This window comes from Bradyrhizobium sp. BRP19, from assembly GCF_020194195.1.
GTDB lineage: Bacteria > Pseudomonadota > Alphaproteobacteria > Rhizobiales > Xanthobacteraceae > Bradyrhizobium > Bradyrhizobium yuanmingense.
Genome location: NZ_JADYVZ010000017.1, coordinates 57,672 through 115,342 on the forward strand (window position 1 = coordinate 57,672; position 57,671 = coordinate 115,342).

Here is a 57,671-nt window from a genome sequence, read left to right on the forward strand (position 1 = left end):
ATTGCGCAGGACTCTGCCCCCAAATTTGAATAGCCTCCGCGCAACAGACCGACTATTGTCGATCCATGTCGCGCGCCTTGTGTGTCTAACTGCTACTATCATCCTGTCGCTGCTGTCGGTCGTCGCGAACGCTGCGCCAATTCAAAAGCGGCCCAAGCCGGTCTGGCAAAGTTACGGCTTCCTGCGCGGCTATCGCCAGCCGCCCAGCAACAGCATTCCGCTCTACGGGCATAAGGACGCGATGCGCCGGCTCTCGCGCGCCGACCGGCGCCACTGGTATATTGACCCGGTTCATCAGCACTACGGTTGGGATGGCGAATGGCACTATTTCGGCCCGCCCCGGCTTCCGCCGGCGGCCGCTACAATGGCGGCGGTTTCGGGCCGTGCTGGACGCGGACGCCGATCGGGCCGATCTCGAATTGCGGGTGATCGGGCGGCGCGGCTAGGAGACTCTTCGGCCATCGCGCCAGCATTACGTCAAGGCGTTTCCTGACATCCTCGCCGATCTTCGTCATCGCGCCGCAGCCGCACGGGCCGAGCGTGCTCGCAGATTCGATGATCAACTCCGCTTGCGACACATGAGCAGCAAGTAACCGCGATTACGATGGCGGTCTTGATCCGATCCGGCACGAGATCGGCCGCTGATGATCGCGGCCCCTTCTCCTGCGCCGCACGCTTTGCTGGAGAATCGGCTGCTGCAGTTATGCTGGACGCCTCACGGCGACCTTCATATGGCATAAACACATGCTTCAGCTCGCTTTCCGATTGAGACAAGGAACTACGAGAACCGATGCAGTTGCTTCGAAGCAGTGCACCAGCTTACCAGAGGTTCAGACCATCAGCAGCCGTTCAGATGTTCCACGCTTCGAGCCCCAGCTGGCAGTGTTGATTCAAACATATGAAACGGCTCGGCCTGCTGGCTGCAAAGTCCTCGGTCGTGCCGGCTCGCCAAATAAATGATTGTCAGAGACCCACCACCCGCCCGACGCCGACGTGATGCGTGTGGTCTGCAATGGCAGCCGGAAACCGGAGTGCCCGCTCGGCTACTGACATCCCCTCGCCTTCATGACGCCAGTTGTGCAGCTTTGGGTGGCATGGAGCGCGCTGGTCAGGTCTCCCAGCAATGAATGAGGCGCTCGATACGAGCAGCCACTAGAAGCGCGTATTTTTGAGCAATACATCACCTTCCACTGTGCGCGGATAATGGGCCGCCACTTCGAATGATGGTAGCAGGTCCAGAATGGCTTGCAGGGACAACTGCCCTTCGTAGAGCTCACGGTCGCTATATTCCGTGTAGATGAAGCGCGTGTTGCTCAAGGTCCGCATGCCGCCGGCAATAACATCGGCTTCGGCTCCCTGGACATCCATCCAGATGAAATCGACCGTGTTCAGCTCCGCCTCGCCGCACCAGTCGTCCAGCCGCCGCGTTTCAACGGAGACAGGGCGATCGAATCGGACCCAATCATACTCAGTGAGATGATTCTTTGGGCGGCGTATTGAGCCGGAGAGGTCCCATTCCTTCGCATCACCATCTGCATTGCTTGGATGGAAGTCGATCATCCCGTTTCGATCACTGATCGCGATTTCAAGCAGCTTCACCTTATTGAGGGACGAGCCCAGCTTTTTCTTGAAGCGCGCGATCGCTCTGGGGTCCGGCTCAAAGCAGTAGAGCTGAGCTTGCGGGCAGAGGTTGAGAAACTGTTGCGTATCGGTCCCGTCATTGCAGCCGATATCCAGGATGACTGGATTCGGCTTCTGAAGAAGTGAGACGATGTACTGGTGGACTTCTACAGAGGACACAGGTGCTTTTCCCATTGGGCGCGGAGATCGCGTGAATTTCGAACTTCGAAGCTGCAATCACACGCCAGATGCGCCGGCACAACGCATATCAACGTATATTATTCATATGCCCCTCAGTCCCCTTGATCCATGACGGCTATTTGGATGCCATCGACATAAAAAGGGAAACCTCTCGGACCGACAGGTGCAGCGACTGCCCTGCAACCTCTCGCTGTCTGGAGACCGCCGTGCGCCTTCCTCATGGCGGGCCTCTGCTGGGTTCGTACTGCAGCGTGCAATGACCTTATCGAGCTCGGTCCAGATCAATTCTTGAAGGTCCCGCGCTCAAGATAGTTGGCATAACGTTATTATGCGCGAGGATCTCATATTGTTCGAACCCGCCCTTCGATGAATCTTGTGCGCCGCACGTTTCCCCGGCTCCTAGATGCTGCTGTAAGACGAACCAATTATGTGCAGCCAGGCCGCCGCCGTCGAAATACGCCGGCGCTTCGATCGGTGTAAGGGCCGCCAAGTTGAGGAACCCTGGGACCAACCGGGTGTTCCGACGCAACGCAATGTCATTTTCGCAACAGCTTGGCGGACTGTGTACCTGAGGGCGTTTGCTTCCGGACAAAGACACGCGCAGACCAGGCAACGATTCAGCAGAACTGCAGGCATGATCGTTCAGCTCATTTTTGGCCTGACTCTTGCTGTAATTGGGCTCGTCACAATGTGACTATCTCCAACTTGTTCAGACGCTCAGGAGACTTGTATGAATTTCCGTCCGCTTCACGACCGCGTCGTGGTCAAGCGCATCGACGCCGATGAGAAGACCGCTGGCGGCATTATCATTCCCGACACAGCCAAGGAAAAGCCTTCGCAGGGCGAAGTCATTGCAATCGGCCCGGGCGGCCGCGATGAGACCGGCAAGCTGATTCCGATCGACATCGAGGTCGGCGACCGCGTGCTGTTCGGCAAGTGGTCCGGCACCGAGGTCAAAATCGACGGCCAGGACCTGCTGATCATGAAGGAGAGCGACGTGATGGGCGTTCTCACCGATGTGTTTTCCACGAAGAAAGCCGCCTAACCCAGCGCTCGCACAGCCCACCCCCTGACGAGCGCCCGGCGGGCGCGCTGAAGGAAGAGAAAATAAGAACTGAGGAATTCTTTATGTCAGCCAAAGAAGTCAAATTCGGAGTAGACGCGCGGGACCGCATGCTGCGCGGCGTCGACATCCTCGCCAATGCCGTGCAGGTCACGCTTGGTCCGAAGGGCCGCAACGTAGTGCTCGACAAGTCGTTCGGCGCGCCTCGCATCACCAAGGACGGCGTTGCCGTCGCCAAGGACATCGAACTCGACGACAAGTTCGAGAACATGGGCGCCCAAATGGTGCGCGAGGTGGCTTCGAAGGCGGCGGATGCTGCCGGCGACGGCACCACCACCGCGACCGTCCTGGCCGCCGCGATTGTCCGCGAGGGCGCCAAGTCGGTTGCCGCCGGCATGAACCCGATGGACCTCAAGCGCGGTATCGACCTCGCGGTCGAGGCCGTCGTTGCGGACCTGCAGAAGAACTCCAAGAAGGTCACCTCGAACGAGGAGATCGCCCAGGTCGGCACCATTTCGGCCAACGGCGACCAGGAGATCGGCAAGTTCCTCGCCGACGCCATGAAGAAGATCGGCAACGAAGGCGTGATCACGGTCGAAGAGGCCAAGTCGCTCGAGACCGAGCTCGACGTCGTCGAGGGCATGCAGTTCGACCGCGGCTACATCTCGCCCTACTTCGTCACCAACGCCGACAAGATGCGGGTTGAAATGGAGGACCCTTACATCCTGATATACGAGAAGAAGCTCTCCTCGCTGAACGAGCTGCTGCCGCTGCTCGAGGCCGTGGTGCAGAGTGGCAAGCCGCTGGTCATCGTCGCCGAGGACGTCGAAGGCGAGGCCTTGGCCACGCTTGTGGTGAACCGTCTCCGTGGTGGTCTGAAGGTCGCGGCCGTCAAGGCTCCGGGCTTCGGCGATCGCCGCAAGGCCATGCTGCAGGACATCGCGATCCTGACCGGCGGCCAGGCGATCTCGGAAGACCTCGGCATCAAGCTCGAGAACGTTACGCTCAACATGCTCGGTCGCGCCAAGAAGGTGACGATCGACAAGGAGAACACCACGATCGTCAACGGCGCCGGCAAGAAGGCCGACATCGAGGCGCGCGTGGCCCAGATCAAGGCGCAGATCGAGGAGACCACCTCGGAATACGACCGTGAGAAGCTCCAGGAGCGTCTGGCCAAGCTCGCGGGCGGCGTCGCGGTGATCCGCGTCGGCGGCGCGACCGAGGTCGAGGTGAAGGAGCGCAAGGATCGCGTTGATGACGCGATGCACGCGACCCGCGCGGCAGTCGAGGAAGGCATCCTGCCGGGCGGCGGCGTCGCCCTGCTCCGGGCTTCCGAGCAGCTCAAGGGTCTGCGCACCAAGAACGACGACCAGAAGACCGGCGTCGAGATCGTCCGCAAGGCGCTGTCCTGGCCGGCCCGCCAGATCGCGATCAACGCCGGTGAAGACGGTTCGATCGTGGTCGGCAAAGTCCTCGACAACGAGCAGTACTCTTATGGCTTCGATGCGCAGACAGGCGAGTATAGCAACCTTGTCTCCAAAGGCATCATTGACCCGACCAAGGTCGTGCGCATCGCAGTCCAGAACGCCTCCTCGGTGGCGGCGCTGCTGATTACGACGGAAGCGATGGTTGCCGAGCTGCCGAAAAAGGCCGGGGCTGGTCCAGCAATGCCTCCAGGCGCCGGCATGGGCGGTATGGACTTCTGATCCACTCTCTCAAAGTATCGATGACATGAAAAACCCTGGCACGAATGCCAGGGTTTTGCTCGGGCGAGCTTGCAACGTAGCCCTTGCAAGCCGCGCCAAAGGCCCAACCCATCCGTATGAACGGCGGTAGGGCCCAGACTTAATTTGCTTGTGACTTTTCCTTCGGGGACATGGCCTCGGTCGACGTTAAACGGGTCCAGCACTGCGATGGAAGTGGGCCTGTCGCTATTTCAGTCTCACGAAACTACCTCTGCTGAGTGTTTGAACCCTTCGTCTGGGGCTTATCCGGCGCCGCCTACCCGCTTTCGACCTTCTTGCCTACTTTCCTGTCCTGACGCGTGGTCCCAAGCGCCCAAATACCCTTTCCTGCAGTTTCGCACTTACATCTCATGGCGAGAGCGCTTGTTTGAAACCCCTCAGCGAGAATGCTCATTGTCAAGAGCCACAAGATGTCCCGTGGAAGTGCCATGATTTAGCGTGCGCTTCATTTTTGTCCTCGCGGATGGGCTCCGCTTCGCCTACCGGGCCCTGAACTCCGCCGCAGGGTCCTACCATGATATCTGTTTTAGAGAGAGTGTGTGTCAGCAGGTTGCTCAATTGAGGCTGTTGAGCATACGGCCAGGCAAATCACGGGGAATGACTTTTGAGGATGCAGCGGGACCGAAACTTTGGACTACCCAGAAGTAGAGTTTTACGACTCTGAACACTTTGGCGGGCTGGTTGCGCCACGTGAGTTCGCAGCAAAATCGGCGATCTATTGCCGATTGCCCTCCGGGAGCATTCTTTGTTGTAGAATTTGCGCCAAATCCCCACGTTTCCTGGGCGTCTGCATGGCTGAGGAACTGATCGGCGCTGAGATCGGCCCGGAAGCGGTAGACGCAATAAACCCCCGTCCCCGACAACGTGCTTATACTGCGCTTGCATCCACACTATACCAATGTGTAGCCAAGCTAGCCACGCGGATGAATTGGCCCGAAGCGGGGCCGGGATCATTATGGGCCTTATGGCTATGTATACTCAGGTTAACGCCCAATTCGGTGAGGCGCAGGAACGCACAGCTGAGGGCCGTGCAGCTGCACTTTTCTCCAGTTTGATCGCTGACCTCAGTCAGCTGAATTTCGCAGACGCTGATGACCGCCGAGCATTCCCTCCAACCCTACACAGCATCTTGGCAAGGCATGGACTGTTCGGGCTCACCACACCAGCAGAGCACGGCGGATTAGCTCTTCCCTTGCAAGAGGCCATCGACCTCATCTCCGCCACTGCATCCTTCGACGTCTCCGCTGCCTCCACCCTCGTCATCCATAACTTCCTAGCCTTGCCCTGCATCGAAGCGGCACCGCACATCCCCGAACAAAAGCATATCATTCGGGGTGCAACACGCGGCGATCTCTGCGCTTTCGCTTTGACCGAGCCTGGAGCTGGCTCTGCCCCGAGGCATATAGAAGCTTCGGCTCTCATGCGCGAAGATAAAGTTCGGATCTCTGGCCGCAAGATCTGGATCGGCCTCGCTGACTGGGCTCGCTGGATCGTTTGCTTTGCTCGCGCGTCTGGTCCCGATGCGAAAGGTCGGCTCGTTGGTGTACTCGTTGACAGGCAGGCTCCAGGGCTAAAGGTCACGCACGAGCATCGCACACTCGGGCTACGTGGCATTATTCAGAATACTCTGGAGTTTCAGGATGTCGAGGTGCCGCGTGCTTACGTGCTCTCTCGCGATCAAGACGGCTGGGGCGCGGCGTCATCTAGTATGAACCGCGGCCGCATCGGTGTGGCTGCTATGGGTCTTGGAGCGCTTGAGCGCGCTATCCAGCTCGCAGCCTCTTATGCAAGCCATCGTCGACTCGGTAAACTGCGTATGATCGAGAACAGCTACATCGAGCAGTTATTTGGGCAGATGGTGCTGCGGCGTGAAGTCGTGAAGGCGATGCTGGCAGCATCCTGCCGGCTTGTTTCAGCGCAGGGCGCGCCCAACGTCCACCTTGCGTCGGCAACGAAGGTTTTGTCCTCGGAGTGGTGCGGTCTTGTCGCTGATCAATGCGTCCAGCTGTTAGGTGGCCGTGGTTACGATGAGGGAACGCCTTTAGCTAAAATCTATCGAGACGCTCGCATCCTCCGCATCTTCGAAGGTCCGACTGAGGCGCTCTTATCACACCTCGGCCGCTGCCTCCTCTCTAAAGCCACCCGTGACGAAATAGCCGATCTGTTTCGGTCAGTTGGTACGGCTTCAGTCCATGCCGCTGCAATTGAGGAACTCTCTGGGCTCGATGAGACAGACGGTGCCGTGCTGATCTATGCGGGTTGGCTCACCACATTGGGCTTGGCAAAAGCTGTCATGTCTGCTGGTTGCTTTTCTATCTCAGATTGCGCCGCAGCAGCGGCTGACCTGGTCAGTTCCGAGCTAGCAACTCTCCGTACTCGCGCGCCGGCACGGCAATCTGTCGAAGTCCGCAATCGGGCCAGTCGGACTCTGACCACCTTCCTTCAAGACGCGGCTTGTTCTATTCGCTCACCTGTTCTCACTGACGATTACCTTAAGCTAGTGCAGTATGTCTGAGAACTAGCGGATGCCGGACCTCTTTCCACCTGGTGGTCCCGCGCGCGACTATGCAACTCCGGAAAGCCGAAGACTCAACGGCGAGATCAACGGGCGGACCGAGGTGGTCGGCATCTTCCCCAACGAGGACGCCATCGTCCGCCTCATCGATGCAATTCCTGCCCGAGCAGAACCACGAATGGGCCGTCCAGCGCGCCCGTTACATGACACTGGAAGCCATCGCAACGTTGAGCGATGATCCCACCGTCAAGCCTACCGGCGATCGCCAACTGACCTCCCGGCTCCAGCCGCGGGACGCCGTGACCCGCCGCCCGTTGCACTATGACATGGGACACGATCGCATCGTATCATCTACGTGACACCCGACCACAATGTCGAGAAAGAGGGGTCCGTGAAAGGCAAGCGTAGATCGGATCCCGTTTTGACTGGCCGTTCACGGCTATTTTGGCCCGCGTGAAGCGCTTATGCGCCTTCCATTTTCCGGACAATGCGGAGACAGCGGCCTCGAGCGCTATCCGGTCGATGAAGCGGCGATCGAATCTCTCTGGGCCGCACGGACGCATATGTCCGTGCTCGGGACGAGAGGGGTCACCTATGACATCGAGGTATTCCGACATAGTCCGGCACACCGCAGACATCAGGACAACGACCGGCGGCATCGAGTAAGAGTGGAAGGCCGTTCGTTCGCCTGTTGTCGGATCACTTTTCGCACTTGATCGGATGGGCCCAGCTGTCGTCGAAGTCGCAGAGATAATGGATCGTCTTTCGTGAATGATGTCGCAGAGCCGCGCCTTGCAAACATCGATGGGCTTCTGATGACACTTTCTGCGGCACATGGCACATGCGAGTTTCACGACCTCTTTGAAGAGATCGGCTTGTGTCTATGCTTGACCATACCCTTAAGTCGGACGTCCGCTGGACAGACGCGGGGTTCCAGACAGGAGCATCGACCCACACCGGCCGCTTTCGTTTTATTGATCGCGTCGGGTTCGTCAGCTTTCGGAAAGCTAGTCCGTGTACAATGCCGTTGAAGTTAGCGGCGCGTGGTAGGGACAGCGCTTGCTCCGTGTATGCGTGGGGCTTTTGGGCGCCGAGTCACGTTTCTGCTAACTTCAACCAGTGCGGGCGTGGCAGGGACAGCGTCTGATCCATCCAGCCCGACCAGCGCCGAGTCGCGCCCGCGCTGCTTCCGGTGTGAGACTGGGATCATATCTAAACCACGGGGCGACGTCTTCCAGATCAAGCTAATAGCCAGCTTGCGCGCATTCCGCGGAGAGGGCTCCGGGTCGCATGTCACCTGGCATTGTTCGGGAAGTGTCAAATGACCTTCTAGCCCAGCTCGATGCAAAGTTTGACCGTCAGGCTTGGAACGAACCTGCGTCGGTTCCGGGGCTGAGGTCTTCTCCAGAGCCGAACGTCAGCGGAAGTGCAGCGACGAGGACAAGGCGCGGATTGTTGCGGAGCTCGTGGCGAGCGTCGACTCGGTCGTGCGCTGGTGCGACGGCATGCATTGTCGTCCACAGCAGCTGTTTGGCTGGCGAGGTCAGTAGAGAAGTGGCCGGCGACGATTCCGAAGCCGACGAAATACAGCTTGTGCCGCCTGTGTTGGATGCGTGATGCTCGCCCTTGGCCCTGAGCGCAAGGACGAAAAGCGCCGAACCCCACGCGAGGAGCTAACCAGCTTTCATGCAAGCTCTAACGGGCCAACGGTCCTGCTTCCGTGCAAGCGAAGCCCATTCAGTCTTTGACGCGCGAGGGCACGAGCTCATGAACCCGAGTGACCGGCCAGCCTCTCTCTGAATATTCTCCCCCTCGCTGCACTACTTCCAGAGAGCTTCCGTCGAGCGTGCCCCTCCAACGTCCGAAGGGCGCCGGTGAGCTCCGCTACCACGTCGGGCGCACGTTCAGGGTGCCACAATCCGTCTTCCGTGCCCTGGTGTTGCACTGTCGGACGCGACGCGGCTGTCCGGCATTAATCGCGAAAGCATCCGCGCGTGGGATCGGCAAGGTCCGTTTTGGAACCTCCGCAACACTCACGTCATCCTCTGTGTGACGACCATCGATATATCAAGTTCGTTCGGCGGGTTGCGGTAGCGGTCGGCAAGACTTTTGAACAACTCACCCATCTGATTTGACCGAACTGTAAACTCTCCATAGTTAGGATCAAAGAGGGTCGTCATTCCATTCGATGTAGACGTTGCGATCATGTGGGCGTCACCTTCGGCGAATCGCAAGCTGACCAAATAGATCGATGGATCGTGGGTGACCTCGCTCACGATCTGGCCAATGCGCGAAGATGTACCAAACCTATATCGCTTTTGTTCGGCGGACGGCTCTAGGCCAGCTTCGCGTAACATCGTGCTTCTTGCCTGAGAATTGTGAGAACTTTCCGCCGCCTTGAGGCGTTCATACCGCTGCTGCAGCACTGCGGCTGAGCTGTGAGTTTCAGTACCCGGGCGCAGCGCCCTCATCCGGGATGAAGGACTGCTTGGGAGATTGCGGATCCACTCCGCTGCCAATCCAACGCAGATGCCGTTGACATTGGCCTCGGACAATTCAGCAGTCCTGTAACCGAACAGAGGAGGGATAGGCCTCGCTGGAGAGGATGGACTTGAGCTGGAGGACAGAGAGGTTATGCTGGAATCTGAGGTGCTTGGACTGTAAATGTTTGCATCGGAGGTATGTGGCCTGCTGCAGCAGAGCCCCATTTTGTCGGGCAATTCCCCAGGTGACGAGCTCTCCCGTCGAGCGAGATCCATCAGTGTTTGCGCAAATTCGCTGCTGTCTGCCGGCTGACTCGGTTCGTTAGTTTGATTAGGGCGTGTGGATTGACCACTAACTCGATTATACATGGCGGCTCGCCTGCCTCTTCAGCGTACGTTTCCTCAGAGCGAGGGCGGGCTGCTTACGCCCTGCCTGCGAATGCTATTGCGGCAAGCTGACGACGAGCTGACAACCAAATAGGCTTGGAGAAGCTACCGCCCGAGTTGGCTATTTGGCGACTCGACCGTCTCTGCTCATCAGCCCCGCTTCAGATGAGGAGTAGTGCCGACGAGCTACCGGCTCTTGCAGAGCGACCGGTAGGCCTAGCTTGAGCAATTCCGCTGCCGTCAGGGTGACCGGACCCCGGCTCGTGGCGTAGGCGGCGCCTGGACAGCGCCTTCGTCAAACTGAATTCGGCCTTCGCTTTGGCTTCGGTCTCAGCATTTCGCGTTATGCCATTCGGTCGGCACATGCTTTTCGCTTCGTCGGATCGTCCAGTGATTGACTCGTGACAAGTCGTCTGCCCGGTGAGACGTCCTTGTTGCTGCCGAACCGGCGTTCAGCACGGTACTGCAAACACTGGTTTGAATGCCACCAAGACCCGAACTCCAATTCGTTCCTTCGATAATAATTGGTCCCAAGCGCATACGAGACATCTCTTGAACCGGATCAGTGCACCATCAGCAGCTCCTTTGAAAACAGCGATTTCAGGCTCAGCACCCCTGCACAGTGCAACAGGCGATCGGCGACTATATCCGCTTGCGACGCCGCGTTCCGGCGGCGCCGAACCGGTGCTTCTGCACCCGCTCGGCCTCATCTTCCGCTCAGATATCCTTTTAACTCAGCTCATCATGCTGTCGCGCTCATCTGGGCGAACAACATTGCGGCTTCTGATGGCCCTAGCCCAACGATGCCCACAAAGCTCGGCGGCGGCATTGGGATGCCGCGATGAGTGGGTCTCCACAGGTGCAGGCAATATCGGCTGTTATTCACATACTGCGAATGTGGCGGATGCAGTTGCATGACACACTCCTCTTCATCCCAGAACAGGTCTTTGACAAAGCACATCTCGTCCCAATTCGGACAGCGCCGCGGCGTCGAGACAGCGACATGCTCCCAGCCAGGACGGACGAATCCACTTATCTTTAGTTCACACCCGCAAGGCCCCTGCACGAGGAACACGCCGCAAGGGCCTGATCCCGGAACGGTAGCGAACCGGCCGTGTTGCACGCGGCCGGCCTCCAGCTTCTCTATCATCTGCGCCCGCACGCCCGCTCCTTTGCCTCTCGGATGGCCTTGAACTCGACGCAGATGACGTTGTCTCGCAACTCGTCAACCGGCTCGATCCTCGGCCCAGCGCTCCTATACCCCTTTTCAGCGCACCATCTGAGAAAGCCGCAGATGTTCATCATCACTCGTTCTCCTGTTATAGTCTTCTAACACTCGCATTGTGGGCGAAGGTCGCTCTCAAGGGCCATTGATTGCCTGAGCATGCGCGATAGCACGATCTGCGCGATGGCGAATCAGTCCGCCGATTGCACCTTCCCGCTCGTAAGGCAGCTGTGCCATCAAGCCCCTCTCATGCGAATCATCTTACTTATCGATGCCAGCCAGTATTGGTCGCACGTCGCCGAACAGATCGCGCATCAGCAACAGCAATGTCCGCCATCGCTCTTGCCCGCTTCAAGCAAGCGTTAGCGCCCATTCATGTTTCATGGTGACCTTCTTCACAAGAACTTGTCGGCTCTTGGCCGTCACCTCCTCTTCAATGAATTGGTCGTCATCATGGCATGCTCCCTATGGTGGCGTTTGACATCCACATTCCATGATGACTCGCAAAACCACTGCTGGCACCAGTTGATGCTTCGCGGCGATCTTACTGCTTGGTGAGATCGCAGTACTTGGCCATTCGCAGCTTTCGGTCGAGTCTGAACGGTGCCAATGCGCCATCTACGTAAGCACGATTGAATTGTACGGGACCAAATCAAACGGGCCTGCACCAGAGCCGCTGACGCCGAGCAAGAACTGTTTTCGAGCTGATAGCATCCAGCGGATCGCCTGCCATCTCGGTGTCTCCTCGTAAGGTGATGGTCAGAAACAATGATTAATCGATCTCTATGAGTGCGACCGTCGGCCTTCTTCCCGCGCTACTACGATACAGCTCTTACGCATTTCTCACGGTATGACGCTCGCGAAGCGCTCACGCTTTTGCTGCTAATGCGGGTGTTGTCTTTCAGACATGGACGTCGCGAATCCGACCTTGGACAGCGGTTCCGTGTCGCCAACGCCCGACAGAGGCGTTTTTGCTTACATCAAAGCGGTGCCGACACTTCTCCGTCGTGGCATGTAGATTGCTGTGGCAACGGAACGCCGACCTTAAATGCACCGACGATACGACGAGCATACCATCGGCCGGATGCTCGCCGCGCTCAGACAACGATTCTGACTTCTCCTTATGAAAGAGGACCGCGAACTTATGAGTAGTACGAGGCAGGCAAAATCCGGCATTTTTCCGTGGACCAGCGCGACGTCTGATGAAATGACGCATTGGCGCGCACCAAAGCAACAACCGATCAAGCATTACGGCGCCGATTGTCGCTTTCGGCAGGTGCAAAGGAGGTGGAACCTTTGGCTCCTGGCTGCACTCCTCATAAATGCGCTGCTTTGGGCCGGTATCTACTGGATCATCGCAGCGCTCTTCTGAAATAATCTCGCGGATGCCAAGGCGCGCGGAGCTTACCGACGCCTCTCGCATGCCGCGGCCGCACCGTATGCGCACCATCAATCGGACGTGGAGACCTCTTCACAGACTTGGTTCCAGTGACACACTTCGCGCGACTACCTGGAAATCCGCCCCTCCGACGAGCGCAAAGTAAATATTGACCGATGCCGCAGAAATCTCGAATTGGCGAAACTGATATGCCATTGCAGCCGCGACGAAGTGCCAAACACTGACCTGTAACAGCTCAACATGTCCCCGCGCGGATGTCATCCGGGCTTCCGCTTTAACTGCGACGCATTGACTCAAATTGAGGTCTGGATCCCGCATTTTTCGTCATATGAGAATTAGCTTTCGAGAAGCTGACTAAACAAGTAGACTTGAAGGAGCGTTGGGCAGGCGGCCTGCTCCGCCTTCACCTACGTGTCGCGATCAGGAGCGCGCCACAGGACCGTCAGGATGCCTTGGCCCACGGTGCCCCTCAACGTCCCTTCCAGGCACTAACTTGCAGCTGAGCGACATTTTGCGCGGGCCATTAGGTCGGGTAGCGATCAACGGGCTGGGGGCCTTTTGATGATCCGCAGCGACGCTTTACAGCTCTTCCTCAGGCCACGTATCGTCCTCGTTTTTGTGCATCCGCCACACGTGGGCACGCCGAGCCAGCTTGTCGTATTCCACGGCAATTTTAAGCAGCCTGTCTTTGGCTTTTCCGTCAGCGAGCGCTTCCGCTTTCTTTCGCGTTGCTTCCGCACGGCCTCGCCAGTGGTCGGGCTGGTAGAGTTTACTTTTCGGATTCATGCCGAGAGCATGCAATTGGCAGATCAAAGAAATGCGACACCGGCGCTCCGTATAATCACGTAACAGCGACGCTCGTGGCCGCGGTTGCCGAAGCGGGCAGTCGCCATGCACAGCTGCTATTCTGAAACACAAAAGTGCGCCTTGCAGCCGAGGCTCGTACGAAGAATGCACAGCCCCGACATCCTCAGACGATGGGATGCACAAGGGGCTTGAATCGGACCTAGCGTTAGATTGTACGATCCTGGACAAGTGGGAACCACGTCCGACAATCCAGCGGTCCGGACACGTCATGAGAATTGCGAATGTTTCAAACACCTAAACTCACCTGGCGCGACTCGATCAGAACGATAAGATCTTCCAGGCGCATCCTTGTCCGCGCTTCGTCGGAGCTGTTCCTGTCGCGGCTGGACGAAATCGCACGTTTCGAGATCTGCACGGCAGGCGCTTCCATCACCGTAGCCTCACCGGAACGGACGCAAGACGGAGGCTCCGCCCCAGATACCCCACCCAACGAACACAGGCGCGACTACACCAAACACAGTCTCGGCCCGCGCCATCATGGGTCGCTCTGAACGATCGAATGCATCATCAACCGTGGCTTGAGCGCACCTGGCTTTTGCCTGATCTCTCTGCCTCGCGATAGCTGGCCCGGGCCCTTCAACCCGTGGCCGGCTACGGCGTCATTAGTCGCCTGGCGGATAGGCTCAGCCAGAGTACCTAAGCACATATCACGCCCAAGCAATGCCTCGCGACATCCAAGCATGCACAACCGCACAATCACCGAAAGCTCCGAAATGATCACTTGTTTGGCCAGCTCACCCGCCAGTGCTTCCCCTCTTCGCGGAGCTCCACCACTAGGGCAGGTGTCGTTTCGTCGTGCCGGACAGATGACCAGCACCGTACAGTCAGACCGCAAAAGAGAAAGGACGAGCTTGCCGGCACCGCACTTAAGCAGTTCCGGCTTGTTTCGCGGTTGACAGGTCATGTTGGCGCTTCGCGCAGGAAGAACAATACCGCAGCCCGACCGACCTAAAGGGATATCATGACTCAAAATCAACGAACTCAGCTGCCTTCGCGCCTCACACTCTACTACTGCGCCGTCGCTCTTGCCGTCGCAATGACAGCTCTAATACCCAGGCTGGTCAACGCGCGCGATCAAGCGCCGACCGCAGAGGAGAAAGAGGCTTGCATGGAGGACGTGTTCCGCCTTTGTAGCAGCCACATACCAGATCGCACCGCTATCACTGCCTGCCTCAGATCCAAGCAAGCGAGCCTCAGTCAGCAATGTCGCTACGTGATCTCCGTGCGCGACACTGGCAAAAAAAGCAGCGACTCGAAGTGAAGATGTGCTGCCTGTTCGTTTGCCTCATCCACAGAAGTGGTCCAAGCCTGACCTGCAGGACGGTCACCCGAGGTCAGATGACGAGCATGGCTCGCCTACAATTGACCGACGCTCTGGTTCAATCGCGCTTGTCCGGATAGGCGAATGCATAAATTACCCTTCGATACCGTTCTGATCGCCAATAGGGGTGAGATAGCCGCACGTATCATCAAAACCTTGAACAAGCTTGGGCTTCGGTCTGCAATTGCCTACCATGAGGTTGACGCGGGAACCCCGGCCGTCTCAATGGCCGGCCTGGCTATTCCGATCAGCGGCCGCACGCCGATCGCAAGCTATCTGGACATCGAGCAGATCATCGCGGCCGCGCGCAAGGCGAACGCCGGCGCGATACATCCGGGTTATGGAATGCTTTCCGAGAATGCGGAATTCGCCAGTAGAGTGACAAAGGCCGGTATTGTATTCATCGGACCCGCTCCAGAAGCGATCGAGCTAATGGGCGATAAGATCCGCGCCCGTAAGTTCGTTCAAGGCAACGGCTTTCCAGTCGCACCCTGCGCCATCGAGGAAGATGATCCGGCCACATTCGTTTCGAGAGCGCGGGCTATTGGAGTTCCTTTGCTCGTGAAGCCATCATCTGGCGGTGGCGGCAAGGGAATGCGGATTGTACGCGACCTCGCTACGTTGGAGGCAGCCATTGAGCAGGCGAGCAGTGAAGCGCGTCGCTACTTTGGAGATGGCCGACTTTATGTTGAACGATATCTCGAAAGACCGAGACACATTGAAGTACAGGTGCTCGGTGACGCCTTCGGTAACCTGGTCCATCTCTTCGAGCGCGAATGCTCGGTGCAGCGCCGTTTCCAGAAGATCATCGAGGAAACGCCCTCGCCAGCGCTATCACCAGAATTGCGGACCCGGATTTGCGAAACCGCCGTCGGCATCGCCCGTGCAGCGAACTATCAGAATGCAGGAACGGTCGAGTTCATTTTCAGCGGCGGAGAGTTCTACTTTCTAGAAATGAATACACGCCTTCAGGTCGAACATCCGGTGACCGAGATGATCACCGGCGTCGATCTGATCGCCGAACAAGTCTATGCGGCAGCGGGCCGAAAACTTGCACTTTCGCAGTCCGACATTCTTTCAAATGGGCATGCAATCGAGCTCAGGCTTTGCGCCGAGGCTCCCGAACGCGGATACGTCCCGACCACCGGCAAAGTACTTCTTCTCGAGTATCCGGATGGCGCACGAATCGACAGCGGCATCATGCAAGGCCAGCACATCACGGCGGCATTCGATCCCATGCTCGCCAAGATCATTGTGCATTCACCGAGCCGCATAGAGGCTGCTCTGAAAGCCTACCGCGCCGTTCGCGAACTGGTTCTACTTGGGTGCGAGACCAACGCGAGCTTGCTCGCCCGGATTCTTTGCGACGAGGCATTTCTTGGCGGTCAGTTCCATACGGGATACCTAGAAGAAAATCCACATCTCGCAGCCGACAACTTTGCTGCCGAAATGTCTGCGTTCCTGGCATCTGCGGCTCTCCTGACAAGACCGGTCCGCGAGTCGGCCGATGCCGTGCCCGAGTTTCACGCAGCGCTCGGTAGTTGGAGAAATTGACGTGTATCACTCATTCGAGGTCGACGGCGTATATCATGAATTGTGGCTTTCACCCAACCAGCAAGACTACAGGCTCCATCTTCGAGACCAGGTGATTACCCCTGTCGCGTTCAGCCATTGCAATGACAGTAGCGGCATCTTGACCATTGCGGGCCAGAGCGAACCGGTCAGGTTCGCCATCGAGGGGGAGCTAATTCACCTCCACATCCGCGGCAGGACGCGCATTTTGCGCTACAACGACCCGTTGCGAGCGTGCGCATCCGGCAATAACGAGACTCACGCTTTGGAGGCCCGGGCGCCGATGCCCGGCTTTGTTGTTGCGATCACAGTTTCGTCCGGTCAATCGGTCTCGGCGGGAATGGCACTGATGACGATTGAAAGCATGAAGCTGGAAACGATCATACGCTCACCACAGGATGGCATCGTCCATCGAATTCACGTCAAGGAAGGTGAGAGCTTCGAGCACGACGCTGTGCTGGTCACGCTCTCTAAAGAAGGGCGCTGAAATGCAGCGGATCGGTTCCGTGGCGAACGTGAACTCGCAGGAATTTCGTCGCAACGACCTGCACAACAGACAACTTGCCGCCGAATTGAAAGAGCGCCAACGCGTTGCCCGCTTCCACAGGCCTGAGCGGGACTTCGAGCGGCTGCGTCGGCAGAATAAACTTTTTGTTCGTGAGCGGCTCGCGGCCTTGCTCGATCCGGAAACTCCGTTCCTAGAGCTTTCGACGCTGGCCGCTAACAAGGCATACGACGGCGAGGTGCCCGGCGCCGCCCAGGTTGTCGGCATCGGCATTGTGGCGGGGCGAGAGGTTATTGTTCATGCCGACGATGCCAGCGTGAAGAGCGGCGCATGGTATCCACTCTCGGTCAAGAAGATCGTGCGGACACTGGATATAGCCATCGAAAACCGTCTGCCGGTGGTTCACCTGTGCGACTGCGCCGGCGGATTTCTGCCTTTGCAGGCGGAATTCTTTGCTGATCGCTACCATGCCGGTCGAATTCTCCGCAATCAATCCGTTCTCTCGAAGATGGGGGTGCCGCAGGTCGCCATCGTCATGGGCCACTGCACCGCGGCAGGGGCCTACGTCCCTGCGCTTAGTGAATACAACATTATCGTCGAAGGCACTGGAGCGATTTTTCTCGGCGGCCCTCCGGTCGTGAAGGCTGCCACCGGCGAACAAGTGTCCGCCGACGAACTTGGCGGCGCTCTCATGCATACCAGCGTGTCGGGCACCTGTGATTACTTTGCAAGCTCCGAAATCCATGCGATTGCGATTGCCCGCGACGTCGTTGCTCGCTTCCACCAACCGGCGAAGACCTCGATCGATCGAGTGGCCCCCGAGCCGCCCGCCTATAGTGCGTCCGAACTCTACGGTATCATTCCAAAGGACGCGCGAGCGCAGTTCGACATGCGAGAGATCATCGCTCGTCTGGTCGATGGCAGCCGATTTCAAGAATACCAGCCGCGGTATGCGACATCACTCGTGTGCGGCTTTGCGCGGCTTTATGGATATCAAATCGGGATCATTGCCAATAATGGCGTGCTGTTCGGCGACAGCGCGCTAAAGGGGGCTCATTTCATTCAACTGTGCGACAAGAACAGGACGCCCCTGCTCTTCCTGCAGAACGTAACTGGCTTTATGGTTGGCCGCGAATATGAACGGCGTGGGATCACCAAGGACGGCGCCAAGCTGATCATGGCGGTGTCCGGAGCGTCCGTGCCGAAGTTTACGATCGTTTGCAATAGCTCGCACGGCGCAGGAACTTACGCTATGTCGGGACGCGCGTTTGATCCTCGATTCGTGTTCAGCTGGCCGAATTCTCAGATATCTGCGATGGGCGCCGAGCAGGCCGCCGGAGTTCTCACACACGTCAAGGCGAGACAATTGGCTCGCGCCGGAGGGCGCCTCTCGGAGCAGGAATTGGCAGCCATTCGAGCACCAATTCTTGAAGAATATCGCGAGCGGTCAAGTGCCTATTATGCGACCTCGGAAATCTGGGACGACGGCATTCTTGATCCTGTCGATACCAGAACTGCCCTCGCAATCGCATTGAGCGCTTCGCTCAATGCGCCGATCGATGCGCCGCAATGCGGCGTATTCCGACTGTAAGGCAGGACCGAACACGGCTGGCTCACCGCTTCATGCGCGCGGATCAACGGGACGCGTCGATCGCTCTATGAAGGCTGTCCTGCGCACCTTCATTTACAATCAGGTGGCGTTATTTTGTAGAGCCCAGCTGAGATCGGGCTCCATCTCCCCAGCACCAATACTCGCGAAGCAGGTCGAGGAAGCCGCTTCAATGCTCCACGACGGCGGCGCCCGACGCTAAAAGGCTTTGGCGGTGATCCGGTCGGAACACCGCGGTAAAGAGGCCGCTGCGGGCGTGGCAAGCGGGCGCGAGAGAGTGCCATCGGTCCTGGCATCAAGAAACTACAGTGTTCTACTGGCCGACGACCTCCTCTCGACGGCACGAAATGGAGAGCTTGACCCTCACGTAGCGTCAGGTTGTAGCCTCGCCGAGGGCGCCCACACTCAACCGACTGCCGCCTCAAACGTCGCGGAAGAGATCGAGGTTTGAACAAGGAACGTGTAAAGTTCGATGGAAGAGCTTAGATCAATCATTGGCAAAGTTGCCAGCGGCGCCACTCTGACGCGCGAGGAAACTGCGTCAGCCTTCGACAGCGTGATGTCGGGTTACGCGACTCCCTCGCAAATCGGTGGCTTGTTGATGGGGATGCGGGTCCGGGGCGAGACGGTCGAAGAAGTCACCGGGGCCGCCTCCGCGATGCGGAATAGAATGCTGCGCGTGGAGGCGGCATGCGACCCCGTCGGTATCGCTGGCACGAACGACACCCCTATATATTCGGTCAACGTGTCGACGTGTGCTTCCTTCATCGTCGCCGGGGTCGGCATTCCTGTCGCCAGGCATGCCAACCGCGCTGCGTCTTCGGGTTCAAGCGTCGCAGACGTGTTGGCGCGCCTCGGCGTGAAGGTCGATCTCAAGCCTGAAGCTATTGCACGTTGTGTACAGGAAGCCAACATCGGCTTCATGTTTGCCTCGGCCCATTATCCGGCGATGCAGCGCGTCGGCCAGATCCGGACAGCACTTGGAATCCACACGATCTTCAATCTAATCGAGCCTCTGTCCAATCCGGCCAGGGTCAAGCGGCAGATCGTTGGGGTATTATCTCCCGAATGGGTCCAGCCTCTGGCGTACGTCTTGAAGAACCTCGGTGCCGAGTCGGTATGGGTTGTTCATGGCTCGGACGGGCTCGACGAAATAACCCTTACCGGTCCAACCTTTGTTGCTGCGCTTGAGGCGGGTATAGTCCGCACCTTCGAAGTGACGCCGGAAGAAGCCGGGCTCCCCCGCTGCCGCGACGCGCTGGAGAGCGGCGATGCAGAGGCTAATGCCGTTGCGCTGCAAAATGTGCTTGATGGCGTACCAGGTCGATTTCGCGACGCTGCGCTTTTGAACGCGGCGGCGGCATTGGTCGTGGCCGGGCGGGCCTCGACCCTGCGGGAAGGCGTAGCACTTGGACAAGTATCACTTGATGGCGGCGCCGCAGCCGCTCGACTGAAGCGCCTGATCGCGGTTTCGAACGCGTGACAGCCGAGCTGGCCGATGTTCCAGTATTCCGACCAAGACTGTTGCTCACGAGCGCGAAAGTATTGCAGGCGCGAATGCGCGTCACTTCTGCGGGATTTCAAGGAGCGTGCGCCGCCTGCGCTCGCCCTCATCAAAGCAAGTCGCGCTGAGCACGCGGCCCGAGCGCCAACTTTTTTTCGACGAGAGTCTGTTGCAGCCAGAGTTGCCGAGGTGAGGACCCACGAGGAAGCGCGCCGCGCGCCAAAGGAGAAAATCGATGATGTCCTGGCTGAAGGTTGAAGCACAAGGATCTATTGCAGTGTTAGAACACATCATTCGGAAGTTCCGAGAATTGATCGATACAGATGGCTCGATCCCGCCGCAGTTGCGGGGAGCGCTGCACGCGACGCTGGATAAGCATCTTCTCGAGGCAAAAAAACGTATTCTCCTAAAGGCGCTTTAGGTACGCCGATGCCGTCTACATGCGGAGAAACTCTGGTAGGCGCGCCGGTACCGAAATCGGCATCATCCCCTCCGCGCGGCGGCCCAGCGAGGTTCCAGCCCAGCTGGTCGGATCGCGACCACAACTCTGTGTGCGCTGGCGCGTCGGCGGCCGCTCAGCGCGGTTCTGCTTGAGAAGGGTCCTATTGAAACTCCTGGCGGCGGCAATTCTCAGTTCTGCCGCTGCAATCGCCGATCCCGGTAACAAGGTGAGATACTGCACGTCCGTCTGGTCATGACTTCAGCTAATCCAGAGGACATCGAAGTCATAGCCGAGCTCGACCTGAGCTTGCTCGTCACGTAATTCCGACACCGGATACCTTATTAGGGGCCGCCCAATACGGATAAAAGTCGGAATCGGGTACAAGTCCGGAGGCAGATCATGAGCCACCAGTTTGAAATGCCGTCTATCCGACCGACAGAGTTCCGTCAGACCATGCGCAATCTGGCCAGCGGGTGTCGCCATCGTGACGAGCGGAACGGCAGCCGGACGACGTGGACTGGCGGTGAGTTCTTTGACGTCCATCTGCATGGAGCCGCCGTGCCTGGTCGTTGGCATCAATGCCCGCTGCGAGGCACATGATCAGATCCTCGCCAGCGGCAGCTTTGGAGTCAGTCTTCTCCGCAGTGACCAGGAAGACCTTGCCCTGCATTTTGGCGGTCGGGAGGGGCCCAAGGGTGTTCAACGCTTCGATACAGCGCCCACCGCTATTGCCGAACGCATTTTGCGCGCTCGAATGCGTTTTGTATGACCACAAGGTGCTTGGCACACATACCATCTTTATCGGATGAATTTATCGCGACCCGACAAGGCCGTGGCAATCCATTGATCAACTTCCGGGGCGCGGAACCCTACTGCTTGACTGAGCGCGGGTTGCGCAGATGCCGTCGGGAGAGCAGAACGATGGATGGCATCGATCCCTGGCCGCTTCCAGCGACAGTCGTCGAACAATCGACCGGGCTGCAACTCTTTCACAGATTAGAGCTCGTATTGAGAGGTCCGTCCCCTCAGCTCCGGCGATTTCGGCGCTTCGCCGCTCGTACGATGCTGCCGCTGGCCGGCGACCTTCCGCGTTGAGAGGCGTGGGGGTCACCTGGTCAGGACAATGCGATTTGCGCGGATCTCGCAGGAAGGTCCTGATCAGAATAATTACAGCTCACCAGAACGACCAACTCCAGAAGGGCCTTCTTCTTAGGGCCGCATAATCCCGTCGAAAACTACCAGCTTTGGTAGCTCAAGTTAAGATCGACAGGCGCGTACATCGTTGCCGCAGCAAGATCGGATCCAGAGGCACGCCTGGGTCACAATGGCTGGCGACCCTTTAGATGTTCGGCCTCGATTCTGATGTGAGTACATGGTTGATGTCATGATCTTGCAGAACGATAACAATCGAATTCAAAGGCGTCAGACAACTATGTCCAGCAACGCGTTCGAAATCGCCCCGATTCTCGAGGGCATTCGCCGCTGGGTCATGATCGAATCTCCGACGGAGCGGCCGGATCAGATCAACAAACTGGCTGATGTCGTCGCAGCAGGCTATCGCGACCTGCCCGCCAGCGTCGAGCGCGTTGCGGGGCATGACGGCTGCGGCGATCATTTGGTTATCCGCTCTTCTTGGGGGCAGGGCGTACCGGGCCTTCTAATCTTGAGCCATCTCGACACCGTCCATCCGATGGGATCCATCGAACGGCTACCCTTCAAGATCGACGGCGACAGTGCGTTCGGCCCTGGCATCTACGACATGAAGGGCGGCGCCTACCTCGCCTATCACGCATTCCGGCAGATCTGCGCCGATGACGCACGCCCGCCGCTCGGCATCACCCAGCTCTACGTCTCGGACGAAGAGATTGGCAGCCCAACCTCGCGCGCGCTGATCGAGGCCGAGGGCCGCAAGGCCAAATACGTGCTCGTGACCGAGCCGGCGCGCGACGGCGGCAAGGTCATCACCGGGCGCAAGGGCGTTGCGCGCTTCGAGGTATTCATAAAGGGTGCGGCCGCGCATGCCGGCACGCGCCCCGAGGACGGCCGCAGCGCGATTCGGGAACTCGGCCATGTGATCCAGACGCTGGAGGCGATGAACGATCTCACGCGCGGTATCACCGTCAATGTCGGCGTCGTCCGCGGCGGCACCAGGCCAAACGTGATCGCGGAACTGGCCTACGCGCAAGTCGACATGCGCGTCCCGACCATGGCCCATGCCGACGAGCTGGTGCCGAAGATTCTGGGCATCAGCTCGCGCACCGAGGGCGTCAAGGTGAAGGTATCAGGCGAATTGAACCGTCCGCCATATGAGAAGACCAGCGCCGGCGCCGCGCTTTACGCACACGCCAAACAGCTTGCTGCCGAGCTTGGATTCGAGCTGCTCGACGCGTTCAGCGGCGGCGGCTCCGATAGCAATTTCACCGCGCCGCATACCGCGACCCTTGACGGCCTTGGCGTCGATGGCAAGGGCGCGCATACGCATTATGAGCAACTCTACATCTCGTCGATTGAACCTCGCGCGCGGCTGCTGTACCGCCTCTATCAGACACTGCGATAATCGCGAAGTCAGTGACCACGAGGTACGTTGGATGACGCCCGCCGGCACATTCGCGGGATCGTTTCTCCAACGCCGCAAGGGCTATAGGCTGGTGCCCCTATCAGGCCGACCTCATCGAAAACTATCGGTCGGCCGCATTTGGCATCGCACGGTCGGCGCCAGATAGACGTGACTGAGCTATTCAATGACGGCGCAGCGGACTTCACGCGCGCAATCGGCTGCAAGGGCAGCGAGCGCCTGGTCGAAGGGCAAGCGTTTCCGGCAATGGGCTCATCGGCAGGCGACCCTGATCTCGACGGGAGACGAACTTTCTTGGCTCACATCGCAGCGCTGAATGCTTGCGACAGCACACCGGCCGGCGGCCCTTTTCCGGCAGCCTGAGAGCTTGGCCATGTTGTCACAGGCTCCCAAAAAGGGCTTGAATCTCACGTAACGTTAAGTTGTACGGTCTTGAGGTTAGCACCTATCTCGGTCTGTCGCCGGGATTGTGAAGGATTGAGAATGTCTCAGCTGGTCAGATCCAAGCCCCCATGGTCGGTCGTGATCCTCATCCCCGATGCTGGGTCGGTCGGAAGGGCTATGCAGCGAGTGCCGGTTGCGGAGCTACTGCTCGCACGTAGCTTTGAATGGTTCGGCATTCCGGAACCGAGACTATGTGACTGTGCTGGGCCGGGCCACGAGACAGGCGTTGAGGTCAGGATTGATGGACGTAGACCTCCATCCGAAGCCCCTGCGGAGGGTCGCTGCTTCCTGAATCTGAACCAAACCCCTCCTCTGGCGCGACACCGCGCCAAAATCAGTTGGCCGAACCGGCTTTCCGCTCTGTTCAAACTGCTTTCCCATGGCTGGCAAGGCAGACGGCGGGCCTGCGCAGGTTTTCAAAGAGCCTGAGCTGCAAGTGCCGCTCCGCGCAACCACCCGGCATCGCAGATATTTGCATTCTGGAGCAGCAAGTTGAAAGCGCCCGACGACGTCAAGAAGGTCCTGTTAATCGACCATATTGAAGGCCAATGCCGTTGCATCATCGGCTTCAAAGATGGAGATGCCAGAGCGGCCTATATGTGCGGCGAGCCTGTATATCAAAGACGCGGCAAGAAACTATCTTCGTGGTGTGCCTATCACTACCGACAGATGCACACGACCGCCGCCGAGCAGAGAGTGAGTGATCAATCGCCCGAGATCCCTCAAGCAATATCCATTGTTCGCAACCCATGACATCCATCAAGAAGGCCTAGGCCGTGTGATCATAGCCTGTACAAAGGCAAACCGAAGCATGTGATCGGAGCCTCGCCAAGCAATTCCGGGTTGCGGCTGAAGCGCATCGGGACAAACGTAATTTGCGAGCCTGAGGCGCATGGATAACAAGTTGGATCTCTGCACACTGATCGAGCGAAACGCTGCGTATACTCCCGGCAAAACCGCGATCCATTTCGAAGGGCAGAGTCTCAGCTACGCCAGCCTCAATCGACGGATCGAGCGGATCGCTCGCGCCTTCAAGAGCCAGCTCGGCGTCCAAAGGGGAGACCGGATCGCGATCCTCAGCCTCAACAGGCCTGATTATCTGGCGCTGCTCTATGCGTGCGCGAGGCTCGGCGCAATCCTCGTACCATTGAATTGGCGTCTTGCGGCCGCCGAGCACGCTTTCATTTTGTCGGACTCCGGGGCAAAAGTGCTCGTTCTTGAGCAGTGCTTCGGCGCAGCTTTGCCTGTCCTGACGAAGCAAGTGCGCCATGCCTCTCTTGTCGGGTTGGACTTTACGCCTCTCGGCGGCTGCAAGTTGGACGATCTCCTGGAGGGAGACTGTGGCGACGGACGCAATCCTCGCGCGGAGCCGTCTTGCCCGCTTCTGATCGTCTATACTTCGGGCACCACAGGGCGACCGAAAGGCGCCGTGCTGCGTCAGGAAGCATTGCTGTGGAACGGCATCATGAGTCAGCACATGCATGACCTCACCTCGGCCGATCACACGCTGGCTGTTTTGCCGTTCTTCCACGTTGGTGGCTTGAACATCCAGACGACGCCGACTTTGCATCACGGCGCGACGGTGAGTATCCACACCCGCTTTGGGGCGGAGACCATGCTTGATGCGTTCGAGCGTGACCGGCCGAGCCTGGCAGCCCTCGTGCCAGCCATGATGCAAGCCCTGGCCAGCAATGGTCGATGGGAAAGCACCGACCTATCCTCGCTCAGAGCAATCTGTACCGGATCGACGATGGTGCCTCAGCACCTTGTCGAGCGCTTTGTAGCGCGCGGCGTTCCAGTCCTGCAGGTTTACGGTTCAACGGAGACCTGCCCGATCGCTGTGTATACGAAGCTCGGCGGAAATCTCGTGCCTGAGGGCTCAAGCGGCTTGGCAGGTCTCTGCTGCGAAGCGGCGATCCTCGATGATTCGGGCCGCAAGTTGCCGCCCGGTAACCCAGGCGAAATCGCAGTCCGTGGACCCAACGTTTTCTGCGGATATTGGGGCAATCAACAGGCAACGCGTGAGGCTCTGAGCAATGGTTGGTATCGCACTGGGGACATTGGCCGCTGCGACGCAGATGGATATATTTGGGTCCACGACCGCAAGAAAAACCTGATCATTTCGGGCGGAGAGAATATCTATCCGGCAGAAGTAGAGCGTGTGCTTGCGGACCATCCGGATGTCGCGGAATGCGCCGTGGTCGGTCGACCCGATGCGCGCTGGGAAGAAGTACCGGTCGCTTATGTGATCAAGCGACCGGGCGCCCGGGTCGAGGCGGAAGCGCTGACGGCACATGTCCAGTCACAGCTCGCCCGTTTTAAGGTGCCGCGCGAAATCATTTTCACACAAGAACTACCGAAAACCGCGTTGGGCAAGATCCAGCATTTTTTGCTGAAGGATCGCCACGTGATCAGCCCGAAAGGAGCTATCAATTGAGATCGGCAGATTGGAGGCGCGCCCTACTCTCCCGCTACATCGCAGGTGATATCGAGACGGCGCGAAATCAACCTTCGCTCAGTGCCTCACCACGGCGCAGCAAGTTCAACATTGTGGCCTGACGATCCCTGTCTGATCGCGTCCAGATGCCCGGAGGTCGCGGATGCCGCGGATCTTGATCATGAATGCCGGTACGGCTCAAATGTCGGGCGCCGATCTGACACCAGCTCAACTTTCGCTGGCCGCCAACTCGGCATACCGTTCAGCGTGGTTTGCCCAGCACGGCGACCTAATAGTCTCCCCGGTAGTCATCCCGGCGGATCTGCTATCCTTCATTGGCGCGACGCTCGATTTCGACGCATCGAGTCTTTTTCTGCTTGTACCTGAAGGCGGCCGCCAATCGCCGGTCCTTGATGACTGCACATTGCTGTCCAAGACTGTCGTTGAGCGGATCAACCGACATATTCGTCAGAAATCAAACTGGCGATTGCGTCCCTGCTACTCTACTGAAGGCGTCGCACGCCTGGCGGCCATGCTGGGCATACCGCAGACCGGCGACGACTTCGCTCTGCAGCGAGGGCCTGATCTGTTGAACCGCAAGAGCCACTTCCGTCAATTGGCGACAAGCGTCGCACTTCCGCTGCCCAATGGATCTGTCACGACGGACTCAAACGAACTATTCAGAGCGGTCACTTCCCTCAGATCCGAGACTGGCAGAGTCATTGTAAAGCTGGACAATGGAGCCGGTGGGGTCGGAAATGTCATCCTGACCGGCAAAGAAAGCGATCCACTACCTGGGGCAAGAGATACCCGGCGAATTTCATGGCCGTCGTTTGATCCTGACGCGCTTTGGTCTGAGATGACAACAGCGTCGTGTAAGACGCTGGTCGTGGAGTCGTACCACCTGGCCCGGTCTTTGTTCTATCTCGAGTATGAAATCGAGGATGATGGTTCAATCGTTTTCATCAACAGTGGAAACATACGTCTGCGTAAAAGCACAGATCGATCCGAAAGAGCTCTGATCTGGACAGGACTTGAGCTTCCAAGTGACCTGATGAACGAGCAATGGTTGACCGCCCAGGCACACGCCTACCGATTTGTGGCACTTGCGCGAGACCTGGGATATCGCGGAATGATCAACATTGATGCCATTTTCGCGAATCACGGTCGGTTGCTGTTTAATGAAGCGAACGGCCGCTGGGGTGGCGGCTCGGTGTTACACAGTATTGCGGTCCGACTGCTGGGCTTCGACTATTCCGGTTGCAACGTTATTTTATCCGTGAGAAATGTTCGATCACGATCCCTCCAAACAGCGCATGATCGTTTCGGCAAGGAAGGATTTCTATTCGACCGCACACGCAAGGAGGGCGTGATCCCGCTTGCTGCCGACGAAGAGGCTGGCACGGTGGAGTGCCTTGTGATCGCGCGCGACAGGCCCGCGGCCCGCGATCTGCAGCACCGCCTACTGAGAATTGCTTGATTGAGATCCCATCGACCATATCTTGGACCGTTCAATTGATCCGAACTTGCTCCTGCTTTCGATCGCACCTTGAAACCCGCACCTGAGGACGTGACGTGAATGTCTGCTCCGTCTCGCTCTGGCTCTGTCAGCCCTAATCGCGGCTACCCTTAAGTCGCTCGTGAAGTGCGTGCCGATCGGCGGTAAGCCTCCGAGAAGAGACGCCTTGCAGCGGACTGGCCTGATAGTTGAGAACTGTACGTATGGACAGCCATATGATCAGTGCGCTGAATCGACTTGAGGTGGTGGAAACAGGCCGGCGGCGGCGCTGGTCTGAGAGGATAAGGCTCGGATTGCTTCGGAAAGCATGTCCGAGCCACGCCTGGTTGCGGCGACAGCGCGGAGATATGGCTTGTCGCGTTCTCTGCTGGTGACTTGGCGAAGGGCCGTCGCGGCAGACCGGAGCAAATCCGAGGCTAGCTTTGTCAGGGCAGTTGTGGCCGAGGGTGGGGCATGGTCCCGGTGGCGGCCTCATCGGAGAGCGCGACAGCACATTGGACGGAGCATCGGATTGAGATAGAGCTGGCTGGCGGGCGGCGCGTCATTGTCGATGCGGGGCTCGACGTTGAGGCGCTTTGTCGGACTATCGAGGCTCCGGATCCAGGATGATTCCAATCCCTACGGGAGTTCGGGTGTGGCTGGCGACGGGCCACACCGACATGCGCAAAGGCTTCGTCTCAATTTCGTTGCAGGTCCAAGAGGTGCTGCGCCGTGATCCCCTGAGCGGTCGTTTGTTCTGCTTCCGCGGGTGCCGGGGCGATCTATTGAAGGTGATCTGGCATAATGGCCAGGGAGCATGCCTGTTTACAAAGAAGTTGGAGAGAGGTCGTCCTATATGGCCGTCGCTGGCGGACGGCGTGGTGTCGATCTCGCAGGCACAGATGAGCTATCTTTTGTCCGGCATCGATTGGCGCAATCCCCAGGAGTCCTTGCGTCCAACCAGCGTGGGCTGAGAGTTTGTCATTTGAATCTGGCGGCGAACATGATTCCATTTTGTCATGGACTCCGCCGGCGGCGGACTGCCGCCCGATCTCGCTGCCGCGCATGCAAAGATCCTGGCCGAGCGTGCGGCCAGGCTTGCGGCGGAGGCGAAACTTGCTGAAGCGGCTAATGCCCAAGCAAAGCAATCGAGCAGCAAGCGCTGATCTCCCACCTCAAGCTCGAGATTGAGAAGCTGCGGCGGACATTTTATGGAACGCGCTCGGAGCGGTCGGCGCGACTGCTCGATCAATTGGAGCTGGAACTTGAGTAGCTCAGGCGGCCGCAACTGGCGAGTTAGACCACCGCACCCGTATGGCTTTCGAGCAGTCCGCACCCGTTTGTTCGGGCGGCATTCGCACACAATCAACATCCACAACAGCACGACCGCTAGGGGGGCCGTCAGGCCAATCCAGTAGGACCGCACGGAAGTTCAACGAGAAGGGGCGGCATGGTAGCAAACGCTTTTCTCCATCGGCCTCATTCATCAATGATACTCAGCCACCCCAGGCTCCAAGCGCCCACAGGCAAGCGACCGTGATTGCGGTGAAAACGAACACAGCGCCAATTGCTAGCGCAATTTCCATCGTCGGCTTCCTTCTATTGCGCGGACCACCCACCAGACGGTGTATGTGAAGGAACTCCTCCGCCAATCGACTATCTGGACACCATTGTCCGTCACTCTCACGGAGAAGTGGGTTGAGGTGCAATAATCAAGGCCGCTGTAGAGTCGTGGGCACTTGGGCCCCGGTAGCCAATGCGGCTCCGCACCGAAGTGATATATACTCGGTAGCGCACCGGCCATGGGACATTCACTTTCGAAGTCGTAACCGTTTGTTACGCTCCCGGTTACGCGGGTTCTGATTCTGTTGTACCTGCGGCCTTCATGTTCGTACACGCTGAGGACTTCACGACCGAACGCATGAGCGAACGCGATAGCCGCTGAAGCCGCTCGAATACGTTGCTCCATGTTGCCTCGCGAGCAATAGCGGGGCGGACCCGAAATGGCACTGAAACATGTCAGGCCCGCCCCAGCATCACAGCCCCTGTAAGACCGGTGACGCTCACTGCACCCAAGCAAGCAACGTGCCTTTTTTCAAAAGGCTGCTGTACCTCGCCTGGCTGTGTGTACTTGTCGAGTTTGTCCTATTTTGTTCTGTCCCATAGTCCATTAGGACGCAAAATGTTTGCAACCCGACATTCGCGTGTCAACGTTGAACTCAAGCGCAGGTAAGCTCGCAATCGCACAAGGGCGATCTCATCGCTCCGGAAGTAGCGCTGACGCTTGCAATCTACACCCTGCCGATCCCAAGCAGCGATGGGAATTACTCAAGAGTCCAGGTTTTATTCTGAGTATCGCCGACAATAAGCTGTGCATCGACAACAAAATCGCGTCACGAAAGATGGCAATCCTACTTGGCTCTACCAATTCAACGGGTCAGTTGCTCAGCAGTGGAATTTTGTACCCTAATGGAGCTTAGGGTTCCAGAGTGACTGCCTCAAGGGGCGCGACGATTCGCGGCGCGCACAAACCGAATTCCGCTGATTACTCGCAAAGTGCGTCTGGTACGATCATCCTGCAGGCGCAAATCCGAGTCGTAAGGCAAGCACGAAAATGAGTTCATCGGACGGGCTTAGCCGTGGCCAGTTCTTCGCGCGAGTAGCGTTTTCACTCGCTGTAGCGTCCGCCGTCGTCGCCGTGACTTTCTAGTAATCCGCTACATGGCGGGCTTTCATCGATGATCACAGCAGGCGCAGTGATCAAACATCGCGCTCTGCCGGACAAACCGATAATACGCGCAGCAAAACCACGAAAGAAGGCGATGGAATGCCGAATTTAGGCGCCCATGCGGGATTTGTTGCATTGGTCGGTTTTCATTGAGCATTGAGCGCTACGATTTCAGCGCTGAACGAGTGGCCTCACGAGGCAATCTAGGCGGCCTGGAAGGAACACAACGGGAGTCTTTTGGCTGCTTGCTGCATAGGAGCAGAACATCGGTAACCATTTGTACCGTATGGGCAGGTTCGGCGGATGAGGTGCTCGATGTGCAGCGGCTTCGTCTGGCCGCTCGCCCCTCGCGACAATCGTCTAATCAGCGCTCGGTTCGCGTCTACCACAAAGTACTCCGCAATTAGGCCGTTCCGCTGCCGGGCCATGCCGGCCGCTTGCAGACGGGAGCCGAGACGTGCTGCGAGCTGCTCTGCGCGGTGCTGTTGTGAGACCCAGCGGAGTCATAGTGATAGGCAACGGGGGCGGCGGGCACGCGGCGATCAACCAGCAGCAGCGACCAGTCGGCGCCGCCGCCAGTAACACCACCATCGTTCACAGTCACGAACAGGAAGTTGGCGGTACCTTTGTCATCCTGATCATTGACAATCTGCCGGAAGGTTTGTGCGTCGTCGCTCCGGCTCCGGATTAAGCGCACCAGGTGGGCTTGCTCGGGTTGAACGAATCCGGTCTGGGCGGCGAGATCCGGATCGTTCCTGTGCAACTCGTCCACGAGGGCGGCCGGCCGGGCGTCTGGCGACGGGGAAACCGACAAGTTCTCTTTGCTGGCCCGCGCTGCCCGACTCATGGAGCCTCCCTCGAGTTGAGGTAAAGTCCATCCGTTCTCTTTCGAAATGAATACTCAGGACTCGGCTAATGCAGGACGATCGAGCAAAAGACCGCGCGCGATTAGGGGCTTTAGACGAGACTTCTCTTCTGATGGACCCTGCAAAGGCCCAGTCCCCGCACATCCGTCGCAAATTAGCCCGAGCATTCGGCTGTTTGCTAGGTGTGTAGCCGTCGAGAACCTGACGACAACAGGGCCTTCCCGCGCGCAGCGCGATTACACCATCACGCGCCGACACGCCTCTCGGTTCGAGGCCGCGACGATGACTTACCACAACTACCCTGAGCAAACCTTTTGCTCGGATTATGGTGACCTTTATACAGGCAGCAAAACTAGCTGTGGCTTCTGACCTGCATTGTGGCAGCCTTTGCGAGCGACAGTCTGACCACAACATGGCCAAGCTACCAATCTCTCCTGAGAGCTCACCCGTTACCCAACTCATTCGAAGCCATTTCAGCCACCTCAATCAAGGGCCCTTGGTAGAGCTTTCGATGATCCGGCGGTTCGCGCCGCTGCGCTTTGAACAGAAGTAGACCAGCGATCGGCGCTCGCCGGTCAGCACAGGCATCACCTCATGCCGGAGCTTACATGTGGTGACAAGTACCGCACCAAATGGCGGTTGGAACACCTGCTGTTCGTACCCGCTTGGATATACCACGAACTCACCCCCCTCAAAGTCTCTCGCCAGCTGCACAATCACCGAGTACTCGAAATCCGGGTCGCTCGCAGCATCCAGATGAATGCCAACAAAGGAGCCAGGGGGCATCCGATGCATTTGGCATCGGCGAATCACGTAATCTGACGTGGCTCCCAAAATCTTTCTTAGCGCGAAGGTGCGGTCTTTCCTTTCAAGTAGTTCCATGATCTGCCTTGGAGCTGCACCACTCGCGTCGCTAGGAGCGCGGCCGGGCGGGTCTATCCTCACGCGTTTGACGAAAACATTGTGCGAGTCGCCGGCATCTCCCTCCCTCACTTCTTCTTCGGGAATCTCAGCCTGCAGCTGATCGATCTTGGCCAAGTCATCTTGGGTGAACAATATCTGGGGGCCAATCACGACCGTCCCCTTCACCAACAGCTCTATGCGGTATTTTGTCAAAGCCTCTTCTGAAAGCAGACGGGATTTATGATTTATTGCGCGCGCCATTCGAGTTCACTCCAGTGTTTTATCTTCGACGCAGGACTCCAGGTCCTGGTGCATCGAGCGGAATGCTTGGTCCCAATGCTCGCCATCGAAGTCGCTTATTGTTATGCGTTCGATGGTCCTGTTATCCAGACATCGAATATTTACGCTGAATCCGGACGGGTTCGACCGCGGCCTATAGAATGGCTTTACGCCACAAACCCGGCAAAACGTGTGCCGAGCGATGTTCTTGTTGAACTGGTACGCCGTGAGGAATTCTTCGCCGCACTCAATGCCAAGCTTTTTGCCAGGTACGAGCAAGTGCAGAAATCCAGACATTTGACAGATTGAGCAATTGCATCGAACTGCAGAGAGCTCTCGCGGCGCTTGGACGTAGAACTTGACAGAGCCACAATGACAACGGCCATGGTGTTCGATCTCCGACTGATCATCATAAAGTGAGACAATTCGGAGCAGATCGCGGCACCACTGTAAGCTGAGCCGATAGGCTCGATCGAATTCATCCAAAAAGCGATTATTACGGTCAGCCGGGACAAGTTCGCCAATCAGCCGGCTTGTCATTTCTCCATGATACTTCTCCGCGGGATCTTCTCCGCCGACATGGCTGCGGAAGTACTCAAGATCGTCAGGCCGCGCCTTAAAGGTTTTGACCAGAGTGGTCCATAGCGACTGGATCATGTCCGCAGCATGTAGCTCAAAAGCGACCATGGAGGCGCAACGCACCAAGGGATCTTTCGATGACAATCCCGCATAGAGAGAATGCAGGTACCGCTTCGTCGTGGCGCTGTAGTTGGGCCGTATTGCTCGGCCGAGTAGTTGCGACGCATCCTTTCTAAACAGGTTCGAGTGGAAGTTTTCAGTCACCAGAATACCGGGTAGCGCCGCCTTTCCGCCCTGGAGAATTTGGCCATAACCACCCATCTCATCCCAACAGATGAAATTTGCGACCACGCTGGTTAGTTCAACGTCCCTCGCAAGATCTCGATTGTGATTCATTGCATCGAATATGAGATCCTTTTGCGAGCCCGCCTGCAGGTACGGGAACGCCTGTGACATCGCCAGATATTCAGGCAGCAGGCTAGCAACCTGGTCCTGGGACATCTCCGCAGCGAACGGGTGCGGGCCGAACAGGGCTCGCGCTTGCTCGGTCAAATACTCGCAGCATATCTGCGGAGGCTGACCGGGTGTAAATCGAGACGCTTGAGATGCCATTTGACCCCTGGCGATGAGGAGAGAACGGTCCTTGACGGAGCAACTTCGTATCCGGGCCAACTATTGGCTACCGCCATTTCGTTGGTTTCGATGGGCTTGTGATCGCGTTTACCATCCAGGCGAAATTCTTGGTGGCCACCTTCGCGTTAGCAGACGGCGGCATGTTCAGTCCTGTTCGCGCGCATGGAAGGGAACGCGTTCATCAGCTGAGCGGCGGCGATCCAGACGAATTCCGGTCCACGAAAAGTCCGATGCCGCGAATTCCCGACACGGCCAGCATTCGCTTGCAGAGCCATGGCGAGATTTGCGCCGCGCAGGCCCTCTCGATTTCTGCTCCTGCCAGTTGGTCAAACCGCTATGATCTTCGTACAGCATTACAAGGACTATCCGCATCCACCTGACTCTTGGGGCCTTCGGCCGCAAGCCGCGCGAATGCCGGCTGCTGGCCGGCACGAGCTTCTCAAAGAGACCGCCGCTAGGTTTCGCGCTTCGCGAGCACCGCCCCGCCGCTTTCTTGCATGCTTACAGCAATCACCGTGCCAACTCTTGCACTCACCCCACAGGTTCTGAATACATTGAAACAAAGCGCTGGCGACCGATTTCTCATTGCAAGTGTATTGAACCTGATAGCGCTTGCACGGCCGTCAAAAACCAAACGGCGAAGAGCCAGCCGCCACTCACAATGGGTATAGGGCTGTTGAATCGCGGAGATTGGCCAAAAGATGCCACATAGGTGGGCTTCGCACCCTCAACAGCGCGACAGTGCTTTGGGCGTTCGGGCGCTAGTATGGTGGTCCCGGTCGCGGACGTATTCCGTCTTTGCTCGTGACAACTACGCGCGAAACAGTCGCCTCAACGGTCGAACACGACCATGCAGTGGGATCTGGACGCATGCGCAGCCCTTTTGTCGATCTGCCTGACAATCGCGGCCAACTCCGGACATCGATCGAGGCCATAACCGTGGTCTACGGAACATGCGGTCCCAGGTGATCGCGAGCAATCGAGAACGGCATGCACCCCGAATGCGCTGGTCGCGGGCCGCGATGCCTAGCTACATCTTGCGCGCTCACTTGACTCCGGTGCCTCTTGGCGTTGGCACATCCTTGGACCGTTTCAATCTGTCGTTGCCAGGACTCTCCAGATCAAGCGTCACGGACAAGTGCCTTAAGATCGGCTTCGAGCTTCGGTTCACGCTTGAAAATCGCGTCTATCAGCGCTTGCGCCGGTTGTTCGGCGGCCTCAACCAACGCCGCCTTCTCAGCCCGCGCAGAGGGGGCGAACACTCGCTTGACGACGGTCGGCGATCCCTTGAGGCCGCATTTGGAGACGTCTTCGATACCGGCATCGTGCGCGCTCCATTTCACAATTTTGGCACGCGCGGCACGCAAGGCATCCACCATCGCGCCGCGCCGAATCTGATTCGTTGCCTCCAGCATGGTGATGAGACAGGGCAGCCTCGTGTGCAGCACCTGGACACCACCTTCGGAGCGTCGTTCCGCTTCAATTGTATGGTTGGCGAGATCTAAGGATCTGACCTTCGCAACGTAAGTTAGCTGCATTACGCCCAGCCGCTTTGCGATGCCGGGCCCAACCTGCGCCGTATCGCCGTCGATGGTCTGCTTTCCCGTGAAGATGAGCTTTGTCGGGCCATATTCCTTATCAATTTTTCGGATCGCTGTTGCAAGTGCATACGTTGTTGCCAGGGTGTCGGAGCCCGCAAAGCAGCGATCGGTGAGTAGGACGGCGCGATCGGCGCCATAAGTCAGCGCCTTTCGCAAAGACTCTTCCGCCGATGGCGGTCCCATTGTAAGCACGGTAATTTCGCCGCCGAACCGATCGCGCAGCTCGAGCGCGGCCTCGAGCGCGAAGAGGTCATATGGGTTGATGATGGTCGGCACCCCCTGACGCATGATTGTATTGGTCACGGGGTGCACGCGGATCTGCGCCGAGTCCGGAACCTGTTTGATGCAGACGACATTGTGCACGGTGTTGCTCCAACAATTGCGACAGCTGCGAAGAGCAGAGCAAGTGTTGTACCATCACCCGCCCCTTTGGAATCGGCTTGCTATCACACAGGCTTAGATCAGGTGATGCGCCCCTCTAGCTCGCTCTTCCCAACGAACAATGCCAACATAAGTCAGGGCTGCGACAGCGCTGTTCCGCACGGCGCGCCAGCTGAGTGAGGCCAGCCTTTTGACAGATTGCGGTCGCTAATCACCAGCGGGCGGCGGACCGATTGACGTTTATTGAGCATTGCCGCTCACTAAAGCGCGATGAGATTAAGATGAATCATCATCGCGCTTTAGATCTTTGTTTGAGCATGATCTTTTCGGAAAACGCTTCACACTTTTCCGGGGATCGGCGGATAGGCATCATAGCTTGTTAGAGGTGAGCAACCGACGATTCGCGATTGCATGGCCCACAGGTGACGCTCGGTATGTCATGGCGCGCGAGTCCATCTCTCACCGAACCAGGTAAACCCGCCTTTCGACAGCAGTCCCGCAAGCGGGCGGGTGGTTTCGCTCGGGGCCAAGTTGCCGCCCAGGGCGGACCATTCCGTTCAGATTGCGATGAGATTGCCTATCGGAGATCGTCCTCATATAGCTATTTGGGAGTAGCAGTTCCGGCCGATGTCGTCGTTCAGAACCGCTTTATCTCGATCCCATATTTCCTCAGCGCGTAGCCAATCTGGCGCGGCGTTAGTCCGAGCAGGCGCGCTGCTTTTGCCTGCACCCAGCCAGATTTTTCCATGGCCGCAACGACCCGTTCGCGATCGGCCATCTTCGCGCCACTAACGAGAACTGTGCCGGGAGGCCCCAGTGAGGCCAGTTCGTCGCCGACAGACTGGACCGGCTGGCTCGCTTCAGCTAGCGGAATGATGGGCTTTGCCGGCACCGCTGGCATGGGTACGGGCTGCTCTTTCCTCTCGTCCGACGTGCTTTTCCACAGCATCGCGGAAAGGCACTGGCCGTGGCAGCATGCAAAGTCACTTCTCACGATCGATGATCCGGCGCACAGCGTCGCTGTTCGCTCGATGCAGTTTTCGAGTTCGCGGACATTTCCCGGAAAGCCGCAGTTCATCAGTACATCGATCGCACTCGGCTCCAAAGTCAGAGTACGGCCATTCTCGTTATTGAAATTTCTGAGGAACTCCCTGGCAAGCGGAGGAATATCACTGCGTCTTTCGCGTAGCGGTGGCAACAGTAAGGGAACTACGCTGATGCGATAGTAAAGGTCCGCCCGGAACTCGCTCTTTGCGACAGCCTCTTCGAGGTTCTTGTTGGTCGCAGCTATCACTCGAACATCGACCTTAATAGTCTGGTTGCTCCCGACGCGCTCGAACTCCTGCTCTTGCAAAACGCGCAGCAACTTCGCCTGGAACGGAGCTGAGATCTCGCCGATCTCGTCAAGAAAAAGCGTTCCCTTGTCAGCAAGTTCGAAGCGTCCCTTGCGCGAGCTAAACGCACCGGTAAAGGCGCCTTTCTCATGACCAAATAATTCGGATTCCAGGACGGTCTCAGGAAGCGCCGCGCAATTCAGCTTAACGAACGGGCGCTTGGCGCGGGACGATGATTCGTGAATGGCCTTGGCTACGAGTTCCTTTCCGGTGCCGGATTCACCACGCAGCAGAACCGTGCTGTTCGATCTGGCTACAACGGCAATCTTCTCGAGCAGCCCGCGCAGCGCCGGACTGTCGCCAATGATCCCATGGGCGTGTAGCTTCTTGCGCTCCCGAGAGGGTTGCCTGAGCTCTAATACCTCCTTTTGTAGCCGGTCTTTCTCCGCCATCAGTCGTTCGCGATCGCAGGCGAACAAGCGGTGTAACTTCACTGTTTGACCCACCAGGTTGGCGATCATGGCGAGCAGTCGCGCATCGTACTCGAGCCGGAGACTCGACCTATCGTCCCGGATGCGGTCGACCGTCAGCGTGCCCACGACCTTACGGTCAATGCGAATGGGAACCCCGATGAACGACACTGGCATACTATCGGAGGCGCCGAGCACTTCCCGGTCGGCAGCGCTGAATACCAGCTCGGCGGCCACGTTCTCGGCGACAAGAGGCCTGTCCGTCGCGATGATCTGGTCGATTGCGTTCCGCGGCAGTCGCATCCGGTAACTTTCGTCGCTGCCTTCGTTCCAGCCGGCGCCCACCGTAATATCCGGCATGCCGTCCTCGTCGAACAGTGAGACGATGCCGTGTCGCATCTGCACAAACGATTGCAAAAGACCAACAACGTTGGCCAACGTGACTTCGAGCCGACAAGGAGCGGCAAGAATTTTCGATATTTCGAAGATGCCGGTGAGCGCGCTCTCACGCAACGGCTCCCCCGGGGGCTTACCCTCCGGCTCAGGTTGCGAGGCAGATCTTTCGTGTGAGAAAGGGATATCCAGCATGAGGCGGCCTCCGTTGTCTTGATCATCCTCCCTGGTACCTTGTCCTGGTTGGCGAGCTTCGTTTTGCATGTCACTCTCGATCTAACGCCAAGTGTTGACGAGATGACATAGAACCGTGACACCTTTTCATGGCACGACGATAAACTTACAGTGTGCCTTCATTCATTTTTGCGGATTGCGTGCGCATCGTCAGCGGAGACCATAAGCGCCGCTGCTGCAGCTCAAGTTAGCTGTGTCGCCAAGGCCGGCCGATTCACAGATGTTGCCCACCATTGACCGGCACCTCGGCCCCCGTGACATAGCTCGCCGCATCCGAGCACAGGAAGAAGATGACCTTGGCCACTTCGTCCGGGGTTCCCACTCTGCGCAGCGGGATGCTTGGCACGAGACGCGCTTCTGTGTCGGGCGATAACATGTCCGTCCTGATTTCGCCGGGCGCGATCGCATTCACACGAATGCCATGCGGCGCATAATCGTGCGCCATTTCGCGTGTGAGGCTCGCAAGCGCAGCTTTCGACGTCGCATAGGCACTGCCGGCAAACGGGTGCACCCGCGAGCCCGCGATCGAAGTCACGTTCACGATCGATCCTGACGCGGCTCTTAGCTCGTCAAACAAACCCTGCGCCAGCAGGATCGGGGCCACCAAATTGAGATGGAACACCCTCATCCAAGTCTCGGTTGACGTCGTCAACGACGTCATCCGATCGCCAGCGGGCGTTTTCGGCGAGACACCGGCATTGTTCACTAGCGCGTGCAAAGGTGCACCGGCCAAGCGCTTCTTGACCTCAGTGATCGCGCGCGGCAGCATTCGATGATTGCTGAGGTCGATCTGGACATGATCCTCGTCCCCTGCGTGCCAGGGACATCGCTCGCCGTCGAACGGTTGACGCGCGCAAGAAATGATGCGCCAGCCCGCCTCCGAGAACAGCTTGGCAGTGGCATGACCAATTCCGCGCGATGCTCCGGTGAGCAACATCGCCTTCTGTTCTCCGCCATGAACGCGGGCTTTATCGGCGTGAAAGGGGCAACCCAAATGTGTTTCGGGCAACGAGCCTGTGATCAGATCGTCATTTGGCAGATCGAGACCCACGCCCGCCTCCTCTCCTGTTGCGCGCCGCACGCGTAGCAGGATTTGGGCCACCGCGATGCAGGTAAATCCGCCTCCGTTTTGCGTCCTAATGTCGCGCACGCGGAATGCTTGGCGGGTTCAAGACACGGTGCGTTTGCTTTGTGACAGTGATGGTGCATCAGCTACGTAATGTCACGAGCACACTCGCCTGCGTCAAGACAAGGTTGCAAGCCGCACGTTCTCTCCTGATTGCACAGGCGGAAGAGCCAGCGGAGGCCAGCGCCTCTTGTCGAAGCAACGATCGATCAGGATAGCGGCCACGGCCAGTAGCCGCGTCAACTCGAAAACTGACGTTACAAGCTTCGTACGTTAGATTTGCCGGCAGCTGATGCTGACTTCATAGCGCCCTGCTCTGCTGTGTCCAAACACTGGCACATCGCCGGGCGGATTGATTCCGGACCACGACCTGGCGTGCTGAATGTTTCCCCAAAATAGTGGATCTCGAGAGCGCCCGTCGCACCTGCGAGCGCCCGACCGCCACGACGGAACTCGCCGGCTGAACGGCGAATCTTTCGATATGTTCATCCGCGATCGACCACCGATCAGCTTCGATTTGCGGGTCCGCCCGAGGCGAAGACGAGATGTGTTCCACTTGTTTAACGCGGCTGCAGCGCGTTGGCGCCATTCTTATCGACGTCGAGCTTCTGCGGAAGGCATTCGCCCGCCGCATCGTTCTGTTCTCCGCTGGAGGTTCGCGGCAGCGCATCCGTTTGGACAGACAATTGCCGCCCCGAAAAGAACTGCCAGTACTGCTGGATGCAAAGAGCGGCTATCAGATCGATCAATCGAGCTACGACTTTCATGAAGCTACGAGATCTTTCGATTCTTCTTCAATCAAGATCAATCGGCTCGGATCATTCAAATCGAATTCTATAACGCGTGGGGCAAAGAGACGCGCATAGCGCGTGAAGGCGCTCGTCGGGGGAAAACGGATCACGGTGTCGCAGCACGCAAGGAGATACATTTCGATGAGAGCGGAAAAGCCGCCCTCGGCTCCGAGCGCCGCGTTGTGCAATGGGCCAGCCTGAGGCGCCTGGAATCGTTTTGGGATCGTGAAAACATCAGGGAATATAGTCGAAACCTTCTCAAGGACGAGCGCGCTGTCCGTGCACAGGAAAGCCCTCACGGGTTTTGCGTGGGGTAACCCCATGGCCTTATCAATGGCGTTACAGACCTGTCGCAAGGCGCGCTCCGGGTCAGCCCAGTAGGGAGCATGCCCCATGATATCCTCGCCGTTGCCATGCCGGACATGGATGCCGATTACGCTGTACGATTCAAAGTTCTCGCGGTAGATAGCATCAATCCGAGCCTGAATTTCAGGTCGTGGCTTGATGCTTCGAAAGATTTCTCGTTCGGCCTCCTGATCACAGCGCCACATCAGGCAGGCGTCACACACAACCGTGTTAGCCTCACTATCTTTCTGATTTTGGAACAGTTGATCGAGTTCGTCGCGTTCCCGGAAAATCTGCTCGTCCGGGCGATAGACGCAATCGATTGACGGCTTGTTCCACCATGCCGGGAAGAATGGTCCCGGAAATGAACACTGGTTAATCTCGTCACCGCAAATCACCCGCACGCCAGCAATGTCTTGAACCGGTTCGAAGAAGACTGAAAAAGCATTGGTGAATGGCTCATCGAGATAACAAGATCCCCGCCAATCAATGGCTAGCGTCCGTCCCGTCTGCTTTGCAAAACGCCAGGCTGCCGCCAGTGACCACAGGCAATCGCCGAACCCCGTACGTCGCCGGGAAACTACGAACCGGTCATTCCTCGAACCGCTAAGCATCTGCATTTTCTCTTCCCGGGCTCCTGGTTGGACAATAGACGTCATCGCAGACATCTCACGTATCATCTCGTCCGAGGCCATGGCCTGAAATCGCGGTGCCGGCGAGCTGCGTCGGTAGAACTTCATAGCAGCGCTATCCCTGGTGAGCCGCGTTTTTTCAACAGTTTGCGTATTTTCTTCAGCGGTGTTGCGTCGACGTACCCGATTTCAGGCGGACGCCCGATGCCACCCTCTGCGCTGGATAGCCTGGCCCCCTCACATGCTGGTATAGCCATGGCCATTGCTCATGAGTTCGGGCAATGTTTCGTTTTGCACTTTATTGTGCCCTCGAGCGCGCGGAGGATGCAGGCAAACGCCCCGCACCTCCCACACGAGCCGCAATTCCTTCACGAGATCTTCACGCTTGGCCTGGTCCAGCATGGTTGCGTCGAAAAGACAGCTGAGCGACGCCTCGCCCTCGATCCGCATCAAGATCTCGAAAAGCTCATGTGAGATACGCATACTATTGTGGGCGGAATGTCCCGTGCGGATCTCGCACACCGTTTCCTGGCGATCTGGCGCTGTGTAGGATCGAACACGATGAAGGGATGCATACGGCGGCAATGACACGCCCAGTGCACACCAATCCTGCAGTGATGCTGGCCGCTTCCTGACGAGGAAAGGGCCAACAACAAGTCCGTCCAGGTCAGTCGTCAAGAACGTGGTGATCGCATCTGACACGGACTGCACGATCGGCTCGGCATTGTTGTTAAACGAGGTATTTAGAAGTATCGGAATGCCCGTTCGCTTCTTGAACGCACTAATTACATCCCAATAGGTGGGGTTTGTCCTTCGCGATACTGTCTGCAGCCGAGCGGTCCCATCAACGTGGGTAATCGCACCGAGCACGTTACGCTTGGCTTCACGCACACGAACCACGAAATTCATGAAGGGGAGCTGCCGCGTGCCGTCCGGCAGCTCAAAGAACTCGCTCGCATCCTCCTCCAGTACAGATGGCGCAAAGGGGCGATAGCCCTCGCGCTTCTTGACAATGGCGTTGATGCGGTCCTTGTTTTCCGCAGGCCTCGGATCCGCAAGAATGCTGCGGTTACCAAGCGCACGTGGGCCGAACTCAGAGCGGCCCTGCACCCAGCCGATTACAGCACCATTTGCCATCCAGTCTGCCGCACTGGATGCTATGTCATCACTTCGTTGAATGTCGAGGTGGCCTGACCATGCGTTGAGCTCATGCTCTACGGCTTGCTCGCTCCCGAGATCAGGCCCCCAATAAACGTCCGGCAGTCGCTCGCGCGGCGCTGGCCTCCCCAGTTCGTTTGAGACCATCAATGCAGCGCCGAGCGCGCAACCGGCGTCGTGCGCCGCGGGTTGAACAAAGATGTCATCAAATAGCCCGGAATAAAGCAGCTTACCGTTCAGCGTGCAATTATGGGCTACCCCGCCAGCCAGGCACAAGCGTGTCATGCCCGTCGCTTCACGATGGTGCCGCAGGATGTGAAACACGATCCGCTCAAGCGCTTCCTGCAGCGAAGCGCTGACATCTCGATGCTGTTGGGTGAATGGCATTCCTTTTCGCCGAACATCGATGTTGCGGACCAGGGCCGGACCGATTCGATCCAGGTGAACGCGATAGCCACCGCTGTCCAACAATTCGTAGAACTGCGCGAAGAGTTCGCGATAGGGAGTGGGATCACCGTATGGGGCAAGTCCCATCACTTTGTACTCATCGAACAACCCGTAGCCGAGATATCGAATCGTCTCGAGATAGAACAGTCCCAGGGAGTTATGTTCCGGGAAGCTTGCAAGTTGCGCAATTTCAGTGCCAGACCCCGCCGCCAATAAGCCCGAGAGAAAATCGCCACCGCCGTCGATCGTAAAAACGAGACTTTGCTCGAACCCGGACATGGCAAACGCGCTCACGGCATGTGCCTCGTGGTGATTCACGAAGGAAAGCCGAGACGGATCGATCTCGGCGCCGAACTCCCGTGCCAGCAGCTGCCGCAGCAACAGTTTGGGGTCCAAGGGAACGGGCTGAGAAACAGAAAGACGCTCGAGCATGGTTTTGCAGTAGGCTTCAGTCGCGTAGAACGCGATACGGTCGATCTCGCCGAGCGAGACTCCTGCGGTAGAAACGCAGTATCGGATCGAATTGCTCGGGAACTTGTTGGAGTGCTTGACGCGGTTGAGGCGCTCCTCTTCGACAGCAGCAATTACGCGGCCATCCTGCACAAGAACCGCAGCGCCATCGTGAAGAAATGTAGTCGGCAGCTCCGGAGAGCTCTCATAGACTTTATCAAGACCGCCACTCACTCCCAGGCACAACATCCCGTTCTCCATTTGAACATGACAGGAAGGCTAACTGCCGCCCCACCGATCTAATCTGTACAGTCGCGCCCCGCCGGGCGCGCGTGCCAGACAGCACAACACAACTTTGCTAGGTCCATCTCGGCGCCTAGCGACAGGCGCTCAGAAGCAAGACTGCTAGCCCCCGACACCGATCGACCGAACAGGCGACCGTAGAACCGGCTCGATTGCGGCCTCTTAAGGCCATTGCAGAAGCTGCTCTAATAGACGAGGTCACCCCCGAGCTACCGCAGAAGCATCGTGACACTGCATCGATTTGACTTTGTCCGTTTCGCTCAACTCACGTCAACGCAGCAGGCGGCGCCGAAATAGTGCTGTCGACGCAAAAAAGGGCAAAACCGCGTAAACGCAGAGCGCACCTACGTGCAGGGCAGCACTGTCGGCACCGCGCTCAAGCATCGCTGGGCGAATAAGGTCGACCGAATGTGCGAGAGGCAATAAGCCGACGAAGTGCCGAAATGAGTCGGGCAGTTGGCTTGACGGAAAGACCACGCCGCACAGAAACACCATAGGAGTGAGGACAAGTGTCTGGTAAAACACGAAGTAATCGTAACTTGGCGCAAGGGATATGACGACCATCGCCAAGCTGGCGAAGACAAGGCCAGTAAGGGCGATTGTTGGCATCGCATAGAGAATGGATAGCCATGATGCGTAACCGAGAGCGGCGGCGACGATCGCGATCGCTGTTCCGGCCAGAACGGACTTACTGGCCGCCCACACCAGTTCACCTAGGACGATATCGCCAAGCGTTAGCTGAGTAGAGAGAATTGCTTCCCAGGTGCGCTTGGCGTCCATGCGTGCAAAGGCTGCATACATGGTTTCAAAGGTCGCCGACGTCATGGCGCTGGTCGCGACCATGCCTGCCGCCAGGAACGCGATGTACGAAGTCCCCTCAACGCGCCCCAGGATCAGTCCAAGGCCAAAGCCGAGGCCAAACAGATTGGTTAGAGGATCTGCGAGGTTGCCGAGAATCGATGCAAGTGCGACTTTCTTCCATGCGAGGAAGTTCCGACGCCATACCGCGATCCAGTTGTACGCGTTAGCGGGCATCACCGCCGCATAACTTTCACCCATCGCTCACTTCTCCATCTCGCGCCCGGTCAGCCGCAAAAACACGTCTTCGAGATTCGGGGGGCGCTGCAGAATACGAAGGCTCGCATGCCCACGCAGTTGCTCGCGCACCTGCTCCGGATATGGCGCATAACAAAAGAGCGTTTCTCCACTCACTTCGACGCGCCGCGCATACGGCCTGATCAGCTCGCGGAGGTGATGTGGATCACCCCCATAGATTTCGATCACGTTGCAGCCAATATGCTCATCGATCAGGTCGTCTGGCTTGCCTTCGGCGATCTTGCGTCCACCCTCGAGGACACACAGCCGATCGCACAAGCGTTCGGCCTCTTCCATGAAGTGAGTGGTCAAGAGAATCGTCTTGCCCCGCGCAAGCAGAACTCGCAGACGTTCCCAAATCAGGTGGCGGGCGTGCGGATCCAAACCAGTCGTCGGCTCATCCATCACGAGCAAATGCGGGTCATTGATTAGCGCACGTGCCAGCGTCAGCCGCCGTTTCATGCCACCGGACAGCGCGGCAACGCGCGTGTCCGCTTTGCTCTCGAGGCGTGCGAACTCGAGCAGCGAGGGGGCGACCGCCTCGATCTCGCGAGCGCTCATGCCGAAGTAGCGGCCAAACACCAGCAAATTCTCTCGCACGGTGAACTCGAGTTCAAGATTATCGAATTGCGGCACCACGCCGATACGCACACGTGCGACACGAGCGCGTGCAGGCACAGGCTCATTGAGCACCGTAATCTTTCCTCCGTCCGGCGAGATCATGCCAAGCAGCATGCGCGCGATCGTGCTCTTGCCGGCTCCATTCGGCCCGAGAAGGCCAAAGCACTCTCCGCGCGCGACCGAGAACGACAGCTCATTGACGATGACCTTGTCGCCAAATGATTTTCTCACGCCGGCAAGGTCGATTGCTACGGTGGACATGATCACTCTTAGGCTGAGAGAAGTCGTTCGTCCGACAATGGCTTCCCTACCACCGTTTTGGTCCAGAGCAGGCCGTCGCACCACACATGCTCAACGCGTCCCCAGTGGCAGGCCGCGGCAGCATCCGGGAAGAATCCACGCCCGTGGAGGTTAGCACTGGTATTGCAGAGCAGCGGAATGCCGGTAAGCTTCTCAAATTCGACGAGAAGCTCGGCGATTTTGTGCGGAGAGTCGCGGGAGATTGTCTGCAGCCGCGCCGAACCGTCGAGATGGACGACAGCGGGGACCTTGTCGCGCCATTCCGCGCGGGTCTGGTGATCGAACAGCATGTAGGGATCTGGCGTACCTGGGGTGAAAATCTCCGGCGCCCGATCCTCCAGACAGATCGGCGCCACCGGTCGGAACTGCTCGCGACGCTTGATGTCGTTGAGATGATCCTTCATTGCCGGGGAGGTCGGGGCTGCAAGAATGCTTCTGCCGCCCAACGCCCGCGGGCCAAGTTCGGCGCGCCCGGAAAGGAAGATGACCGGCTTGTCGTCCGCGAGAATCGCCGCAAGTTCACGCAGACTGCACGGCGCCGCCTCCCAATCCGGCGGAAGCTCGCTGTCGTGCAGGACCGGACCCCTGTAGACTGACCATTCCAATGGCCCGAAGCCATTTTGCGCCGCCATCGCGCCGCAAGCAGCGCCGATCGCCGAGCCGCTGTCATTCGGAAACGGCGGCACCCAAACATTATCGAACAATCCAGTCGCACGAAGCGCGCTGTTCCACTTGATATTGAGACCGCAGCCGCCGGCAATACATAGATTTCGCGCTCCCGGAAGCGACGAGTGTTGCAGCAGAACCATCGCCATTTCCTTGACAAGAAGACGTTCCACGAACACATGAAACGACGCAAGGACGTCCTCCGCTCGCTTGGCCGTCAGGCGCAAAGCGCTTGCCTCGAAGAAGTCGTGCAGAGCTGCAAGAGACGCTTCCGGATTGTTGATCTCAGCGCGGTACCGACGTGCCTGCTCCGTGTCAGCGGCGAAGCGCTTTTCATAGAGCTCCTGAAACACTGCGACGATGCTTTCATCGACAGAGCCAAGCGCGATGTAAGCCATCAGCTTGCCGGCGATGCCCAAATCCCAGCTGGAGCGGTTCGGCTGCCTGTATGGGCCGAAGTGAAGGCCCGCGGCAGCATAGGCATGTCCGATCATCGGAAACAGGCATGCAATGAGCCGTGCCCCCCGAGGTTCCACATAGTAAAGACGTGGAAAGATGCAGCCGTCCCATACCAGACAGAACGCGGGTTTTCCCGCACCTGCAAAGGGACTGGTGCTATATGCTGACGCGACGTGGCCTGTGACGTGCGGGTAGCTCTTATATGGAAACACCTTGTCTCCGAGGATCAGGCCAAAGCCGTCGACGGAATCAAGAAGGCCCTCAGCATGGCGCTCGACATATGGCGCCCCCTTCAGCGCGATCGGCACAGCTCCACTTAGGACCTGGAACTGCGACTCAATCTCCCCATCCCAGCCGTCGATGACGAACTGATCGATATCCCGCGGATCCAGGCCATGCTCCGCCAAGGCAAGCACGACTGCATCGAGATTCTCGACGGATTGGTAGCGTGGACCGTTGCCGCACTTCTCTTGCTCGGTGCAAAAGACAAGCCGCCCGTCCTCGATGACAGCAATTGCCCCGTCATGGGTTAACTTGATGCCGCAGATGCGCATACGATCCCCTAGTCTAGTGGCCGACGTTTGATTGTTCTGACGAGTGACCCGGCTTCCGGAACCGGACTATCAAGGAGTCTTCGTTGATTGACTCGGTGTGGCAGTGCAGACGTTCGACCTCCGATAGGCTCTCGTTGAAGACGGCGATCGCCGTTTCGGCACCAGCAGCATGCCCCCACCGTTGACATGTGGCATCAGGTGCGGACCCGAATATCAGAGCCCCATTTGGTGCTAGGATCCTCACCAGGTTGCGGATAGCCGCTTGCATCTCGACAATGTCCTTGAGGTAGTAAAGAACCTCGGCCACGACGATCAAATCGAACTGTTCAGTGGTCGAGAACCGCTGAATGTCGCAGGTCACCCACGTGATATGTGACCACTTCCTGGTCCGTAGTCGCGCTCGCTCGATCGCCTGCGGCATGACATCGACCACGGTGAGTCGTTCGCATAGCGGAGCCAGCATGTCCGTGAATGCACCGGCTGCACATCCTACTTCGAGGCCACACGAAACATCTCCGTTGCAACCCGACATCCGGAGCATTTGAGCGTATCGCTCCTGCTCGAAGGCACTACTGTCGAGACGCCATGGATCGTCGGCAGCCAACTCTCGCTCTAATTGCTGATGGTTTGCGTCCACGGTCATGAGCCAATTACCTACTTGCAGGCAGTCGAACGATCGCTACCGCAAACACTCTTTGTTGCCGTCAGGCTCGATGGGCTCTGGGAAACCCTCGCCTTACGAATTATACTAGACATTCCCCATTTACTTGCAGCACTTCGTCCAGCGTTCGGGTGCAGAATGACAGATTGCTTTTCCCCATCGGCCGGCACGTTGGCGACCTTGCGCGAGAGCCAATCGCTGTTGCTCAATGTACAAAGCGCATAAGCCTTCAAAGGAAGTAAGAGAAAGATATTGATCGGTGTGTGGAGCGAGAAGCCGAGAAACCGCAGTTCGCGAGCACGAATGGCTGCCACACTGCACCGGACCATTGTCATTGCTGCAATCGTCAATACCGTCCACCAGGGTACAGAGCCTGCCATTAGGAGCTGCGCGAGCGCAGCGAGTGATGAAAGGGCGAGAAGCAACGGGCCGAGATTTTGCCCGATAACGTCTAGCGTCAGATAGCCATCGAGCTCTGGCAGCAGGCGCAATGCGAGGAACGTGTCCCGGAAGGTACTGCGGGCCCAGCGGAGTTGCTGACGTAGATATGGCCCAAGGCGGTCCGGGACGACTGTTGCTGCGATCGCGTCCGAGACGTATTCGGTTCGAAAGCCCGCCTTGAGCATGAGGATCGTTAGATGGCGATCCTCGCCGAAATCGCTCGGCTTCCCTCGAAAGAATTGCGCTTCATATTGATCAAGAAGCAAGGCGAGCGCGGAGCGACGATACATGGCACATGGGCCGCAGCAGCACATGACCGCACCGAAACGCGCCTGCGCCGCGCGCTCTTCGTTGCATGCTAACCAGTATTCCATATCGATCAGCCTGGTCAGCCAGGTTTGGCTGCGATTGCTCGCTATCAATTGACCCATGGCCGCACCGATTTGCGGGTCATGCATCTTCAATACCAGCTTCGTGACAACGTCAGCGGCAAGTATCGTATCCGAGTCGACGTTGAGGACCAGGTCACCGGATGAGCTGCGTATCGCAGCGATCTGCGCCTTGCGTTTTCCAACGTTGTTTGCCAGCAAGATGATGCTGAACCTCGGATCGTTCGCATAGATTTTGTGCACAGGCGCGACAAGGTCGCGATTTGCAGATCCGTCGTCGACCACATAGACCTGTAGCTTTCCGGTGTAGTCTTGACTCGCAAGCGACTCCAGACATTCGGCGAGCGTGATTGGATCTTCGTTGAAGCACGGCACGATGACGTCTACACTGGGAAGGACCACCTCCGATCGTCCCAGGTTGTGCTGCAGCGATGAGTTAATCGCCGGTTGAGCATAAAGCGCTTGCGCGCTCTTGTAGATCGTCGAGAGCAGCGCATAAGACGAAACAGCGACGGCACTGGTTGTAGCGAGCAGGTCCATAGGGTGTCAGTTTTTGCTCAGTGAAGTTGAGGGAGTGGATGGATTACAAACCCGCGCCGTTGTAGTGCCGGGATCAGATGTGACAGGGCCATCGTGGTCTGATCGCGCAGCGTGGCATCAGTGCACGGTCGCTCCTCATCAGGAGGATATCCGTCGTGCAGGAGCACAATTGCACCCGGGCGAACGCTCGCGAGTACTGAATTCACAATTCTATCGACCCCGGGGCGGGACCAATCTCTCGGATCGACCGACCAGTGCACAGCTGTGAGACCGGCGCTCGCTGACACAGCGAGCACCTCTTGCGTCCACATGCCGTAAGGTGCTCGCATGTGCCTAGGTGAGGCCTGCGGGCACGCCGAACGGATCGCCTCGCTCGCCGTGAGAACTTCATCGCGTACCTCCGCTGGTCCGCATCTGGAAAGATCCGGATGGGTCATCGTGTGGTTCGCAACCTCGTGCCCTTCCGCGATCATTCGTCGAATGAGTTCAGGTTGTTCGGCCGCGTACGTGCCGATCACAAAGAACGTCGCCGGAATCCCATGTTGCGCCAGCACATCGAGCACCTCTGGCGTGCAAAATGGATTTGGCCCGTCATCGAACGTCAAATAGACGGGGCGACTTCCGGCCACGTCAGCATAGTCGCAGCGGACAGCAGATAGGGGGAGATGCTCTTTCACAACTCAGGCCCATTCCGATCGATGACCGTCCCGGCCGGCCACTCGCCTATCGAGCGTCCAACCGGGAAAACCACCACGATCACGTCTTCGATGCGGGTCGGCGACAAATTGGGATAGACATCCGGATGCGTGGAGCGGACGCGAATGCCGGACATGAGGGTGGCAAGCCCCTGCCTTCCGACCAGTCGAGTCATGTGTTTCTCAAGCGCAGGCCGAACCGTGCCAAAGCCGAATGGAATCCCGAGCTCCTGCAGTGTGGGATACATCACGCGCATTGCGTGGCTGATTCCCAGCCCTTCGAGATCCGGACGCACCGCATACAACCCCAGTTCGGCCACGAGGAGATCGACCCCACCAATCTTGATGAAGCGGCGTAGTAGCCCGAGGTGAGCAGCTATCCCGCGCGCGTCGTAACCAATTACGCGGAGCTCAGGTCTTGCCCCGGCCCAACTTCGGTTGCCCTCAAATGGCTGCGCATTGAACGCACCGGTCGGCCCGTAGCTCTTGCGGAAGAACTCGGCGAGTTCGGCATGATCGGTGAGCCGCAGTTCGTTTTCCCAGCGACGGCTCCACTGCACTTGAGTGCGTGTAGAAGGAGCTTCCGCAGTCCGGGATACGGCGATGTTCATGGCGAGCTTCCTTGTGCCAGTGGAATGAAGAGCGGAGATGGTCACTTGAACTCGCTAGTCGCCAACAGTGAAATGCGCTGCTATGACCCGTCGGAGCGCGGCACTCCTCGCCTGCACCGCGCCGTGCGCCTTCGCTCGCGATGAAGATATCGCATGGTTCGCGCTCGTGATCCGGCCAAAGCCCTGCGCGAGATATGCCGAAAGATGCCGACGAGGCGATTGGACTGGCGAGAGCCTGTCTGCACCACGAAGCTTTGCCGCCTCGTCTAGCATCGCTGTCGACGCTTTGACGTCTGAGGGCAGGTCTTCGATGCGCGGGGCCTCATCGATGGCGCATCGGAACGCCATCAAATCACACTGGTTCTTATCCATCTTCGACACGCCCTGAATGCGGTGGATAGGCGAGCCATTTGCAGAGTCGCCTGAATTTCTTGGCATCCGCAATCTGCGCCTGCCGTTATGTCGCGACACTAGAATGCGGCTGAACGCGCTCTCAAGTGTACGCGGGTAAACCTGCAATATGGAAAGGGATGGAACACGCATACCAAGGTTTATCGAGGTCCGCCTGACGTCTCGATCGAGCGAGCTTCGCACAGAGAAGAAGCGACGCGGCTCGCGCGGCGCGCCCATAGCCGCTCTCGAAACACATGCGGCGCCAGCTCGCACGTCCAGGAGTTGTTCTCTGAGTCCGCGTGAACGAGCAGCAGCCATGGTGATATGCTCGATTATTTTTTCCAAACTGATGTTTGCTATCCAACATCCCGCTATTTGGTAAAATCGATAGTTCCGATGGAACACATCCACACGATGGATAGACTTACAAGATGCGGTTCAAGGGACTTGATCTAAACCTTCTCGTTGCGCTCGATGCTCTGATGACGGAGCGCAACCTCACAGCGGCGGCGCGCAAAATTAACCTGAGCCAGCCCGCTATGAGCGCTGCCATCGCTCGGCTGCGTACCTATTTCCGCGATGAACTATTTACCATGAGAGGTCGAGAGCTCGTCCCGACACCTGGCGCGGAGGCGCTTGCAGGCCCGGTTCGCGAGGCGCTGCTGCACATCCAACTCTCGATCATATCACGGGACGCGTTCGACCCGACTCAGTCGAGCCGACGCTTCAGGTTCATTCTCTCCGATTTCATGACGATCGTCTTTTTGCGCAAGATTGTGGACCGTCTTGCACAGGAAGCTCCCGCGGTGCGCTTCGAATTGCTGCCATTTTCCGATGAACCCGATGAGCTGCTCCGCCGGGGCGAGGTCGACTTTCTCATTCTGCCGGAACTGTTCATGTCGAGCGCGCATCCTAAGGCGACGCTGTTCGACGAGACCCTCGTATGCGTGGGATGCCGCACGAACAAGCAGCTATCGCGGCAACTTACGTTCGAGAAATACATTTCGATGGGCCACGTTACGGCGAAATTCGGACGGGCGCTCAGACCAAACCTCGAAGAATGGTTCTTGCTCGAGCACGGCGTCAAGAGACGCATTGAGATCGTTGTGCAGGGCTTTAGCCTGATTCCGCCTATATTGTTAGATACGCGCCGTATCGGCACAATGCCCTTACGACTCGCCAAACACTTCGAACAGCGGATGCCACTGCGGATCGTCGAACCACCGCTCCCTCTGCCCACATTCACCGAGGCTGTGCAGTGGCCTGCGTTCCACAATACCGACCCGGCAAGCATTTGGATGCGGCGGATATTGCTGGAGGAAGCATCCAACATGGCATCTGGGCCTCAGGAGACTCCAACTCGCAGACGCTGCTAGAATCATAAGCCGCTCTCGGCAAGTTCCAAATACGCTCCGAACCCTTGGACATGCTCGGCCGCTTTCGTCACTTCAACGTTTCTGGCGCGAAGCGGCCAGAGATGGCGATCGGTTGCGAAGAATTGCCGAGTGGCGAGCGGTGATCTCGCTGGTGAGGTTTGGTGCGCTTGCACCTCAAACCGGCGACGCCCGGCCCTATCGCGTCAGAACTCGCCTCCACCAGTGCGACAATGTTTGGCTTGCCCGATAAAATCGCTTGAATCGCACCCCGCGTCAGGTTGTAGGTTGGCCGCCGTGCTAACGCTGCGCTACGCGACCGTCGACTGGGCGGTTTGGTGAACTGACGGCGCTGGCCGGGACACTGGGTTGAACTGCCATTAACCAACTGATCGGGCCCTGTTGCGTGGCTCGCTGGAAACGGCGAGACCGATCAGCTTCGGGACTCCTGACGGTTTCTGGCCGCCGCTGGGTGGCCTGCCGCCTTGCTCTCCAATGTTGCGGTCATTTTACGAGCGTCTTCTCGCGATCGCAGGATGGAAACGATGTCCATTCGGGCGAGCCAATAGGACCTCCAGACGCAGCCGTCACCGCTCGTTGTATGCGCCGCAGTTACGTTCCTGCCGGATAAGAAGACATGCGTTTCAAAGGTCTAGATCTAAATCTTCTCGTCGCGCTGGATGCTCTCATGACTGAGCGCAATCTCAGCGCGGCGGCACGCAAGATTAACCTTAGTCAGCCGGCCATGAGCGCAGCCGTTGCCCGCCTGCGCTCCTATTTCGATGACGAGCTGTTTGGGATGAGGGGGCGGGAACTTGTCCCCACCTCACGCGCGGAAGGACTCGCAGCTCCTGTGCGCGAAGCTCTAACGCGCATTGAGCTCTCAATAATCGCGCGGGACGCGTTCGACCCAGCTCGATCGAACCGGCGATTCAGGATCGGCTTTTCTGATTTTATAACAGTCGTATTCTTTCGAAATATCGTGGAGCGCGTCGCGCGAGAAGCGCCTGCTGTCAGCTTCGAACTCGTGACGCTCACCGATGAGCACGATGAGCTTCTCCGCCGCGGCGAAGTCGATTTTGTTATCTTGCCGGAATTATTCATGTCCAGCGTGCACCCCAGGGCGGCCCTATTCGAGGAGAGACTCGTTTGTGTAGGTTGCTGCACGAACAGCCAACTACTACGGCGGCTTACATTTGATCGGTATATGTCGATGGGCCATGTTGCGGTTAAGCTCGGAGGTGCGCGCAAGACGCTGGTCGAGGAATCCTTTCTACTCGATCTCTGTCTCAATCGGCGGATCGACATTCTCGTGCAGAGCTTCAGCATGATCCCGCCCCTGCTGGTAGGCACGAACCGCATAGGGACGATGCCATTAGGGCTTGTAAGGCATTTCCAAAGAACGATCCCCCTTCGGATTGCCGAGCTTCCGCAGCCATTCCCCGCCTTCACTGAGGCGGTCCAATGGCCCGTGCTTCACAATAGCGATCCGGAAAGCCAGTGGATGCGAGAGATATTGTTGCAGGAGGCTACCCGCATGGCAACTGGACAAGAGCCCTCCATCATCTGCACTTCGGAACGACCGGATACTGCCGGAGATTTCGCACGACCCGTCTCGCCGTTGTCGTAAGGACGATCTCAAGATCGTGCGAACCTTACATCCCAACGAATGTCTCAACGCACAATTTAGGCTCGCCTCTCTCGAATTCGTGGTCGCTCTATAAAGATCCTCGCAGCGGACGGCTATGATGACGACGTTGTGTAGGTCTTTCGAACGTTGGCATTAGGCTCGACGTGCGAGCGGCGGCTGGACCGTTGGCCTGCTTTTGGAGACAGGGACGCACGTTGCACCTGGCCGTCGGGCGCACCTGCCTCGATACAGCAGAATCGGCGCCGGGCTGTCGTCGTCAACTCTCCGAATCGGTAGTGGCTCCCGACGAGCGGAGACGGTTCTTTGCGGTTACCGAGTCGTACCACCACGCACAGTGAGCGTGGTGGTCATCGATCATGCACATGACCACGATCTCTTGCGTTGTCGAAGCAAGCATCGCGCACGCGTGTTGCCCTATCGCATCAGCCTGGAGTACATCGCATCTTCGTCGCTCCGTGCCGCGGGTCTGACTTCTTTTGGCCCTATCGGCGCCAAACGTCTTGACGACGTGCGCTGCCATTACGCAATGACAAACAAGGAGCTGACGTTGGAGCAATGCAGCGGCGTGTTCGATCCGGAAGAGCTTTCCGTCCTGGGACGCCTTTATGATAGTGCGGTCATCGCGCTACCCCCATCGATGCGAAATCCGGAAAATTGCACTGCAATCGCCAAACTCATCTTGGAGCGTACAGCGGCTGGCGATGCTCAACTAGCATGCCTGACGAACTTGTTGAACACCATTTGCCCTCAGGGTTGATCCCCCGCCATTCTGAGGATAGTCACCACTCTCGCGCTGGAATGGAAGACGATCCAGCTAGAGCTTTGAAAAAGCTTGAATCACACGTGACGTCAGGTTGTAGGCTTTGAAATTGAACAACATGAGCAAAGCTACACCACGAAGGCGTCGATGGCGCATTGGCGAACTTGCAGAGGCGACCGGAGTAACGGTACGCACGCTGCATCATTATGAACATACGGGGCTACTAGCAGCCTCAGAGCGTACTGACGGCGGCCACCGGATGTACGACCGCGAAACCGTGCAACGGGTTAACCAGATTCGGGCGCTACGTGAGCTTGGCTTCTCGCTTGTCGAGATCCGCAAAGCTATGGAGGGCACGGCCTCACTCACGGACCTGCTGCGCAAACATCTTGAGCGGATAGAACTTCAAGTCGCTCGGGCAACTCTGTTGCGAGATCGCCTGCGCAACATGACCATCGACAGTGAGATCCAGGTAAGTGTGGATGACCTGCCAGCTACCTTGAATGCCATGTCGCGGGTCGAGACGCGTAGTCAGAAATCCCGATGCACCTGCAAGCTAGCTGCAGATCGCGAGGAGCGGTGGCGGCAGATCCGCGACGACCTGCGTGATTGTATGGATCGGGGCGAGCCCCCTTGCGGCGAGCGAGCAAAAGCTGTCGCAGCTGCAGCCCGCCTGCTGATCAGCGAAATCGCCGGCGCCGATTCACGCGTTTCGATGATCCTGAAGGTACTTGCACGTTTAAGCGCCCCCCGCAGTCTGGCTGGTTGGGATCCCTGCCTCATGCAATATCTCGATCTCGCCCTTGGCGGGTTGGAGGATCAGCCGTACTTTGGCTGATCGGCGACTCTGATGCTGGCCGACAGCTTTACGGGTTCGAGCGGACAGATCGTCATGGCCTCGCCGATCCGGGGCTCCCTGACGCCTTGATCGAGACTCCCTTCAGACGGGGCTTGAACCGCACGTAACGTCAAATTGTAGGCTCTTACGTGGTCGCAATCTGGCCGACCTGACGCACGCTTCGCTTGGCTGGCGGCCTCGACCTGCAGCCACGTCTGATCACAGCTGTTGGCGGTTCACTTTAGGTGAGCATTGGGAGCTTTACAATGTTAAATGGGCATAACGCTTCTGCTGCGAGTGCAGCGCTTCTCTTCTGCGCCCTCGCTTCGGCTGCGCGCGGCTCCGAAGTCAAGATTGCCGTGGCTGGGCCAATGAGCGGAAGCAGCGCTGCGTTCGGCTTGCAAATGCGCGATGGTGCGGCTGCGGCGGTCGAGGCGTTGAACGCTTCGGGCCTACTTCCCGATACCAGGGTGGTTATGAGTGTCGCCGACGACGCCTGCGACCCGAAGCAAGCCGTCGCAGTCGCGAATAAGCTCACAACAGAGCGGGTACGGTTGGTCATTGGTCATTTTTGTTCCTCTTCGTCGATCGCGGCCTCCGACATCTATGCCGAAGCAGGCATCGTTCAGGTCTCCCCTGGCTCGACAAATCCTCAGCTAACAGAACGAGGCCTTCAGACCGTCTTTCGGATCTGCGGCCGCGACGACCAACAGGGCACCGCTGCCGCTGAGTACATTCACAGGAACTACCCTAACGCCAAGATCGCAGTGCTCGACGACAAGAGCACCGCAGGCAAGGGTATTGCCGACGTGGTTGAGGCACAGCTTCAGATGTTCGGTGAACAAGTCATTCGGCAAAGCTACGTAGCCGGCGAAAAGGATTACAGGGCCCTGGTCTCAAGAATGAAGAAGGATGGGGTGCGCGTCGTCTATATCGGCGGCTATCATACCGAAATCGGCTTGTTTGTACGCCAGGCATCAGAGGCAGGAGCGGGCCTCGTCGTCATGGCGAACGATCCGTTGATGACCTCTGAATTCTGGGCCATTACCAGCACCGCTGGAAATGGCACGTTGTTTACCTTCATGCCGGATCCCGCCAGGAATGCCAATGCGGCCGGCGTGGTAGCCGGACTCAAAGCTTCCAACCTGTCCGCTGAAGGCTACACGCTTTACGCCTATGCTGCCGTGCAAGCATGGGCAGAGGCGGTGAACCGGACCGGCTCGCTCAATGCTGCGCGCGTCGCCAGCGCACTTCATTCACGGGCGATCGATACCGTGATTGGGCCAGTGCGGTTCGATACAAAGGGAGATAATGCGGTTCCTGGTTTTCTGGTTTACCGCTGGCGCGACGGCCGTGTTGAAACTGTCGAGCAGAACTGATTGGCGTCAACGCCGCCTCCCCAAACCCAAAGTGACACGGATGATGAGACGCCCTCAGGACGTTGGAGCAGCGATACTCGCAAGCTCTCTTATTCTTGCAGCTTTCGTAGCGTTCGTCGCGTTCGTTGCAGCCCTCGCAGAGCTACCTGATGTCGACCTGAACGAGACGCTGCGTCCGACCATAGACAAATAGTAGCCTGTCGCGCTGATCCGGCTCGCGGGCACATGACCTCTGAAGCGGCCATCTACAATGGTGCTAGGTTAGGTGGCATGGACATTTCTGCGGCCAAGCGTTGGGGCAGGCGAAGAAGAGGAGAACGCGAAGCTAACGGTGCTTCTGGTCGAGCACATGCTCGGTGAGGAGGCGCTTCGCCACCTTTTTTCAAAGTAACTGCCGGACCGCCATCTACGCATTCTCGTGACCCAATCACACGTGCAACGTCAGATCCACGCACCCAAAGAGAAACGCACTAAGCCGTCAAATGAGGAACAACACCTCTTTGAGCGCGACGGCACGAAGCAACCAGGGCTCGCCGCCCCATATAATCGGAGATTGATCGAGTGAAGAGTGGCCTTCCTTCAAGACTAAGGTGCGGCATTTTCGACCATTTGGATGACGACGGTCGAGATGCCGCACGACAATATGAAGATCGTCTCAAGCTGGCGGAGGCCTGTGATTCTCTGGGCTTCTACGCTTATCACCTGGCCGAACACCATTGCACACCTCATGGCAGAGGGCCCTCGCCGAACCTGTTTCTATCAAGCCTGGCGCAGCGCACCCGGCAATTGCGCTTTGGTCCGCTCGTCCTGTTGCTCAATCTTTATCACCCATTGCGCGCATTCGAAGAGATCTGCATGCTTGACCAGTTGAGCGGCGGCAGGCTCGAGCTCGGGATCGGCCGCGGCTCCCAGCCGATTGAATGGGGCTATTTCGGCATCAGTGCAGAAACCGCACCAGGCCGTTATACTGAAGCCAGCGAAATCCTGAATATTGCACTGAAGGGACATACGCTATCCTATCAGGGACACCACTTTGAGCTGAGCGAAATACCCTTAACCTTGAGGCCTCATCAACGTCCATATCCGCCGACCTGGATCGCCAGCAATCGGGCCGAGTCGGCGCAGTGGGCCGCTGCAAATGGCGCCAATCTGGCGTGCATAGGCCCCGCCTCTGTTGTCC

At 58.0% G+C, this 57,671-nt stretch carries 45 protein-coding genes and 3 pseudogenes (1 of these 48 only partly in view); 27 read left to right on the forward strand and 21 right to left on the reverse strand.

What is annotated here, in order from left to right; translation table 11 throughout:
- The first annotated feature begins 61 nt into the window (after nucleotides 1-61).
- Nucleotides 62-429 (forward strand): annotated as a pseudogene (locus tag I6F36_RS32130) (hypothetical protein).
- On the opposite strand, the gene I6F36_RS32135 reads toward I6F36_RS32130, so the two are convergent.
- A complete protein-coding gene (locus I6F36_RS32135) occupies nucleotides 360-563 on the reverse strand; it encodes a hypothetical protein (RefSeq protein WP_225172867.1) in 204 nt (67 codons plus the stop codon). The pseudogene I6F36_RS32130 and the gene I6F36_RS32135 sit on opposite strands and share 70 nt — an antisense overlap.
- Nucleotides 564-1,152: 589 nt before the next feature.
- On the reverse strand, nucleotides 1,153-1,800 hold the full coding sequence (locus tag I6F36_RS32140) for an FkbM family methyltransferase (protein ID WP_345944121.1): 648 nt from the start codon (nucleotides 1,798-1,800) through the stop codon (nucleotides 1,153-1,155).
- 751 nt (nucleotides 1,801-2,551) lie between these two features.
- Here I6F36_RS32140 and I6F36_RS32145 point away from each other — a divergent pair.
- From I6F36_RS32145 to I6F36_RS32160, 4 genes and pseudogenes are all read left to right on the forward strand, one after another.
- Nucleotides 2,552-2,866 carry a co-chaperone GroES gene (locus I6F36_RS32145; RefSeq protein ID WP_128932171.1) on the forward strand — a complete coding sequence of 105 codons (315 nt, stop codon included), beginning with the start codon at nucleotides 2,552-2,554 and terminating at the stop codon, nucleotides 2,864-2,866.
- Nucleotides 2,867-2,949: 83 nt separating this feature from the next.
- Nucleotides 2,950-4,590, forward strand: coding sequence for a chaperonin GroEL (gene groL / locus I6F36_RS32150; RefSeq protein WP_225145069.1), 1,641 nt, complete (start codon nucleotides 2,950-2,952; stop codon nucleotides 4,588-4,590).
- A gap of 1,009 nt (nucleotides 4,591-5,599) precedes the next feature.
- Entirely contained in the window at nucleotides 5,600-7,144 is a 1,545-nt protein-coding gene (locus I6F36_RS32155) for an acyl-CoA dehydrogenase family protein (protein ID WP_225145070.1), read from the forward strand.
- 70 nt (nucleotides 7,145-7,214) lie between these two features.
- Nucleotides 7,215-7,401: pseudogene (locus I6F36_RS32160) on the forward strand (transposase); the annotation flags it as partial.
- A 1,776-nt stretch (nucleotides 7,402-9,177) separates the two neighbouring features.
- Here the strand turns inward: I6F36_RS32160 and I6F36_RS32165 are convergent.
- On the reverse strand, nucleotides 9,178-9,996 hold the full coding sequence (locus tag I6F36_RS32165) for a YopT-type cysteine protease domain-containing protein (RefSeq protein WP_346656689.1): 819 nt from the start codon (nucleotides 9,994-9,996) through the stop codon (nucleotides 9,178-9,180).
- A gap of 570 nt (nucleotides 9,997-10,566) precedes the next feature.
- On the opposite strand from I6F36_RS32165, the gene I6F36_RS32170 reads away from it, so the two are divergent.
- Together I6F36_RS32170 and I6F36_RS32175 are read left to right on the forward strand one after the other, a co-directional pair.
- On the forward strand, nucleotides 10,567-10,932 hold the full coding sequence (locus I6F36_RS32170; RefSeq protein ID WP_225145071.1) for a hypothetical protein: 366 nt from the start codon (nucleotides 10,567-10,569) through the stop codon (nucleotides 10,930-10,932).
- 2,267 nt (nucleotides 10,933-13,199) lie between these two features.
- The gene (locus I6F36_RS32175) at nucleotides 13,200-13,487 is read left to right on the forward strand and encodes a hypothetical protein (protein WP_225145072.1); all 288 of its coding nucleotides are present in this window, start codon (nucleotides 13,200-13,202) and stop codon (nucleotides 13,485-13,487) included.
- Nucleotides 13,488-13,731: 244 nt separating this feature from the next.
- Here the strand turns inward: I6F36_RS32175 and I6F36_RS32180 are convergent, their stop codons facing one another.
- Nucleotides 13,732-13,875 (reverse strand): hypothetical protein, encoded by a 144-nt coding sequence (locus I6F36_RS32180; protein ID WP_225145073.1) that lies wholly within the window; start codon nucleotides 13,873-13,875, stop codon nucleotides 13,732-13,734.
- A 1,035-nt stretch (nucleotides 13,876-14,910) separates the two neighbouring features.
- Here I6F36_RS32180 and I6F36_RS32185 point away from each other — a divergent pair.
- From I6F36_RS32185 to I6F36_RS32205, 5 genes are all read left to right on the forward strand, one after another.
- On the forward strand, nucleotides 14,911-16,380 hold the full coding sequence (locus I6F36_RS32185; protein ID WP_225145074.1) for an acetyl/propionyl/methylcrotonyl-CoA carboxylase subunit alpha: 1,470 nt from the start codon (nucleotides 14,911-14,913) through the stop codon (nucleotides 16,378-16,380).
- 1 nt (nucleotide 16,381) lies between these two features.
- Nucleotides 16,382-16,885 carry a biotin/lipoyl-containing protein gene (locus I6F36_RS39920; RefSeq protein ID WP_225142053.1) on the forward strand — a complete coding sequence of 168 codons (504 nt, stop codon included), beginning with the start codon at nucleotides 16,382-16,384 and terminating at the stop codon, nucleotides 16,883-16,885.
- Between the two features lies 1 nt (nucleotide 16,886).
- Nucleotides 16,887-18,494: an acyl-CoA carboxylase subunit beta gene (locus I6F36_RS32195; protein WP_225145075.1), complete on the forward strand. Its 1,608-nt coding sequence runs from the start codon at nucleotides 16,887-16,889 to the stop codon at nucleotides 18,492-18,494.
- 490 nt (nucleotides 18,495-18,984) lie between these two features.
- Nucleotides 18,985-19,995: an anthranilate phosphoribosyltransferase gene (gene trpD, locus I6F36_RS32200; RefSeq protein WP_225145076.1), complete on the forward strand. Its 1,011-nt coding sequence runs from the start codon at nucleotides 18,985-18,987 to the stop codon at nucleotides 19,993-19,995.
- Between the two features lie 256 nt (nucleotides 19,996-20,251).
- Complete coding sequence (locus I6F36_RS32205; RefSeq protein ID WP_225145077.1) at nucleotides 20,252-20,437, forward strand: hypothetical protein; 186 nt, start codon at nucleotides 20,252-20,254, stop codon at nucleotides 20,435-20,437.
- Between the two features lie 279 nt (nucleotides 20,438-20,716).
- On the opposite strand, the gene I6F36_RS32210 is transcribed toward I6F36_RS32205, so the two are convergent.
- A complete protein-coding gene (locus I6F36_RS32210) occupies nucleotides 20,717-21,007 on the reverse strand; it encodes a hypothetical protein (RefSeq protein ID WP_225145118.1) in 291 nt (96 codons plus the stop codon).
- On the opposite strand from I6F36_RS32210, the gene I6F36_RS32215 reads away from it, so the two are divergent.
- The 8 genes and pseudogenes from I6F36_RS32215 to I6F36_RS32250 all read left to right on the forward strand — a co-directional run.
- Nucleotides 20,982-21,227, forward strand: coding sequence for a flavin reductase (locus I6F36_RS32215; protein ID WP_346656691.1), 246 nt, complete (start codon nucleotides 20,982-20,984; stop codon nucleotides 21,225-21,227). The genes I6F36_RS32210 and I6F36_RS32215 overlap by 26 nt on opposite strands.
- A gap of 663 nt (nucleotides 21,228-21,890) precedes the next feature.
- Nucleotides 21,891-23,015: a M20 family metallopeptidase gene (locus I6F36_RS32220; RefSeq protein WP_225130984.1), complete on the forward strand. Its 1,125-nt coding sequence runs from the start codon at nucleotides 21,891-21,893 to the stop codon at nucleotides 23,013-23,015.
- 954 nt (nucleotides 23,016-23,969) lie between these two features.
- Nucleotides 23,970-24,230, forward strand: a complete 261-nt coding sequence (locus I6F36_RS32225) for a hypothetical protein (RefSeq protein WP_225142049.1) — start codon at nucleotides 23,970-23,972, stop codon at nucleotides 24,228-24,230.
- 151 nt (nucleotides 24,231-24,381) lie between these two features.
- Nucleotides 24,382-25,914 carry a class I adenylate-forming enzyme family protein gene (locus tag I6F36_RS32230; protein ID WP_225145111.1) on the forward strand — a complete coding sequence of 511 codons (1,533 nt, stop codon included), beginning with the start codon at nucleotides 24,382-24,384 and terminating at the stop codon, nucleotides 25,912-25,914.
- 163 nt (nucleotides 25,915-26,077) lie between these two features.
- On the forward strand, nucleotides 26,078-27,394 hold the full coding sequence (locus I6F36_RS32235) for a peptide ligase PGM1-related protein (RefSeq protein ID WP_225145078.1): 1,317 nt from the start codon (nucleotides 26,078-26,080) through the stop codon (nucleotides 27,392-27,394).
- A gap of 346 nt (nucleotides 27,395-27,740) precedes the next feature.
- A complete protein-coding gene (locus I6F36_RS32240) occupies nucleotides 27,741-27,953 on the forward strand; it encodes a hypothetical protein (protein WP_249789106.1) in 213 nt (70 codons plus the stop codon).
- Nucleotides 27,954-28,065: 112 nt separating this feature from the next.
- A complete protein-coding gene (gene tnpB, locus I6F36_RS32245; RefSeq protein ID WP_346656690.1) occupies nucleotides 28,066-28,386 on the forward strand; it encodes an IS66 family insertion sequence element accessory protein TnpB in 321 nt (106 codons plus the stop codon).
- A gap of 45 nt (nucleotides 28,387-28,431) precedes the next feature.
- A pseudogene (locus I6F36_RS32250) lies at nucleotides 28,432-28,682 on the forward strand (IS66 family transposase); the annotation flags it as partial.
- A 1,861-nt stretch (nucleotides 28,683-30,543) separates the two neighbouring features.
- Here the strand turns inward: I6F36_RS32250 and I6F36_RS32255 are convergent.
- The 3 genes from I6F36_RS32255 to I6F36_RS32265 all read right to left on the reverse strand — a co-directional run bounded on the left by I6F36_RS32255 (nucleotide 30,544) and on the right by I6F36_RS32265 (nucleotide 33,319).
- Nucleotides 30,544-30,987, reverse strand: a complete 444-nt coding sequence (locus I6F36_RS32255) for a hypothetical protein (RefSeq protein ID WP_225145080.1) — start codon at nucleotides 30,985-30,987, stop codon at nucleotides 30,544-30,546.
- A 505-nt stretch (nucleotides 30,988-31,492) separates the two neighbouring features.
- Nucleotides 31,493-32,170: a 2OG-Fe(II) oxygenase gene (locus I6F36_RS32260; protein ID WP_225145081.1), complete on the reverse strand. Its 678-nt coding sequence runs from the start codon at nucleotides 32,168-32,170 to the stop codon at nucleotides 31,493-31,495.
- Nucleotides 32,171-32,176: 6 nt separating this feature from the next.
- Nucleotides 32,177-33,319 (reverse strand): GFA family protein, encoded by a 1,143-nt coding sequence (locus tag I6F36_RS32265; protein WP_225145082.1) that lies wholly within the window; start codon nucleotides 33,317-33,319, stop codon nucleotides 32,177-32,179.
- Nucleotides 33,320-33,477: 158 nt separating this feature from the next.
- On the opposite strand from I6F36_RS32265, the gene I6F36_RS32270 reads away from it, so the two are divergent.
- On the forward strand, nucleotides 33,478-33,780 hold the full coding sequence (locus I6F36_RS32270; protein WP_225145083.1) for a hypothetical protein: 303 nt from the start codon (nucleotides 33,478-33,480) through the stop codon (nucleotides 33,778-33,780).
- Between the two features lie 741 nt (nucleotides 33,781-34,521).
- On the opposite strand, the gene I6F36_RS32275 is transcribed toward I6F36_RS32270, so the two are convergent.
- The 13 genes from I6F36_RS32275 to I6F36_RS32335 all read right to left on the reverse strand — a co-directional run bounded on the left by I6F36_RS32275 (nucleotide 34,522) and on the right by I6F36_RS32335 (nucleotide 50,097).
- A complete protein-coding gene (locus I6F36_RS32275; RefSeq protein ID WP_225129669.1) occupies nucleotides 34,522-35,364 on the reverse strand; it encodes an electron transfer flavoprotein subunit beta/FixA family protein in 843 nt (280 codons plus the stop codon).
- A 655-nt stretch (nucleotides 35,365-36,019) separates the two neighbouring features.
- Nucleotides 36,020-37,843, reverse strand: a complete 1,824-nt coding sequence (nifA, locus tag I6F36_RS32280) for a nif-specific transcriptional activator NifA (protein ID WP_225145084.1) — start codon at nucleotides 37,841-37,843, stop codon at nucleotides 36,020-36,022.
- A 184-nt stretch (nucleotides 37,844-38,027) separates the two neighbouring features.
- Nucleotides 38,028-38,864: an SDR family oxidoreductase gene (locus I6F36_RS32285; RefSeq protein ID WP_225142036.1), complete on the reverse strand. Its 837-nt coding sequence runs from the start codon at nucleotides 38,862-38,864 to the stop codon at nucleotides 38,028-38,030.
- 635 nt (nucleotides 38,865-39,499) lie between these two features.
- Complete coding sequence (locus I6F36_RS32290; RefSeq protein ID WP_225145085.1) at nucleotides 39,500-39,706, reverse strand: hypothetical protein; 207 nt, start codon at nucleotides 39,704-39,706, stop codon at nucleotides 39,500-39,502.
- Nucleotides 39,703-40,815 carry a nodulation protein NodZ gene (locus I6F36_RS32295; protein ID WP_276573708.1) on the reverse strand — a complete coding sequence of 371 codons (1,113 nt, stop codon included), beginning with the start codon at nucleotides 40,813-40,815 and terminating at the stop codon, nucleotides 39,703-39,705. The genes I6F36_RS32290 and I6F36_RS32295 overlap by 4 nt, the downstream gene beginning before the upstream one ends.
- Nucleotides 40,816-40,944: 129 nt before the next feature.
- The gene (locus I6F36_RS32300) at nucleotides 40,945-43,011 is read right to left on the reverse strand and encodes a carbamoyltransferase (RefSeq protein WP_225145086.1); all 2,067 of its coding nucleotides are present in this window, start codon (nucleotides 43,009-43,011) and stop codon (nucleotides 40,945-40,947) included.
- A 324-nt stretch (nucleotides 43,012-43,335) separates the two neighbouring features.
- Nucleotides 43,336-44,124, reverse strand: a complete 789-nt coding sequence (locus tag I6F36_RS32305; RefSeq protein ID WP_225142032.1) for an ABC transporter permease — start codon at nucleotides 44,122-44,124, stop codon at nucleotides 43,336-43,338.
- Nucleotides 44,125-44,127: 3 nt separating this feature from the next.
- A complete protein-coding gene (nodI, locus tag I6F36_RS32310; RefSeq protein WP_225145087.1) occupies nucleotides 44,128-45,042 on the reverse strand; it encodes a nodulation factor ABC transporter ATP-binding protein NodI in 915 nt (304 codons plus the stop codon).
- An 8-nt stretch (nucleotides 45,043-45,050) separates the two neighbouring features.
- Complete coding sequence (gene nodU / locus I6F36_RS32315) at nucleotides 45,051-46,760, reverse strand: nodulation protein NodU (protein ID WP_225145088.1); 1,710 nt, start codon at nucleotides 46,758-46,760, stop codon at nucleotides 45,051-45,053.
- A 13-nt stretch (nucleotides 46,761-46,773) separates the two neighbouring features.
- A complete protein-coding gene (gene nodS, locus I6F36_RS32320; protein ID WP_225142026.1) occupies nucleotides 46,774-47,403 on the reverse strand; it encodes a nodulation methyltransferase NodS in 630 nt (209 codons plus the stop codon).
- An 11-nt stretch (nucleotides 47,404-47,414) separates the two neighbouring features.
- On the reverse strand, nucleotides 47,415-48,791 hold the full coding sequence (nodC, locus tag I6F36_RS32325) for a chitooligosaccharide synthase NodC (protein ID WP_225145090.1): 1,377 nt from the start codon (nucleotides 48,789-48,791) through the stop codon (nucleotides 47,415-47,417).
- 17 nt (nucleotides 48,792-48,808) lie between these two features.
- Nucleotides 48,809-49,420 carry a chitooligosaccharide deacetylase NodB gene (nodB, locus tag I6F36_RS32330; RefSeq protein ID WP_225145114.1) on the reverse strand — a complete coding sequence of 204 codons (612 nt, stop codon included), beginning with the start codon at nucleotides 49,418-49,420 and terminating at the stop codon, nucleotides 48,809-48,811.
- Between the two features lie 44 nt (nucleotides 49,421-49,464).
- On the reverse strand, nucleotides 49,465-50,097 hold the full coding sequence (locus I6F36_RS32335) for a NodA family N-acyltransferase (RefSeq protein ID WP_225145091.1): 633 nt from the start codon (nucleotides 50,095-50,097) through the stop codon (nucleotides 49,465-49,467).
- 824 nt (nucleotides 50,098-50,921) lie between these two features.
- Between I6F36_RS32335 and nodD1 the strand changes: the two genes are divergently transcribed.
- The 6 genes from nodD1 to I6F36_RS32365 form a co-directional block, all read left to right on the forward strand.
- Nucleotides 50,922-51,866 (forward strand): transcriptional regulator NodD1, encoded by a 945-nt coding sequence (nodD1, locus tag I6F36_RS32340; RefSeq protein WP_225145092.1) that lies wholly within the window; start codon nucleotides 50,922-50,924, stop codon nucleotides 51,864-51,866.
- Nucleotides 51,867-52,500: 634 nt separating this feature from the next.
- Nucleotides 52,501-53,493: a LysR family transcriptional regulator gene (locus I6F36_RS32345; RefSeq protein ID WP_225145093.1), complete on the forward strand. Its 993-nt coding sequence runs from the start codon at nucleotides 52,501-52,503 to the stop codon at nucleotides 53,491-53,493.
- A gap of 361 nt (nucleotides 53,494-53,854) precedes the next feature.
- The gene (locus I6F36_RS32350; protein WP_225145094.1) at nucleotides 53,855-54,271 is read left to right on the forward strand and encodes a hypothetical protein; all 417 of its coding nucleotides are present in this window, start codon (nucleotides 53,855-53,857) and stop codon (nucleotides 54,269-54,271) included.
- Nucleotides 54,272-54,392: 121 nt separating this feature from the next.
- The gene (locus tag I6F36_RS32355) at nucleotides 54,393-55,112 is read left to right on the forward strand and encodes a MerR family transcriptional regulator (protein ID WP_225145115.1); all 720 of its coding nucleotides are present in this window, start codon (nucleotides 54,393-54,395) and stop codon (nucleotides 55,110-55,112) included.
- 266 nt (nucleotides 55,113-55,378) lie between these two features.
- Nucleotides 55,379-56,491 carry a branched-chain amino acid ABC transporter substrate-binding protein gene (locus I6F36_RS32360; protein ID WP_225145095.1) on the forward strand — a complete coding sequence of 371 codons (1,113 nt, stop codon included), beginning with the start codon at nucleotides 55,379-55,381 and terminating at the stop codon, nucleotides 56,489-56,491.
- Nucleotides 56,492-57,052: 561 nt separating this feature from the next.
- Nucleotides 57,053-57,671 carry the 5' portion of an LLM class flavin-dependent oxidoreductase gene (locus I6F36_RS32365; protein WP_225145096.1) on the forward strand. Its footprint extends 413 nt past the window's final position, so 619 of the gene's 1,032 nt are visible here — the first part of the coding sequence; its start codon is at nucleotides 57,053-57,055; its stop codon lies beyond the right edge, outside the window.

Coding starts and splice junctions, on each gene's coding strand:
- I6F36_RS32145 (WP_128932171.1), top strand. CDS start 2,552: ATGAATTTCCGTCCGCTTCACGACCGCGTCGTGGTCAAGCGCATCGAC.
- groL (WP_225145069.1), top strand. CDS start 2,950: ATGTCAGCCAAAGAAGTCAAATTCGGAGTAGACGCGCGGGACCGCATG.
- I6F36_RS32155 (WP_225145070.1), top strand. CDS start 5,600: ATGTATACTCAGGTTAACGCCCAATTCGGTGAGGCGCAGGAACGCACA.
- I6F36_RS32165 (WP_346656689.1), bottom strand. CDS start 9,996: ATGTATAATCGAGTTAGTGGTCAATCCACACGCCCTAATCAAACTAAC.
- I6F36_RS32175 (WP_225145072.1), top strand. CDS start 13,200: ATGATCCGCAGCGACGCTTTACAGCTCTTCCTCAGGCCACGTATCGTC.
- I6F36_RS32180 (WP_225145073.1), bottom strand. CDS start 13,875: ATGGAAGCGCCTGCCGTGCAGATCTCGAAACGTGCGATTTCGTCCAGC.
- I6F36_RS32185 (WP_225145074.1), top strand. CDS start 14,911: ATGCATAAATTACCCTTCGATACCGTTCTGATCGCCAATAGGGGTGAG.
- I6F36_RS32195 (WP_225145075.1), top strand. CDS start 16,887: ATGCAGCGGATCGGTTCCGTGGCGAACGTGAACTCGCAGGAATTTCGT.
- trpD (WP_225145076.1), top strand. CDS start 18,985: ATGGAAGAGCTTAGATCAATCATTGGCAAAGTTGCCAGCGGCGCCACT.
- I6F36_RS32205 (WP_225145077.1), top strand. CDS start 20,252: ATGATGTCCTGGCTGAAGGTTGAAGCACAAGGATCTATTGCAGTGTTA.
- I6F36_RS32210 (WP_225145118.1), bottom strand. CDS start 21,007: ATGCAGATGGACGTCAAAGAACTCACCGCCAGTCCACGTCGTCCGGCT.
- I6F36_RS32220 (WP_225130984.1), top strand. CDS start 21,891: ATGTCCAGCAACGCGTTCGAAATCGCCCCGATTCTCGAGGGCATTCGC.
- I6F36_RS32235 (WP_225145078.1), top strand. CDS start 26,078: ATGCCGCGGATCTTGATCATGAATGCCGGTACGGCTCAAATGTCGGGC.
- I6F36_RS32240 (WP_249789106.1), top strand. CDS start 27,741: ATGTCCGAGCCACGCCTGGTTGCGGCGACAGCGCGGAGATATGGCTTG.
- I6F36_RS32255 (WP_225145080.1), bottom strand. CDS start 30,987: ATGAGTCGGGCAGCGCGGGCCAGCAAAGAGAACTTGTCGGTTTCCCCG.
- I6F36_RS32260 (WP_225145081.1), bottom strand. CDS start 32,170: ATGGCGCGCGCAATAAATCATAAATCCCGTCTGCTTTCAGAAGAGGCT.
- nifA (WP_225145084.1), bottom strand. CDS start 37,843: ATGCAAAACGAAGCTCGCCAACCAGGACAAGGTACCAGGGAGGATGAT.
- I6F36_RS32290 (WP_225145085.1), bottom strand. CDS start 39,706: ATGAAAGTCGTAGCTCGATTGATCGATCTGATAGCCGCTCTTTGCATC.
- I6F36_RS32295 (WP_276573708.1), bottom strand. CDS start 40,815: ATGAAGTTCTACCGACGCAGCTCGCCGGCACCGCGATTTCAGGCCATG.
- I6F36_RS32300 (WP_225145086.1), bottom strand. CDS start 43,011: ATGTTGTGCCTGGGAGTGAGTGGCGGTCTTGATAAAGTCTATGAGAGC.
- I6F36_RS32305 (WP_225142032.1), bottom strand. CDS start 44,124: ATGGGTGAAAGTTATGCGGCGGTGATGCCCGCTAACGCGTACAACTGG.
- nodI (WP_225145087.1), bottom strand. CDS start 45,042: ATGTCCACCGTAGCAATCGACCTTGCCGGCGTGAGAAAATCATTTGGC.
- nodU (WP_225145088.1), bottom strand. CDS start 46,760: ATGCGCATCTGCGGCATCAAGTTAACCCATGACGGGGCAATTGCTGTC.
- nodS (WP_225142026.1), bottom strand. CDS start 47,403: ATGACCGTGGACGCAAACCATCAGCAATTAGAGCGAGAGTTGGCTGCC.
- nodC (WP_225145090.1), bottom strand. CDS start 48,791: ATGGACCTGCTCGCTACAACCAGTGCCGTCGCTGTTTCGTCTTATGCG.
- I6F36_RS32335 (WP_225145091.1), bottom strand. CDS start 50,097: ATGAACATCGCCGTATCCCGGACTGCGGAAGCTCCTTCTACACGCACT.
- nodD1 (WP_225145092.1), top strand. CDS start 50,922: ATGCGGTTCAAGGGACTTGATCTAAACCTTCTCGTTGCGCTCGATGCT.
- I6F36_RS32345 (WP_225145093.1), top strand. CDS start 52,501: ATGCGTTTCAAAGGTCTAGATCTAAATCTTCTCGTCGCGCTGGATGCT.
- I6F36_RS32355 (WP_225145115.1), top strand. CDS start 54,393: ATGAGCAAAGCTACACCACGAAGGCGTCGATGGCGCATTGGCGAACTT.
- I6F36_RS32360 (WP_225145095.1), top strand. CDS start 55,379: ATGTTAAATGGGCATAACGCTTCTGCTGCGAGTGCAGCGCTTCTCTTC.